General features: G+C 68.8%; 45 protein-coding genes and 2 tRNA genes (1 of these 47 running past the window's edge). 23 read left to right on the top strand and 24 right to left on the bottom strand.

Going from position 1 to position 57,671, the window contains the following annotated elements; translation table 11 throughout:
* Positions 1-354, bottom strand: the 5' portion of a protein-coding gene (locus POL67_RS31925) for a hypothetical protein (RefSeq protein ID WP_271924031.1). It extends 192 nt beyond the left edge of the window; the window shows 354 of its 546 coding nt (coding positions 1-354); the start codon lies at positions 352-354; its stop codon lies beyond the left edge, outside the window.
* Positions 351-1,049 (bottom strand): hypothetical protein, encoded by a 699-nt coding sequence (locus POL67_RS31920; protein WP_271924029.1) that lies wholly within the window; start codon positions 1,047-1,049, stop codon positions 351-353. The genes POL67_RS31925 and POL67_RS31920 overlap by 4 nt, the downstream gene beginning before the upstream one ends.
* 65 nt (positions 1,050-1,114) lie before the next feature.
* On the opposite strand from POL67_RS31920, the gene POL67_RS31915 reads away from it, so the two are divergent.
* From POL67_RS31915 to POL67_RS31895, 5 genes are all read left to right on the top strand, one after another.
* Positions 1,115-2,032, top strand: coding sequence for a hypothetical protein (locus tag POL67_RS31915; RefSeq protein ID WP_271924026.1), 918 nt, complete (start codon positions 1,115-1,117; stop codon positions 2,030-2,032).
* A 2-nt stretch (positions 2,033-2,034) separates the two neighbouring features.
* Positions 2,035-2,856 (top strand): ATP-grasp domain-containing protein, encoded by an 822-nt coding sequence (locus POL67_RS31910; RefSeq protein WP_271924023.1) that lies wholly within the window; start codon positions 2,035-2,037, stop codon positions 2,854-2,856.
* 69 nt (positions 2,857-2,925) lie between these two features.
* Positions 2,926-3,450, top strand: coding sequence for a hypothetical protein (locus POL67_RS31905; RefSeq protein ID WP_271924021.1), 525 nt, complete (start codon positions 2,926-2,928; stop codon positions 3,448-3,450).
* Between the two features lie 233 nt (positions 3,451-3,683).
* Complete coding sequence (ychF, locus tag POL67_RS31900) at positions 3,684-4,781, top strand: redox-regulated ATPase YchF (protein WP_271924019.1); 1,098 nt, start codon at positions 3,684-3,686, stop codon at positions 4,779-4,781.
* Between the two features lie 141 nt (positions 4,782-4,922).
* A complete protein-coding gene (locus tag POL67_RS31895) occupies positions 4,923-5,231 on the top strand; it encodes a BPTI/Kunitz domain-containing protein (RefSeq protein ID WP_271924017.1) in 309 nt (102 codons plus the stop codon).
* A 49-nt stretch (positions 5,232-5,280) separates the two neighbouring features.
* Here POL67_RS31895 and POL67_RS31890 read toward each other — a convergent pair whose 3' ends face one another.
* Both POL67_RS31890 and POL67_RS31885 read right to left on the bottom strand, forming a co-directional pair.
* Positions 5,281-7,689 carry a TolB family protein gene (locus POL67_RS31890; RefSeq protein WP_271924015.1) on the bottom strand — a complete coding sequence of 803 codons (2,409 nt, stop codon included), beginning with the start codon at positions 7,687-7,689 and terminating at the stop codon, positions 5,281-5,283.
* A gap of 357 nt (positions 7,690-8,046) precedes the next feature.
* The gene (locus POL67_RS31885) at positions 8,047-8,685 is read right to left on the bottom strand and encodes a hypothetical protein (protein ID WP_271924013.1); all 639 of its coding nucleotides are present in this window, start codon (positions 8,683-8,685) and stop codon (positions 8,047-8,049) included.
* Positions 8,686-8,842: 157 nt separating this feature from the next.
* On the opposite strand from POL67_RS31885, the gene POL67_RS31880 reads away from it, so the two are divergent.
* Positions 8,843-10,615, top strand: coding sequence for a serine/threonine protein kinase (locus POL67_RS31880; RefSeq protein ID WP_271924011.1), 1,773 nt, complete (start codon positions 8,843-8,845; stop codon positions 10,613-10,615).
* Here POL67_RS31880 and POL67_RS31875 read toward each other — a convergent pair.
* The 3 genes from POL67_RS31875 to POL67_RS31865 all read right to left on the bottom strand — a co-directional run bounded on the left by POL67_RS31875 (position 10,591) and on the right by POL67_RS31865 (position 12,650).
* Positions 10,591-11,361, bottom strand: a complete 771-nt coding sequence (locus POL67_RS31875; protein ID WP_271924009.1) for a hypothetical protein — start codon at positions 11,359-11,361, stop codon at positions 10,591-10,593. The genes POL67_RS31880 and POL67_RS31875 overlap by 25 nt on opposite strands.
* Positions 11,339-12,061 (bottom strand): translation initiation factor IF-3, encoded by a 723-nt coding sequence (infC, locus tag POL67_RS31870; RefSeq protein WP_271924006.1) that lies wholly within the window; start codon positions 12,059-12,061, stop codon positions 11,339-11,341. The genes POL67_RS31875 and infC overlap by 23 nt, the downstream gene beginning before the upstream one ends.
* A 517-nt stretch (positions 12,062-12,578) precedes the next feature.
* Positions 12,579-12,650, bottom strand: a tRNA-Val gene (locus POL67_RS31865).
* Positions 12,651-12,934: 284 nt separating this feature from the next.
* On the opposite strand from POL67_RS31865, the gene yajC reads away from it, so the two are divergent.
* From yajC to POL67_RS31835, 6 genes are all read left to right on the top strand, one after another.
* Positions 12,935-13,363 carry a preprotein translocase subunit YajC gene (gene yajC / locus POL67_RS31860; RefSeq protein WP_271924003.1) on the top strand — a complete coding sequence of 143 codons (429 nt, stop codon included), beginning with the start codon at positions 12,935-12,937 and terminating at the stop codon, positions 13,361-13,363.
* A 55-nt stretch (positions 13,364-13,418) separates the two neighbouring features.
* Positions 13,419-15,566 (top strand): protein translocase subunit SecD, encoded by a 2,148-nt coding sequence (gene secD / locus POL67_RS31855; protein WP_271924001.1) that lies wholly within the window; start codon positions 13,419-13,421, stop codon positions 15,564-15,566.
* Positions 15,567-15,576: 10 nt separating this feature from the next.
* Positions 15,577-16,833, top strand: a complete 1,257-nt coding sequence (gene secF, locus POL67_RS31850; protein WP_271923999.1) for a protein translocase subunit SecF — start codon at positions 15,577-15,579, stop codon at positions 16,831-16,833.
* Between the two features lie 107 nt (positions 16,834-16,940).
* The gene (gene recJ / locus POL67_RS31845; protein WP_271923996.1) at positions 16,941-18,755 is read left to right on the top strand and encodes a single-stranded-DNA-specific exonuclease RecJ; all 1,815 of its coding nucleotides are present in this window, start codon (positions 16,941-16,943) and stop codon (positions 18,753-18,755) included.
* A gap of 11 nt (positions 18,756-18,766) precedes the next feature.
* Complete coding sequence (locus tag POL67_RS31840) at positions 18,767-19,546, top strand: ABC transporter ATP-binding protein (RefSeq protein ID WP_271923994.1); 780 nt, start codon at positions 18,767-18,769, stop codon at positions 19,544-19,546.
* A gap of 35 nt (positions 19,547-19,581) precedes the next feature.
* On the top strand, positions 19,582-20,706 hold the full coding sequence (locus tag POL67_RS31835; RefSeq protein WP_271923991.1) for an MlaD family protein: 1,125 nt from the start codon (positions 19,582-19,584) through the stop codon (positions 20,704-20,706).
* Between the two features lie 9 nt (positions 20,707-20,715).
* On the opposite strand, the gene pdxR is transcribed toward POL67_RS31835, so the two are convergent.
* Positions 20,716-22,206: a MocR-like pyridoxine biosynthesis transcription factor PdxR gene (gene pdxR / locus POL67_RS31830; protein ID WP_271923989.1), complete on the bottom strand. Its 1,491-nt coding sequence runs from the start codon at positions 22,204-22,206 to the stop codon at positions 20,716-20,718.
* A gap of 90 nt (positions 22,207-22,296) precedes the next feature.
* Between pdxR and POL67_RS31825 the strand changes: the two genes are divergently transcribed.
* From POL67_RS31825 to POL67_RS31815, 3 genes are all read left to right on the top strand, one after another.
* Positions 22,297-23,382, top strand: a complete 1,086-nt coding sequence (locus POL67_RS31825; RefSeq protein ID WP_271923986.1) for a GNAT family N-acetyltransferase — start codon at positions 22,297-22,299, stop codon at positions 23,380-23,382.
* A gap of 25 nt (positions 23,383-23,407) precedes the next feature.
* Positions 23,408-24,616: a pyridoxal phosphate-dependent aminotransferase gene (locus POL67_RS31820; RefSeq protein ID WP_271923984.1), complete on the top strand. Its 1,209-nt coding sequence runs from the start codon at positions 23,408-23,410 to the stop codon at positions 24,614-24,616.
* 118 nt (positions 24,617-24,734) lie between these two features.
* Positions 24,735-24,806: transfer RNA gene (locus POL67_RS31815), tRNA-Val, on the top strand.
* 196 nt (positions 24,807-25,002) lie between these two features.
* On the opposite strand, the gene POL67_RS31810 is transcribed toward POL67_RS31815, so the two are convergent.
* Both POL67_RS31810 and POL67_RS31805 read right to left on the bottom strand, forming a co-directional pair.
* Positions 25,003-26,004, bottom strand: a complete 1,002-nt coding sequence (locus POL67_RS31810) for a hypothetical protein (RefSeq protein ID WP_271923982.1) — start codon at positions 26,002-26,004, stop codon at positions 25,003-25,005.
* 191 nt (positions 26,005-26,195) lie between these two features.
* Positions 26,196-27,803 carry a TIGR02266 family protein gene (locus POL67_RS31805; protein WP_271923980.1) on the bottom strand — a complete coding sequence of 536 codons (1,608 nt, stop codon included), beginning with the start codon at positions 27,801-27,803 and terminating at the stop codon, positions 26,196-26,198.
* Between the two features lie 243 nt (positions 27,804-28,046).
* On the opposite strand from POL67_RS31805, the gene POL67_RS31800 reads away from it, so the two are divergent.
* Positions 28,047-28,403: a PilZ domain-containing protein gene (locus tag POL67_RS31800; protein WP_271923978.1), complete on the top strand. Its 357-nt coding sequence runs from the start codon at positions 28,047-28,049 to the stop codon at positions 28,401-28,403.
* Positions 28,404-28,482: 79 nt separating this feature from the next.
* Here the strand turns inward: POL67_RS31800 and POL67_RS31795 are convergent, their stop codons facing one another.
* From POL67_RS31795 to pilB, 7 genes are all read right to left on the bottom strand, one after another.
* Positions 28,483-29,040: a hypothetical protein gene (locus tag POL67_RS31795; protein ID WP_271923976.1), complete on the bottom strand. Its 558-nt coding sequence runs from the start codon at positions 29,038-29,040 to the stop codon at positions 28,483-28,485.
* A 145-nt stretch (positions 29,041-29,185) separates the two neighbouring features.
* Positions 29,186-30,943, bottom strand: a complete 1,758-nt coding sequence (locus tag POL67_RS31790) for an early set domain-containing protein (RefSeq protein ID WP_271923974.1) — start codon at positions 30,941-30,943, stop codon at positions 29,186-29,188.
* 54 nt (positions 30,944-30,997) lie between these two features.
* Positions 30,998-32,209, bottom strand: coding sequence for an OmpA family protein (locus POL67_RS31785; protein WP_271923971.1), 1,212 nt, complete (start codon positions 32,207-32,209; stop codon positions 30,998-31,000).
* The gene (locus tag POL67_RS31780) at positions 32,206-32,487 is read right to left on the bottom strand and encodes a DUF4398 domain-containing protein (RefSeq protein WP_271923969.1); all 282 of its coding nucleotides are present in this window, start codon (positions 32,485-32,487) and stop codon (positions 32,206-32,208) included. Before POL67_RS31780 ends, POL67_RS31785 begins: the two co-directional genes overlap by 4 nt.
* A 216-nt stretch (positions 32,488-32,703) precedes the next feature.
* Positions 32,704-33,366: a transcriptional repressor LexA gene (gene lexA, locus POL67_RS31775; RefSeq protein WP_271923968.1), complete on the bottom strand. Its 663-nt coding sequence runs from the start codon at positions 33,364-33,366 to the stop codon at positions 32,704-32,706.
* Between the two features lie 107 nt (positions 33,367-33,473).
* Positions 33,474-34,592 (bottom strand): type IV pilus twitching motility protein PilT, encoded by a 1,119-nt coding sequence (locus POL67_RS31770; RefSeq protein ID WP_271923966.1) that lies wholly within the window; start codon positions 34,590-34,592, stop codon positions 33,474-33,476.
* A gap of 2 nt (positions 34,593-34,594) precedes the next feature.
* Positions 34,595-36,307 carry a type IV-A pilus assembly ATPase PilB gene (pilB, locus tag POL67_RS31765; protein ID WP_271923964.1) on the bottom strand — a complete coding sequence of 571 codons (1,713 nt, stop codon included), beginning with the start codon at positions 36,305-36,307 and terminating at the stop codon, positions 34,595-34,597.
* Positions 36,308-36,415: 108 nt separating this feature from the next.
* Here pilB and POL67_RS31760 point away from each other — a divergent pair, with 108 nt between their 5' ends.
* From POL67_RS31760 to POL67_RS31750, 3 genes are all read left to right on the top strand, one after another.
* Positions 36,416-37,639 carry an FHA domain-containing protein gene (locus tag POL67_RS31760; protein ID WP_271923961.1) on the top strand — a complete coding sequence of 408 codons (1,224 nt, stop codon included), beginning with the start codon at positions 36,416-36,418 and terminating at the stop codon, positions 37,637-37,639.
* Positions 37,636-38,937, top strand: a complete 1,302-nt coding sequence (locus POL67_RS31755) for a protein kinase domain-containing protein (protein ID WP_271923959.1) — start codon at positions 37,636-37,638, stop codon at positions 38,935-38,937. The genes POL67_RS31760 and POL67_RS31755 overlap by 4 nt, the downstream gene beginning before the upstream one ends.
* 133 nt (positions 38,938-39,070) lie before the next feature.
* Positions 39,071-42,424: a tetratricopeptide repeat protein gene (locus POL67_RS31750; protein WP_271923955.1), complete on the top strand. Its 3,354-nt coding sequence runs from the start codon at positions 39,071-39,073 to the stop codon at positions 42,422-42,424.
* A gap of 36 nt (positions 42,425-42,460) precedes the next feature.
* Here POL67_RS31750 and POL67_RS31745 read toward each other — a convergent pair whose 3' ends face one another.
* Positions 42,461-44,596 carry a M3 family metallopeptidase gene (locus tag POL67_RS31745; protein ID WP_271923953.1) on the bottom strand — a complete coding sequence of 712 codons (2,136 nt, stop codon included), beginning with the start codon at positions 44,594-44,596 and terminating at the stop codon, positions 42,461-42,463.
* Positions 44,597-44,657: 61 nt separating this feature from the next.
* Here POL67_RS31745 and POL67_RS31740 point away from each other — a divergent pair, with 61 nt between their 5' ends.
* Complete coding sequence (locus POL67_RS31740) at positions 44,658-44,954, top strand: hypothetical protein (protein WP_271923951.1); 297 nt, start codon at positions 44,658-44,660, stop codon at positions 44,952-44,954.
* 16 nt (positions 44,955-44,970) lie between these two features.
* Here the strand turns inward: POL67_RS31740 and pruA are convergent, their stop codons facing one another.
* Positions 44,971-46,602 carry an L-glutamate gamma-semialdehyde dehydrogenase gene (pruA, locus tag POL67_RS31735; protein ID WP_271923949.1) on the bottom strand — a complete coding sequence of 544 codons (1,632 nt, stop codon included), beginning with the start codon at positions 46,600-46,602 and terminating at the stop codon, positions 44,971-44,973.
* A 92-nt stretch (positions 46,603-46,694) separates the two neighbouring features.
* Here pruA and POL67_RS31730 point away from each other — a divergent pair, with 92 nt between their 5' ends.
* On the top strand, positions 46,695-47,699 hold the full coding sequence (locus POL67_RS31730) for a DUF2804 domain-containing protein (protein ID WP_271923947.1): 1,005 nt from the start codon (positions 46,695-46,697) through the stop codon (positions 47,697-47,699).
* A gap of 75 nt (positions 47,700-47,774) precedes the next feature.
* Here the strand turns inward: POL67_RS31730 and ligA are convergent, their stop codons facing one another.
* Both ligA and POL67_RS31720 read right to left on the bottom strand, forming a co-directional pair.
* Positions 47,775-49,739 carry an NAD-dependent DNA ligase LigA gene (gene ligA, locus POL67_RS31725; RefSeq protein ID WP_271923945.1) on the bottom strand — a complete coding sequence of 655 codons (1,965 nt, stop codon included), beginning with the start codon at positions 49,737-49,739 and terminating at the stop codon, positions 47,775-47,777.
* 31 nt (positions 49,740-49,770) lie between these two features.
* Entirely contained in the window at positions 49,771-50,247 is a 477-nt protein-coding gene (locus POL67_RS31720) for an NUDIX hydrolase (RefSeq protein ID WP_271923943.1), read from the bottom strand.
* Positions 50,248-50,368: 121 nt separating this feature from the next.
* On the opposite strand from POL67_RS31720, the gene POL67_RS31715 reads away from it, so the two are divergent.
* Both POL67_RS31715 and POL67_RS31710 read left to right on the top strand, forming a co-directional pair.
* Complete coding sequence (locus POL67_RS31715; protein WP_271923941.1) at positions 50,369-51,214, top strand: carbon-nitrogen hydrolase family protein; 846 nt, start codon at positions 50,369-50,371, stop codon at positions 51,212-51,214.
* A 58-nt stretch (positions 51,215-51,272) separates the two neighbouring features.
* Positions 51,273-51,719, top strand: a complete 447-nt coding sequence (locus tag POL67_RS31710) for a hypothetical protein (protein WP_271923939.1) — start codon at positions 51,273-51,275, stop codon at positions 51,717-51,719.
* Between the two features lie 409 nt (positions 51,720-52,128).
* Here POL67_RS31710 and POL67_RS53790 read toward each other — a convergent pair whose 3' ends face one another.
* From POL67_RS53790 to POL67_RS31695, 3 genes are all read right to left on the bottom strand, one after another.
* Positions 52,129-52,572: a helix-turn-helix domain-containing protein gene (locus tag POL67_RS53790; protein ID WP_170229247.1), complete on the bottom strand. Its 444-nt coding sequence runs from the start codon at positions 52,570-52,572 to the stop codon at positions 52,129-52,131.
* Positions 52,573-53,095: 523 nt separating this feature from the next.
* Positions 53,096-55,030 (bottom strand): DNA gyrase/topoisomerase IV subunit B, encoded by a 1,935-nt coding sequence (locus POL67_RS31700; RefSeq protein ID WP_271923935.1) that lies wholly within the window; start codon positions 55,028-55,030, stop codon positions 53,096-53,098.
* Between the two features lie 3 nt (positions 55,031-55,033).
* Positions 55,034-57,352: a DNA gyrase/topoisomerase IV subunit A gene (locus POL67_RS31695; RefSeq protein ID WP_271923933.1), complete on the bottom strand. Its 2,319-nt coding sequence runs from the start codon at positions 57,350-57,352 to the stop codon at positions 55,034-55,036.
* Between the last annotated feature and the right edge of the window lie 319 nt (positions 57,353-57,671).

Genomic DNA, 57,671 nt, shown 5'->3' with positions numbered 1-57,671 from the left:
GATCACCAGGCCGTGCCGCGCGGCTACGGGCATGTCGTAGGCGCGCCCGTCGCCCACCTCGTAAAATCCGAAACAGCGCGGTTTGCCTTTCGCGTCGCGCATGGGCTCGCGGGGGCCGTCGAGCCCCGCCTGCTGCATGCGGACGTTCCAGCCGCGCAGCGCGCCCGTCTTCGGATCGCGGTGGAAGGTCTTGCGGAAGGTGAGCCACGTGATCGCGACGATCGGCGCGGGGAGCCCGAGCGAGACGCCGCGGTATTCGCTGCCGTCGAGCGCGCTCGGATCGATCGGGTGGCCACGCTCCAGCAGGGAACGAAGCTCGGTGTGCGAGAGCTTGAGGAAATCTTCCGTATTCATGCCATCCCCCCTTCGTATTGGTACGCCCCGAGATCGATTTCGCCGCGCAGGAGCGCTGGAATGGCCTCCTCCCAGGTGGCGGGCATTCGCGCGCACCAGCGCAGGTAGCCGGTGAACGAGGTGTCGGGATCGTCGGCCTCGTGCGGCGCGAGGCGCACGCCGTGCGCGAGCGCGTGCTCCACGGCCGCGAGCAGGTTCTCGTGGTAGCCCTCGAACACCACGAGATCCCGCAGCCATTCGGCGCGTGGATCCTCGCCGTTCACCACGCGCCGCACCCGCTCGCCGAGCTCTTCGAGGGCGCCGGGGTGGATGCCGAGGAGCTCGAGGTCGTAGGCGAACTGGTTCGCGTCGTGGTGCGCGCCGAGCAGGTGGCGCAAGACGCGCTCGCGCGAGCTCGCGAGGCCGGAGAAATCGAGCGGCGCGATCGCGCGCTCCCGCACGAGGAACGGGAAGCGGAGCGGGCGGTATGCGAGCAGGCGCGCGCGGAGCGTGGGGCGGACGTGATGGTCCGTGCACGTGCCGATGGTCTCGGGCCGCGTGGCGAGGCGCACCCACATGCGAATCACGCCGAGCGAGATCTGCACGAGGTTCGGCGCGCGCGGCACGAGGCCGGATTCTTCCACGCGTGCGAGGTTTTCGGCGATGCGCCGTGGAAACAAGAGCAGCGCGCCGGTCCACAACGGGTCGTTTCTCACGTTTGCCTCCCTGGCTCGCGTCCTTAACACCTTGACGACGCAGAGGACACCGGTATCGTCGCGCCGTGCGATCGTCCTGGATGGCATCGAGCGGCTGTGCCCTCGTGATGTGCGTGCTCGGGTGTGGGGCTTCCGAGCAGCACGCCGCCCCGGCTCCTTCCGCGCCGACGACGTTGTCGAACCTGCCCGACCGTCTGAGCCGCACGAAGGGGGCCATCGAGGGGGGCGTCCCTGGCGCCACGCGCGAGGACGCGCCGATATGCGCGCGGTTCGACGTGAAGGCGAGCATCGAATCCGGGGCGCGCCACATCCGTTACGAGCTTCGCGTGCGCCGCGCCGCGGGCGGCGACATCGAGTTCCAGGTGTTCCCCCGGGAGATGGATCCGGCGCCCCACGCGGCGTCGCCGGCGTCGTACCCGTCGGAGCTCGCGAAGATCGTCTCGATGCGGGGCACGGCGCGCCAATCGGAGAGCGCGGGGATTCTGGACGTGGTGCTCGCCGCGGAGCCGATGCGCACCGAGCTTTTGCTGGAGCAGGCCTTCGAAACCGACGCGCCGGACGCGCTCCTGCACCTCGCCCTCCCGGGCGGCCTCCCGCGTCCCGGCGAGGGATGGGCGTGGGAGAAGGACGAGCCGAAACAAACACGCCCGATCTTCATTCAAGGAGAGCCGACGTCGTTGGTCGCGGAGAGGAGGCCTGCGCGGACCCTCCGGTGGCGTGGCATCACCCCGGCGCGAAAGGCTGCGGGAATCGAGGTGAAGATCGACTGGACGTCGAGCGCGCCGAAGCAAACGTGGGCCGGGGCCACCCTCGAAGGGTGGGACGATATTGGCACCGATGAAGGTCGTTATGGGGCGGACGGGTTCGTCGAAACGCTCCGCACGACCTGGGCCTCGACGATCACCTACGCTGTGGCCGGCCAGCGCAGGGTCGAAAAGATCCAAGACGAGCGGTCGATCACCCGTATCGGATCTTGCCCCTGACCGTGCAGCCGCGTTTCCTCTTCCTCACCGGCGAGCCCGCCGTCACGCTGCCACTCCTGAAAGAGCGGCCCGCCTGGGCCCCCGTGCTCTCCGCGATCTCTTTCGACGTGATCGCCGGCCGCCTGCACCGCCGGCGGAGCGCCACCGACGATTTCCACGGCGTCGTTTATTTCGCCGACGTCCGCGACAAGGACGTCGAGCAGCACAACCTGCGTGTCCTCGCTGAAAACAACATTCCCTGCTGGCCCGATCCCGCGGCCTTGCAGGCCGCTTCCCAGCGTCACGCGGCGCTCGGCCGTTGCGTCGCCGCGGGGCTCGTCGAGCACCCCGTCGTGCAATCTCGATTCACCCGCGAGCCGCTCCTGCCGTTCCCCTACGTGCTCAAGATCGGCGAGGAGCATCGAGGGGAGGGCAAGCATCTCATCCGGTCGGCGCGTGACATCCCGCCCTGGGACGGGATTGCGACGGCGGAGCCGTTTTTCGAGGGCGAATCGGTGCGCGTGCTCGTCCTCGGCGATCGCGCGTTCGGCGTGCGAATCCAGAATGAGGGCACGTGGATCAAGAACGCGCCCGGCGCTTCGTTCGAGGCGTGGGCGCCGGACGAGGCCATCGTCACGCACGCGCGCCGGGCGGCCCGGCTCTTCGGGCTCACGGTCGCCGGGATCGATTACGTGATCGATCACGATGGCCCCCATTTCATCGAGCTGAATCCATTTCCGCGCGTCGGCCTCTCCAGCGAGAGCGCCGCCGTCGCGCGGGAGATCTTCCGCGGCGTGATGGACGCCGTCGAGGCGTCGGCGCGCGCGACCGGACGAATCGGCTGAGGCAACCAAGCGCGCGGCGTCGGCTTGCCCTTACGGCATAATGGGCTATGCTCCCTTGAGGAGGATGCGATGCGACACGTGCTTTTCGCCTTGTTCGATAACGAAAAAGACGCCGAGACGTGCATGCATGTGGTGCGTGCATTGCCCGGGCTCTCCGAGGCGTGCACCGTGCTTTTGCACCACGACAAGGTGAACCGACTCGACGTGCCGCTCGCCGAGACGGGCGCGCGGGAAGGCGTCACCACCGGCGCGCTCGTCGGCTCGGCGGCGGGCGGCCTCCTCAGCGGGCTCGTGCTCGGGCCGCTCGGCTTCATCGCGGCGGGGCCGCTCACCGCGGCGCTGTTCGGCATGCTCGGCGGCGGCGCGGCCGGGGCGCTCGGCGGCGGGCTCGCCGGCGCGGCCGAGCCCGATCCGGTGCTCCAGGACGTCGAGCGGGAGGTCAAGGCCGGCAAGGTGCTCCTCACGGTCGAGGTCGAGAACACGACCCAGGCCGACGACGTCGAGCGGATCTGCCTCGCCCACCAGGGGTACATCGCGCGCAAGCCCGTCTTCGGCTTCTGGAGCCACCGGCTGCGCCGCGACGACGCGGCCTGAGAGGGTGTTCCACCATGCGCCTGCGCATCGACCGCGTCGCGGTCGATGCACCAAAGGTCCAGGGCTGGCCCTGGTCCGGGTCGAGGGGCGGACAGCCCCTCGTCGGGTCCGGGGTGAAACCCCGGCGCTACGCTGTGGAACACCCTCTGAAAAGCCCCTCGATCGCCGGCTCGGGTGGTGCCTCTGCCCTGGACGTGCTAGGTCGCGCGGCCCTCTTTCCCCCGAACTGCGCCATGGCCCTCAAAGTCGCGATCGTCGGTCTGCCGAACGTCGGCAAGTCCACCCTCTTCAACGCTCTGACCCAGACGGCGGCCGCGCAGGCTGCCAACTACCCGTTCTGCACCATCGAGCCGAACGTCGGCGACGTGGCCGTGCCCGAGCCGCGGCTCGACAAGCTGGCGGCGCTCGCCAGCTCGAAGGAGATCATCCCGGCCCGCATCAACTTCGTCGACGTCGCGGGCCTCGTGCGCGGCGCGTCCAAGGGCGAGGGCCTGGGCAACCAGTTCCTGGCCAACATCCGCGACTGCGACGCCGTCGCCTTCGTCGCCCGGTGCTTCCAGAACGACGACGTCACGCACGTCGAGGGGCGCGTCGACCCGCTCGCCGATCTCGACATCATCGAGACCGAGCTGATGCTGGCGGACATCGACAGCCTGGAGAAACGCATCCCCAACCTGGAGAAGCGGATCCGCGGCGGAGACAAGGAGGGCGCGAGCACGCTCCGCCTGCTCAAGCTCGCGCTGGAGCAGCTCCACGCGGGCCGGCCTGCGTTCACGGCGAAGGTGGAAGCCGACGATCAGAAGGCCTGGCGCATGCTCCAGCTCCTGACCGCGAAGCCCGCGCTGTACGTGTGCAACGTGGAAGAGGCCGCGGCGGGGGCGGGCAACGCCCTGTCGTCGAAGGTGGCCGAGCGCGCGGCGAAGGACGGCGCGAAGTCCGTGGTGATCTCGGCGCAGATCGAGGCGGAGATCGCCCAGCTCGGCGCCGCCGAGCGCGCGGAGTTCCTGGAGACCTTGGGGCTCGCGGAGCCCGGCCTGAATCGCCTCATCCGCGAGGCGTACGCGCTGCTCGGGCTCCAGACGTATTTCACGGTCGGCCCGAAGGAGGCGCGCGCCTGGACGATCCCGATCGGCGCGACCGCGCCGCAGTCCGCGGGCGAGATCCACACGGATTTCGAGAAGGGCTTCATCTGCGCCGAGACCATCGCCTACGAAGATTTCGTCAAGTTCGGCGGTGAGAGCGGCGCGGCGCAGGCCGGCAAGTTGCGCAAGGAAGGGAAGGCGTACGTCGTCAAGGACGGCGACGTGATGCATTTCCACTTCAACGTCTGAAAAAAAACGCTTCCGCCTCCACGCCCACCTCCACCAAAGCGCACGACGACGCCCCAGCCAGGGGACACCGTGGACGTGCGCATTATGTTTCGGTCGAGCGGGCTCGCCGGTGTGGCTCCCGCTCGAAGGGGGAGGTGTGCCATGAAGCGTGGACTCGCATGTGTCTTGGCGGCGATTTCGCTGTTGTTCGTGCTGCCCGCGTCCGCGGCGGAGGACGTGGAGGAAAACGCTGATCTCGCGGAGGAGGAGTTGAACGCGCAACCGGCGCGGCGGATCTGCAATCAGCCCATCGTGTCGGGCCCGTGCCGCGCGGCCTTCCGCCGGTTTGCCTTCAATCGGGCCGTCGGCCGGTGCGTGCCGTTCGTCTACGGCGGCTGCCAGGGGAACAGGAACAACTTCGAGTCCCTGCGCGCCTGCCAGCGCGTCTGCACCCGCGGCTTCCGGCGGTAATACCGAGGCGCGGGGGTTGTTCCGGACCCCCGCGCCTTCGCGCCGAGTGTTACTTCGGCCCGTCCAGCGTGCAGAACCCGTTCAGGCAGATGAGCTCGGGGTCGCAGCAATCGGCCGCCGTCGTGCACTTGTCGCCCTCGTTCGAGCACATGCCGTTCGGGGGCGTGTCGCCGCAGACGAGGGCGCCGCTGCCCATCGGATCGGGGGAGCAGTAGCCGTTGCAGCATTGGTCCCCGGACTCGCAGCCGGCGCCGTCGGCGCGGCAGGGCTCCTGCACCCAGAAGCCACGCGCATTGCCGGCGAGCAGCTCCTGCGCGGGCAGGTAAAACGCCGGGTGGCTCCCGTCCACGCCCGCCGGCGCGTTGAGATCCACGGCGGCGACCCAGAGCTTCTTCGGCGTGATGTTCGTGAAGAGGTTCACGCCGCGCGGATCGCTGCAGAACGGCGGGATCGCGGCGACGTTGCCGTACATGCGGCGGCTCGTGAAGACGACCCAGGCATACCCACCCGACCCGATCGGGTTCACCGTCGGCTCGTAGTTCAGGTTCACGTCGTCGCCGTGGTCCGCATTCATGCCGCCGACCTGCGCGCCGTCACCCGTGCAGGTCATCGCCATGGGCTGCGCGAGCTTCGGCAGGTACACGTTGCCCGCGTCCTTGCCATTGAGCTGGTCGAGCGGCACGGGCGCGGCGCCGTCTTCGCGCACCATCGCGATGTACGCCTTGGCGCCCTTCCGCGTGCGCAGATCCCCGAGGTTGTTGCCGTCGACGCCCGCCGTGATCTGCTGGTGATACACGACGGCCTTGCCGTCCGGGAAAAACGCCGCCCAGCCGGGCCGCGTCTCCGCAGGTTGTCCCGTGTTGTCGACGACGACGAAGGGGTTCGAGAAGGCGTTCGTCGCCGGATCGAAATCCATCAAGACGAGCTTTTGCTTCGCATTCGCGAGGGACCCCGCCATCGGATTGAACACGACGCGCTTGCCGTCCGGCGAGAACGAGGGCGTGCCGACGTCCGTGGCGGTTGTCGTGAGCCCCGTGCTCGGCACGATCGCACCGTTCGCGAGCGAGACGAGCGTCGCCCCGGTCGTGAGCGCCAGCGCGCCGTCCGGCGTGATGCCCGGGAACGAGCTTCCATTCGGGAGCGATTTCTCCGTCACCATGTTCGGCGCGATATCGTAGGCCCACCGCGTGCCGCCGCCGTTCGCCGTGGCCACGAGGCGCGAGCCGTCCGCCGCGACCGAATGGCAGACGCGGCACGCGGACTCCGGACCGCTCTGGCCCGCCGTGAGCTTGGGCGCCGTGTCGCCGACCTTGATCGAGAGCACCGCGCCGCCGAACATGCCGTCGCCGCCGATGGCGCCGCCCAGGTTTTTCGCGAGCTTCGTCCCATACGAGATGTAATAAATGGCGCCCGAGAGCCGCCCCGGCGCCACGGTCCACGTCTCCGTGATCGGGCCATACGCGACCTCGCCCTTCGCCACCGTGAGGCGCACGACGAGCTGATCGGGCGTGCCGTCGAGCGTCTTTCCGCCGGCCGTATTCGTGGCCATGGCCCAGACGTCCTGCGGGATCGGGTGACGAATGAACGGGCGCCCCGTCTGCGCGAGGATCTGCGGCTTGCCGAACGTGCCTTTCCACGAGAACGAGCCGCTCGTGGTCGCGAGATCGATCTTGATGGCGTCGACGTCGCCGAGCGTCGATTCCCACTGGAGCAGCGGCGCGGTCATGCCGCGCGGCCAGACCGTGCGGTCATACGGATAGAGGAATTTCAGCCCCTCGGCCTGCCCATTGCCGCTCGGCGTGTCGAGCGCGCCGAGCACGACGGGGTTGTCGACGCCGACGCCGAGGCCCTCGCCGCCGACACCACCGACGCCGCCGCCCTCCGTGAGCTGCGGGATCGTCGTGGCGATCTGCCCCTGCTGCGCGGGGTTGCTCGGGTCCGCTCCATTTTGCTGCGATGTGAGCTTGACCAGGAGGTTCCGCTCGACGACCTGCCCGTTGAGGCCGGCGCGGACGCGGACGACGCCGCCGGCCGTGCCCTTGGGCGTGAACGTCGCCGTGTTCGCGGGGCCCGCCGGGACGCTGCCGATCTCGCCGCGATCGACGCTCCAGCCCGCGCTGATGGGGTTTCCGTCGAGGTACGAGGTGTACGTGACCGTCGGGGTGTTTTGACCCGCAACGACCGTGATCTCCTGCGGCGCGCTCGGCAGGACGTCGAAGCCCTGCGTCTGCGTACCGCCGCTGCCGCCGCTGCCCGACGAGGTGCTGACGAAGATATCGCCGCCGTCCCCGCCGATGCCGCCGTTCCCCCCGCTGTTCGAGCCTCCCGCGCCCCCCGTGCCGCTCGACGTGTTGCCCCCGGGTAACCCGGTGGAGCCTCCGCCCCCGCACGCAGCCGCGAGGACCGCCGTGCCGAGGGCCGATACGAGTACAAATCCAAGGCGAGATCGTTGCAACATAAAGGCAATGCTACAGGGGAGGGGAACGAGGTCGCAAGGGTGAAGGTCGAGGGCGCGCGCGGCACAGCCTTTGCCAAAGCGCGGCTGTATGGGCCACCAATCCTTCATTCTTGGCTTCTCGACCATGATCCTCGTGTCAGGGTGCCAGTTCTCGGCGCCCGGCGAACGAGCGCTCCTCAATGAATCGACGTGGAGGCCGGGGAAGGAAGAAGCCCTTCCTCGTTGACGATGGTGAAGTCCGTCAAGGGAGGCGCGGCGCCCGCCGAAAAGGCGTCGGCCGAGGCGTTCGTCGGCCTCACGCCCGGCGAGCGCGCGCGTCGCTGAGCGCAAGGGAATGGGTGCGTCCCGGCCCGGGCCTCAAGGCATGGCCGGGACGACCGCGCAATGCCCCGCCACGCAATCGGCCTTCCATTCCGAGGGATGAATCGGAGCACATTCCGGGCAGCCCATCTGCGGCGCGCAGGCGAGATCGTACATCGCCTGGAGGGAGCTCGACGCGACCGCGACGAGGTCGGGCACGCCCCCGGCGCAAGGCTCGCAGCAGTTCATGCCGAACCGCAACGTGCAATCGGCGGCGGTCGTGCACGCGCTGAATGCGTGCGTCGCGACGTCGGCCTCCGCGCAGCTCCCGGCCTCGCAATAGGCGAAGAGGCCCGGGTTCGGCGCGCCCGCGCAGGCGGGGCAGGCCGAGGGCTCGGGGCAAACGAAGGTGTTGTATTCGTCGACGCGATCGACGTGCACCGGCTCGACGTCCGCGAGCGTGGGCTCGCTGCACGGGCCGCAACAGCTATTCTTGACGACGGTACACTGGCCGGGCCCGGTGCAGGCGCCGAAATTCAGAGCGCCGCCCCCGCCGCCCCCGCCGTCGCCGCCGCTCCCGCCGCCGCCCGCGCCGCCGTTTCCGCCGTCGACCTGGCTCCCGCACGCCATCGGCAGCGCGGCCACGAGGAAGGCTGAAACCAGAACAATTCCCCAATTCGATCGAGGTCGAAGCATGCGGGCCAGCCTACGAACGCGCGCTTGCCCGAGGCAAGGGAGAAGTGCGCGGGGATGTCCTTCCTGGATCCGCCTGGGGCCCCCGTCGTGGTAGGATGCCGGATCCCGGCGCGCGGGCTCGACCGGCGGCCGAGGAGAGGGTAGTCCTCGTTCTGGCATGAAGCAGGGGCATCAGCAGCAGCGGTACCGCGTCCTCGATCGGCTCGCGTCCGGCGGCATGGCCGAGGTGTTCCTCGCGGAGAGCGCGGGGATCGAGGGATTCAAGAAGCGGGTGGCGATCAAGCGCGTCTTGCCCCACCTGTCCGAGAAGAAGCGCTTCATCGCGATGTTCCTCGACGAGGCGCGCCTCTCGGCGAACCTCACGCATTCGAATGTCGCCCAGGTATTCGACATCGGCGTCGGCGATAACGCGTACTTCATCGTGATGGAGTACGTCGACGGCTCGGACCTGAAGGCCGTCATCGAATACATCCGCAAGATGAAGCGGCCCTTCCCGGTGGAAGTCGCCGTCTACATCGCCGAGAGGATCTGCGACGGCCTCGCCTACGCGCACGAGGCGAAAAACCCCGAGGGCCAGCCACTCCGCATCGTGCACCGCGACGTCTCGCCCGCGAACGTGCTCCTCACGAAATACGGAGAGATCAAGATCGTCGATTTCGGGCTCGCCAAAGCGACGAGCCAGCTCGAGAAGAGCGAGCCCGGCATCGTGAAAGGAAAGTTCGGCTACCTCTCGCCCGAGGTGACCCAAGGGCTCGAGGTCGACGTGCGCACGGACGTGTTCGCGGTGGGGATCATCCTGTGGGAGATCCTCGCGCAAAAGCGGTTGTTTCACGGCGAAAACGATCTGAAGACGGTGATGCTGGTCCGCGAGGCCGTCGTGCCGCCGCTCGCGCCGCTCAACAAGGACGTGCCGCCGGAGCTCGAGACGATCATCAACCGCGCGCTCGCCCGTGATCCGGAGAAGCGCTACCAGAGCGCGCGCGAGCTCGGCCGCGCCCTGAACGGTTTTCTGTTCAAGTTCGGCAAGCCCGTCGGCGCGCACGACGTCGCCGAGCTCGTGAGCGGGGTCGTCGCGCTGCGTAAAAACACGGCGCAGGAAAAAGACACGACGCTGCACAAGCTGATCGAGGCCGCGCTGCTCGAGTTCAACTCGCTGCAAGACGAGCCGCGCCCCGGCGCGCCGAGGGAGAAGTCGAAGCCCGAGATTGCCGAGCCGCCGCCGCCCGAGGAGCGGGTGCGTGGGCGGGTGTCGCACTTCGAGGACATCGGCAAATGGGCCGAGGAAATGGAGCTCGCGCCGCAGAGCAGCGAGGCGCGTTCGGCGCGGCTCGGTCCCGCGTCGGCGACGAGCGAGCGTGGTCCGGAGAGCAAGCCAGTCCCGAGCAAGCCAGCCGAGGGCACCGTCGCCGAGAGCAAGGCCGCCGAGAGCAAGGCTGCCGAGAGCAAGGCTGCCGAGAGCCTGCCCACCGAGAGCCTGCCAGCCGAGACGGTCAAGGCGACGCCGCAAGCCAAGGCCGACGAGAGCGCGCCGATCGAGAGCCTGCCGGCCGAGACGGTCAAGGCAACGCCACAAGCCAAGGCGGACGAGGGCGCGGTCGTTAGCGAGCCGGCCGAGACGGTCAAGGAGACGCCGCAAGCCAAGGCGGAGGAAGGCGACGTCGAGAGCGCGCCGGTCGCGACGAGGACGCCGTCGCCCAAGAAGGACAAGGACGCGGGCAAGAGCGGCAAGGCCGGGAAGGCAGGCGCGAAGGGGAAGAAGCGCGCCGATGCGAAGCTCAGCCAGGAGAGCACCGCCGCGGTCGCGAAGAAGAAGAGCATCACGAAGCCCGCCGAGGTCGCCGGCAGCAGCAACGTGATGTGGCTCTACGTCGGCGCCGCGCTCCTCCTGCTCGCGGCCAGCGCGTACTACGGCGGGTTGTTCGGGCCCTGAGCGCGCTTGGCCGGGCCCCGGGTCTTCGGCCGCGCGCGGCCCGGAGCCTGGGCGCCCTGCCAGCGGATCGGCGGGACCTCGACGGCCACGCTCATCCGCTGGTCGCCGCGCCAGACCTCACCCGTGATCACCTTCGCGTCGTGTCGGAGCGCGCCCGCGACCGCGCCCACGACGATGCCGACCGAGGTCGCCGGCGCGCCGCCGATGCGCGTGAGCACGTCCCCGTCACGTAACCCCGCGCCGAAGCCGCCGACGCCCTGAAGCGCGATCCCCGCGGGTCTCGGTCCACTTGCGGGCACGGGCACACCCGAGGGGACGACGCCGCTCTGCACCGCCCGCGCAACGATCTCGGCGCGCACGTGAATGCCGCCGCGCAGCGCAGGCGTTCGCGCGGACGAACCTTTCCGTGCCGGAGCGAGCGTCTCGCGCGGGGGCTCGGCGGGTGTTTGCAGCACGTCGAGCCCGGGCACGTGCGGGAGGTCGAGGCCGAGATCGAGGGAGGCAGGGTCGTGCGCGCGCGTGTTGTCCTCGCCCGCGTGTCGCCAGGCGAACGCGCGAGCGAGCACGTCAGCGAGGCGCGCGCCGAGGGAAGAGGCGCCGCGGTCGATGAGCGCGCGTGTGGCGAAAGGGAGGGTGACGAGCGGAAGGACGATCAGGAGCGCGGCGAGCAAGCGAACGAGGCTCGTTCGCCGCTCACCGCGGACGTGCGAGGAAGAGAGCTGTTCAGCTCCCTTCCTCGTCGTCATCCTCGTCATCATCCTCTTCTTCGTCGAGCTGCTCCTCGAGCTTGCGGAGCGCCTCGTCCTGCTCGCTGAGGGCCGGCGCGGTGCGGCCCTCCTGGATGGCCTTCTGCCGGGCCTTCTCGGCGGCGGCGCGGGCCTGCGCGACCTTCTGCATGACGGCCGGCTTCGGCGCCATGAGCAGGGTCATCGTGCGTTGCTCCATGACGGGACGCACCTCGACGTTCGCCTGCTCCTCGCACTGCTGCACGATCCAGTCGAGTTGCTCCTGCGCCTTCTCGGGGTGCGTGATCTCGCGACCGCGGAAGCGCACGGTGAACTTGACCTTGTGGCCGGCCTCGATGAAGCGCAGCGCAGCGCGCGTCTTGAACTGCAGGTCGTGATCGTCCGTCTTCGGGCGGAGCTTGATTTCCTTGATCTCGACCACGCTCTGCTTGCGCTTCGCCTCGCGTGCTTTTTTCTTCTCGTCGTACTTGTACTTGCCGAAGTCGAGGATCTTGCAGACGGGCGGGTCGGCCTTGGGATTGACCTCCACCAGATCGAGGCCTCGCTCCTGGGCGCGCCGCAGGGCCTCGTGGGTCGGCATGATGCCGAGCATCTCGCCCTCTTCCCCGATGACCCGGATCTCCGGAACCCGGATTCGCTGGTTGATTCGGATCTGAGGTCCTCGCTGGGCCTGCCGAGGGTCGAAGCGTCGCATGCTCATGTGTGGTCTCGCTGTCTCCTTGCTTGTGATCTACTGACAATCCACGGTCGGCCCCGTTCGCCCGTCAGGATGACGGGAGCAGGGCCTCCACAATCTCGCCCGGATGGTCCGCGTTATCAACGGGCGCAAGCTGCCTCCGCGCCCGAAGTCACGCCCGGCGCTCGTTCTCCGCCGGGGAAGGCCGGTCGGAAGGGCGCTCGCGCGGGCTTCACGAGGACGAGGGCCCGGGGACGCAGGGGCTCGGCGGTTCGGGGCCTCACGCCACGCGCGTGCGTTCTCCGCGTGACGTGCGCGGACTACGTGTTCTCCACGCGCAGGGACCGCGGGCGTCGCGTGCACGACGGAGACCCCGTGCACGACGCGCGCCGTTCGCCCGGCGTGCATCACGTGTCCAGCCATCCGGACGATCCGGACGTCGTCGACGTCCTTGCTGACCCCAAAGGTCCTCACGAGGACGGGCAGGCGGCATCCGCCATGAGGCGGGAACCTGCAGAAAGGTCCTCGTAACGAAACTTTGTAGGCGCGGCCGGGTTCGAACCGGCGACCCCTACCGTGTCAAGGTAGTGCTCTACCACTGAGCTACGCGCCTGTACCGCTTCCTCCGCCGCCCGCCGATGTGCGGTGCGTCGAGGGAGGCGCATCGGTACCAGGCCCTTTCGAGTCGGTCAAGAAAAAAAACGAAACCGGGTGTGCCGAGGAGGGGTGCCGGGACGGTTGGGCCGGGAGGCAAGGGTAGGAGGAGACCATTTGTTCCAGGGTCTCCGGCCGTTCCTTGCATGAAACTGCGATCGTGGGTATGGACGGCCGCTTTCCGAATGATCGGGGGCTCGCATTCGGGGAGCCAAGCTTCGTCCCCGTGGAGGTTACCGCCTCGTGACCACGCTGTTTTTGTCTCAGCCGACCACCGTCTCCCCGGGCCAAGGCGCCCCGCCCGCGCCCGCCCCTGCCCAACCTTCCCAAGGCGCTCCCGCGCAGGCCCCCGAGGGCGGCGGCGGTGGAGGGCAGCCCTTCGGTGGGATGACGATCCTCTTCTTCCTGCTGCCGCTGCTCTTCGTGTTTCTGATGACGCGGAGCCAGTCGAAGAAGCAGAAGGATCTCGAAGCCGCCTTGAAGCCCGGGGACAAGGTCGTCACCCAGGCAGGGCTCATCGGGAAGCTCATCGAGGTCGGCGACAGGACCGTCAAGCTGGAGATCGCGCCCGGCGTGAACGTGCAGGTCCTGAAGGGGGCCATCCAGGGCGTCGACGGCGAGCCGAAGCCCGCCGCCGAGGCGAAGGACAAGGCGCAGGAAAAGAAAGCGTAGCGCGCGCGCTTCGGCTAAGAAGGGCTCGCGACCGCCCCCCCGAGTCGACCCTCCCATGATCTACAACATCCTCCAGTACGCATTCGCTGGCCTCGGCGCGCTGTCCCTCGGGCTCGGCGCGTGGCAGAGGTCGAAGCGCGGCGTCTTCCTCATGTCGGCGATCGCCTCGTTCTGTGCCGCGATCGCCGCGCACTACCACGTGTTTTGGGCGACCGCGACCTTCGGGCTCTGCGTCCCGTGGGCCCTGCTCTGCGCGCTGAACACGATCGACCTCTCGTGGCGCGTCAAGATGGGGTTCGTCCTGTTCCTCGCGCTAGGGTCGTGGCTCTGCATCTACCCGACGTACTCGGATGAGCGGTACGGCCGCATCGATCGGTCGGGCCTCGGGCCCGAGGAGCGCGCGAAGGTCGAAGAGGACGCGCGCGTGGGCAACCGCGGCGTGCGCGAGTGGCTGCTCTCGAACATCGAGTTCCGCCTCGTGCGCGGCCTCGATCTGAAGGGCGGTCTTCGGCTCGTCTACACGGTCGACGTCGACGAGGCGATCAAGGACAAGCGCGATCGGTACTACGACGAGCTGCGCCAGGCGCTCGTGCGCTCCTACGGGATCATCGGGGCGGAGCAGCAGGCGTCGGTCGAGGATCTGAAGAAGCTCACCGGCAAGGCGCGCGTCGAGAAATCGCGCGACAACGTCGGCACGCTCTTCATCAACTTCGAGGACGCGGCGGACGCGGACAAGGTGAACGACGAGTTCATGCGTCCGTTCCAGGAGATGCAGCGGCAGTTCTCGTCGGATCGGAAGCGGGTCACGCTGCGGATCAAGGGCGACGTCGAGAGCCAGATTCGCGACAAGGCCGTGGCGCAGGCGAAGGAGACGGTGCTCCGCCGCGTCGACAGCATGGGCCTCAAGGAGGCCGGCGTCACCACGCGTGACGAGGACATCATCATCGAGATCCCGGGCGACAACGATCAGACGTTCGCCGAGATCCGCGACATCGTCAGCCGCACGGCCCGCCTCGAGTTCAAGCTGCTCGACGACGAGGTGAACTACTTCGAGGCCGAGGTCCGCAATCCCAAGAACAAGGAAGTGAAGGGCCTGCGCTTCCAGCAGGAGCAGGTCTCGGTCGGCCCCGGCAAGCAGAAGGTCAACTACTACGCGGTCCTCGAGCACATGGAGGGCGAGGACATGCGCCAGGCGCTCGAGCGCCTGCGGGAGTGGGCCACGACGCTCTCGGTGCCGGACGATCACGAGATCGGCTTCGGCAAGTACCAGGCCTACAACGAGGAGAAGGACCTCGTCGAGGACGTCGGCTGGAGGACCTACTACCTCTTCAGCAAGGCCGAGATCACCGGCGACATGGTGAGCGACGCGCAGGCGATGCCCGATCCGAGTGATCGCGGGCTCGGCGGCTGGCTCGTGCAGATGAAGATGACGAGCGTCGGCGGTGATCGCTTCGAGGACATCACCGAGAAGAACGTGAAGCGTCGCTTCGCGATCATCCTCGACCAGAAGGTCGAGAGCGCGCCGGTCATCCAGACGAAGATCCCGGGCGGCGTCGCGACGATCACGATGGGCTCGGCGAACGTCGACCAGCAGGTGACCGACGCGCGCAACCTCGAGCTCGTGCTGCGCTCGGGCGCGCTGCCCGCGCCGATCTCGCCTTCGAACGAGCAGCGCATCGGTCCCTCGCTCGGTCAGGACGCGATCGTGCAGGGCGCGAAGGGCGGCCTCGCCGGCGTCGTCCTCGTGCTCCTGTTCATGCAGATCTACTACAGCCGCGCGGGCGCGATCGCGAACATCGCCGTGCTCTTCAACATGGTGCTCCAGGTGGCGATCCTCGCGATGTTCGGCGCGTCGATGACGCTGCCCGGGATCGCGGGCCTCGTGCTCACCGTCGGCATCGCGGTCGACGCGAACGTGCTCATCAACGAGCGCATCCGCGAGGAGCTGCGGCAGGGCAAGAGCCCGCGGGCGGCGGTGGACGTCGGCTACGACAAGGCCTTCAGCGCCATCCTCGACGGCCACGTGACCACGCTGATCTCGGGCCTCATCCTGGCGCAGTACGGCTCGGGTCCCATCAAGGGCTTCGCCGTGACGCTCATCGTGGGCATCGCGGTCAGCCTGTTCACCGGCGTTGTCTGCACCCGGCTCATGTTCGACTGGGCGGTGCGGGCTCGCAAGGTCAAGAAGCTCTACCTCGGCTGAGGCGCAGCACATGGAATTCATCAAGCCTGGACGACAGTTCGATTTCATGGGCAAGCGCTGGCTGTTCATCGGCCTCAGCGCGCTGCTCCTGCTCGCCTCGATCGTCACCTTCTTCAAGCCGGGGCCCCACCTCGGCACGGACTTCAAGGGCGGCACGGAGCTCGAGGTCGCCTTCCTCAAGGCGACGGAGGCGGGCGACGTCCGCGCGGCCGTCGAGTCGCTCGGCTTCGAAGCGCCGGACGTCATCCGCGTGAAGGACAGCGGGGCCGAGGACACGCACCGCTACCTGATCCGCGTGCAAGAGGTCAGCGCCCTCGGCGAGGAGCAGAAAGACGCGATCCGGCAGAAGCTCTGCACCCTGCCCGAGGGCACGGCGCCGAGCGCGGATTTCGAGGCGCGCTGCCCCGCGAACGCGCGCGCCAGCGAGATCAAGTTCAGCCCCGGCGGCGACAAGGTCACGATGCGCTACGAGGTCGAGCCCGACCTCGCGGCCATCCGGGCCCAGCTCACGGGCATCCCGGGCGTGGAGCTGCGCACGGGCGAGAACAACCCCGTCGTGGTGAGCGCGCGTGACCACAAGGTCGAGGCGCAGCTCAAGTCGCGTGGTGATCAGCTCCTCGACGGTCTGCGCGGCAAGCTCGGCGCCGACCGCGTGCCCGAGCGCGCCCTGCGCGTCGAGTGGATCGGCCCCAAGGCAGGCGCGCAGCTCCGCGACGCGGCCATCAAGAGCGTCGCGATCGCGATCGTGTTCATCATGGCCTACATCGCGTTCCGGTTCGATCTCCGGTTCGCGCCCGGCGGCATCCTCGCCCTCGTCCACGACGTCGGCATCGCGCTCGGGGCCATGATCGTCACGCACCGCGAGATCACGCTCTCCACGGTCGCCGCGATGCTCACCATCGTTGGTTACTCGATCACGGACACAGTCGTCGTCTACGACCGTATCCGCGAGAACCTGACGAAGCACCGGAACATGTCGTTCTCGGCGATCATCAACCTGTCGATCTCCGAGATGCTCGGCCGGACGATCATCACCTCCGGCGTGACGGCGCTCTCGATGGTGTGCTTCCTCGTGTGGGGCACCGGCGTCATCAAGGATTTCGCCTTCGCCCTGCTCATCGGCATCCTGGTCGGCACGTACTCGTCGATCTATGTCGCCGCACCGTTCACCGAGTGGATCGACCGCAGGTTCTTCGGCGGCCAGGCGACGGCCCAGAAGAAGATCACCCGCACGAAGGCCGTCAAGCGCGCCGACGCGGTGGTCTAGTCCTCGCTCTTCCCCGTCATCCACGACGCCCCGCGGTGCGCTCCACCGCGGGGCGTTTCGTTTTTCCAGGAACAGCGCGCGCCAAGCGATGAGGTTTTCCGACCGGCATGGACTCCGGACGGGGGCTGCGCTACGCGTGGACCTCACGGATGCTGAGCGACGCCGCGTGGACACAGGCGACGGATCCCGAGGCGCGTGGCCTCCACATTCCGGTCGCCGCGGCGAACTTGGCGCGCGAAGGCGCGATTCGTGATCCGGGCGAGGCGTCCGTCGAGGCGCTGGAGCTCTCGCGGGCGCTCGGGCTCTCGATCACGGTCGCCGACGCCTTGTTCCGCGCGGGGCGCCGCGCCGATGCCGAGACGCGTCTTTTCCTCGATCCGCGCCTCGCCCACCTCACGCCGCCCGATGCCATGGCGGATCGCGAGCTCAGCGCCGATCGCCTCGCGCGAGCGATTCGTGCCCACGAAAAAGTCGCGGTCTTCGGCGACTACGACTGCGACGGGATCACCTCGTGCGCGATCGTGACCGAGGTGCTCCGCGCGCTCGGCGGTGACGTCGTGCCGCTGCTCGCGACGCGCAAGGACGGGAGCTACGGCTTCAACGCGAAGGCGCTCGAGCGCGTGCGGAAGACGGGCGCGACACTGCTCGTCACCTGCGACTGTGGATCGAGTGATCACGAGCGGCTCGCCGCGGCGAGGAGCTACGGCATCGAGACGCTCGTGATCGATCACCACCTCGTGCCCGCGGAGCCCTTGCCTGCGCTCGCGTTCTTGAACCCGCATCGACCCGAGTGCGGCTTTCCGTTCAAGGGGCTCGCGTCGTGCGGGCTCGCGCTCTCGCTCGGCGCGGCGGTGCGGCGGGCGCTCGGCGCGAACCTCGACATGCGGCAGTGGCTCGATCTCGTGGCGATCGGGACCGTGGCCGACGTGGCGCCGCTCGTCGGCGACAACCGCGCGCTCGTGCGGGCGGGGCTCGCGGTGCTCAGCCAGGGCATGCGGCCGGGCCTGCGGGCCTTGGCCGAGCTCGCGCGGCTGGATCTCGGCCAAGGCGTGAGCGCGGACGACATCGCGTTCCGCGTCGCGCCGCGCCTCAACGCGCCGGGCAGGCTCGACGATCCAGATCTCTCGCTCGCGCTCCTGCTCGAACGCGACAGCACGCGCGCGGCCGGGATCGCGGCGACGATCGAGCAACTCACGGCGCAGCGGCGCGCGATCCAGGAGGAGATGATCGGGCAGGCCCTGCGCGAGATCGAGGCGAACGGCTGGGCGAAGGAGCCGGCGATCGTGCTCGCGCGCCAGGGGTGGCACCCGGGGATCGTGGGGATCGTGGCGGGCCGTGTGGCGTCGAAGTTCGGAAAGCCCACGATCGTCGTGGCGCTCGACGGCGCTGGGGGGCGCGGATCGGTGCGCGGGCCGATGGGGTTTCCGCTACACGATGCGCTCGTGCTTTCGCGCGCTGAGCTCGTCGGGTTCGGCGGGCATCAGGCCGCGGCGGGCGTCGAGGTGCGGGCGGATCGGGTCGAGGCGCTGCGCGCGCTCTGGTGCGACGCGGCGATCGCGCTCGGCGCGCTGAACCTGGGCCCGCTCGAAGGGGAAGCGGACGTGCGCCTCGACGATCGCGACGAGCCGGCCGTGGTGGCGCGTGATCTCGAGCGGCTCGAGCCTTGCGGGCAGGGCAACCGGGCGCCGCGGGTGCTCGTGCGTGGGGCGCCGGTGCGCGTCTCGCGCGTGATCAAGGGCCACCTCAAGCTGGAGATCGCGCTCAAGCGGCACGTGATCGGCGCGTTCGGGTACGAGCTCGGGTCCCTTTCGAGTGGCCTGTCGGGCGGGCGCGTGGACATCGTGGGTCGGCTCCGGCGCGACACGTTCCGGGGCGGCAGCGCGGTCGAGATCCGCATCGATCGCGTCGAGCGAACGAGCTAGGAAGGATGACCGTGAGCGAGCCGATCATCCGGTTCCGGGACGTGCGCAAGGCGTTTGGCCCGAAGGTCATCTACCGCGGCTTGAATCTCGAGGTGTTCCCCGGTGAGACGCTCACCGTCATCGGCGGCTCGGGCGTGGGCAAGAGCGTGATGCTGAAGCTCTTGATCCGCCTGCTCGAAGCCGACGGCGGCTCGATCACGTTCCACGGCGAGGACATCACGAAGATGAAGGAGGCGAAGGCACGCCTCATTCGCCGTCGGATCGCGATGCTCTTCCAGGGCGCGGCGCTCTTCGACTCGATCTCGGTGGGCGAGAACGTCGCTTATGGGCTGCACGAGCACTATCGCGACGAGATGACCGAGACGCAGATCGCCGAGCGCGTCGACTGGGCGCTCTCGCTCGTGGGGCTGCCGGGCATCGAGGCGATGCGCCCCTCGGACCTCTCGGGCGGCATGAAGAAGCGCGTCGGGCTCGCGCGGGCGATCGCGGTGCAGCCCGAGGTCTTGCTCTACGACGAACCGACGACCGGGCTCGATCCGATCAACACCGAGCGTATCAACCACCTGATCCGTGGGCTCAAGAAGGCGCTCGACGTGACGAGCATCGTGGTCACGCACGACATGAAGAGCGCGTTCACGATTTCCGACCGCATGGCCATGGTGCAGGCGGGCGAGATCATCCTGTCCGGGCGGGTCGAGGACTTCCAGCGATCCACGGATCCGCGCGTGAAGAACTTCATCAACGGCATCGCCCCGGTCAACGAGGACGTCGAGACGCTCCTCCGTGCGTGACGAGCGGCGCTTCTTCGCGCAATATGGGGGAGCAGATGAACAGGTCGCGCGACGTCAAGGTCGGGCTCTTCGTGCTGGCGGGACTGCTCTTCTCCGCGCTCGTGATCTTCTTGATCGGCGATGAGCGGCGTTTCTTCAGCTCGTCGGTGAAGTTCACGACGACGTTCTCGGACGTGCAGGGCCTCAAGCCCGGCGCGCCGGTTCGCATGGGCGGCATCGACATCGGAAATGTGAAGAAGGTCGGCTACCGGCCGGGCCAGGCGGAGGCCGTCGTGTACGTCGAGCTCGACGTCGTGAAGGCCGAGGCCGAGCGCATCCGCAAGGACAGCGTGGCGCGTGTCGCCGCGAAGGGCCTGCTCGGCGACAAGATGATCGAGATCTCGAAGGGCAAATCGCCGGAGGCCGTGCCCCCGGGCGGCGAGATCCTGAGCGAGGAGCCCACGGATCTGATGGGCATCGCGCAGGGCATGACGTCGAAGGCCGACGCGGCGCTCGGCAACATCTCGAAGATGAGCGAGAGCCTCGCGGACGAACGCTTGCACCAGGATCTGCGCGGCAGCGTGTCGTCGATGAACAAGCTGCTCAAGGACGTGGCCGAGGGGGATGGCTACCCGAGGAAGTTCCTGACGGACAAAGAGGAAGCCGAGCGCATCTCGCGCACGCTGCAGAACCTCGATCGGGCGAGCGCGGAGCTCGCGCTCACGTTGGCCGAGGTGCGCGGCGTGGTGACGCGCGTGAAGTCGGGGCCCGGCTTCGCGCACGACGTGATCTACGGCGACGGCCCGCAGAAGGAGATCGCGCAGTTCGGCGCGGCGGCGGGCGAGGTCGCGTCCACGCTCAAGGGCATCCGCGAGAGCGACAGCTTCGCGCACGACGTGCTCTACGGCGGCAAGGGCAACGGCGCCGAGGCCCTGGCGAACGTCACGGCGATGACCGCGGATTTGCGGGCGATCGTCGCCGACGTGCGCAAGGGCAAGGGAACCGTGGGCGCGCTGCTCGTGGATCCCTCGATTTACGAGGACGTCAAAGCGATCGTCGGCAACGTGAGCCGCAACGACATTCTTCGCGCGCTCGTGCGTTACTCGATCAAGCACGACGAGAAGAAGCCGGGCGTCGACGTGACGCCGGGCAAAGAAGAGCCGGCGGCGCAGAACAAGTAGATAAGCACTTCATGAAGCGGCCCGCGTGGCGCGCTTCGTGGGCAGGGCCGCGCGGAGGCGCGCGACGCCCTCGTGGATCTCGCGCTCGTCGAGCGCGGCGAAGCCAGCCCGGAAGAAGGGGCGCGAGCGGCCGTCGAAGGCGAAGCGGCGTGCAGGGTGGATGACGACGCCCCGAGCGAGGGCGCGCTCGGCCCAGGCGTCGACGTCGAGCCCAGGCGCGACACGGACCCACATGGCCATGCCGCCAGGCGGCGGAGCGAGCTCGACCGCGTCGCCGAGGCTGCTCCGCAGCGCCTCCGTGAGGATGTCGCGCCGCGCCTGGTAGATGCGGCGCATGCGGCGCGCGTGGCGTTGCACCTCGCCGTCTTCGAGCAGCTCGGCCACGGCGCGTTCGAGCGCGAGATCGCCTTGCCGATCGACGAACGTGCGAATCGCGGCGAGGCGCTCCACGAGCGGCGCGGGCGCGACGACGAAGCCGATGCGCAGGCCCGGCGCGAGAATTTTCGAAAGTGTGCCGATGTAGACGACGACGCCTGCGCGATCGGCGCTCGCGAGCGGCAAGACCGGGCGGCCGTCGTAGTGGAACTCGTGATCGTAGTCGTCTTCGAGGATCGCCATGCGGTGCGTACGCGCGAGATCGAGGAGGCGGATGCGGCGCGCCGGCGAGAGCAGGGCCGTTGACGGGTACTGGTGATGCGGCGTGACGTAGACGGCGCGCACGGGTTCGCGGGCGACGAGCGCGGCGAGTGCGTCGATCGAGAGCCCCTCTGCGTCGACGGGGAGCGGGACGAGGCGCGCGCCCGTCTGCGCGAGCGCTTCCCACGCGGGGCGATATCCGAGCGCCTCCACCGCGACCACGTCGCCGGGCCCGAGCAACGCGCGTGCGCAGAGATCGAGCGCCATCTGGCTGCCACGCGTGACGAGCACGTCCCCTGCCGTCGCGCCGAGGCCTCGCACGGACGCGAGCATGTCCGCGAGCGCCGCACGAAGCCGTTCGTCCCCGCGCGCGTCGCCGTACTCGAAGAGACGTCGTGCCGATCCACGCAGCACACGCCGGTACGCACGCGCGAGCACCTCGGTGGGCAGGAGCCGCAGATCCGGCATGCCCCCGGAGAACACGATCGCGTCGGGTGGGGCCTCGGTCGCCCAGCCTGCGGCAGAGACACGCGCCGGGAGCTCAAAGCCAGCGCGCGCCGCGATCGTGCCGGGCGTGGCAGTCGAGGCGCGGCGCCGTGGGACGTCGGGCATCGTGGTGGAGACGTACGTCATCGTCGCGCTGCGGGTCTCGACCCAGCCTTGCGCGGCGAGCTCGCGGTACGCCGCGACCACGGTGTTGCGATGGACGCCGAGGGATCGCGCGAGCGCGCGGCTGCCCGGGAGCGCGGCGCCGGGCCGGAGCCTCCCGCGGCGGATGTCCTCGATCAGGGTGCGCGTGATCTGCACGAAGAGCGGGACGTCGGGGGAGGGATCCAGGGCAAGCTCGAAGGGATACTCGCGCACCCGACTGGTCTACCCGATTTCTCGGAACTGGTCCTTCTCGGGGTACCAGCTCCGGCCCACCCTCCGGCCATGCGTAGGGAGATCTTACGAATGGATCGCACGAGCGCGGCAGCGCTGCTCGTGCGCGCGCCCGTGGTGCACCTCGCCTCGACGACGCCTGAGGGCGAGCCCGTGCTGCGCGTGGTGCACGGCGTCGTCGTGGGCGATCACCTGCTCTTTCACGGCGCGCCCGCCGGCGAGAAGATGGACGTCCTCGGCAGGCGCGCGGTGATCTCGGCCGAGGAGATCGTCGCCTCGATCCCGAGTTATTTCGTCGATCCAGAGCGCGCCTGTCCGGCCACCACACTCTACCGCAGCGTGCAGGTGCACGGCACGATCGAGCGCATCGAGGCGCCGCACCGGAAGGCCGAGATGCTCGCGGCGCTCATGAAGAAGTACCAGCCCGAGGGCGGCTACGTGCCGATCGACGCCGAGCATCCGCTCTACAAGAAGGCCATCGCGGGCGTGCTCGTGCTCGGCGTCTCGCTCGAACGACTCGATGGAAAAGCGAAGCTCGGGCAGAACCGCACGCCCGTGGAGGTCGGTCGTCTCCTCGATCTGCTGTGGGCGCGGGGCGCGCCGGGCGACGTCGCGGCGGTTGATCTCGTGCGCGCGTCAAACCCCGCCGTCGCGGTGCCGTCGTTCCTCGAAGCGCCCGCGGACGCGACGCTCGTGTGTGCGATGGGGGAAGGGGATGCCGACGCGGCGACGGCCCTCCTGATCGGTACGTACTGGTGCGTGGACACGACGGCCGAGCGCATCCGGAAAAGCTTGCTTGGTTCGTCCGCCTGGGTCGGCGCGCGGGATCGTTCGGGCACGCTCGTGGGAACGGCGCGGGCGATCGCGGACGGCGCACGGCGTGCCTGGATTTACGACGTGATCGTCCACGACGCGTGGCGGGGCCGCGGGCTCGGCCGCGCGCTGATGCGGCTGCTCCTGGATCACCCGGCGGTGCGCAGCGCGGAGACGGTGCTCCTGCGCACGCGGGATGCCATGGGGTTCTACGAGCCGTTTGGCTTCCGGACGCGGCACGTGCACCGGACGGAGGGGCCGGAGATCCACGAGATGATCCTCGCGCGAACGGGAGCGAATCGAGAGCCCGTCTGTCCGCTTGCGTCGGCAAGGAAAGGCACGTAGTTCAGGTGAGAAGGGTCCCCTAGAGATGCCTCGAAAGCTCGCTGATCGTCTCTCCGCCGTGGCCCCGAGCGCGACGCTCGCGATGGCCGCTCAGGCCGCTCGCCTGCGCAGCCAGGGCTACAAGGTCTACCCCTTCAGCGTCGGGGAGCCCGACTTCGAACCGCCGCGCCACGTGCTCGACGCCGCGCAGGCCGCCATCGACAAGGGCGTCTCGCACTACACGGCCGTCACGGGTACGCCCGAGCTCAAGGCCGCCATCTGCGCGGCCACCGAGCGCGACCGCGGCTACCGCCCCGCGCCGAACGAGATCACGGTGTCGTGCGGCGCGAAGCACGCGCTCTTCAACGTGGCCCTCGGCCTCTACGAGCCCGGCGACGAGGTCGTGATCCCCGCGCCGTACTGGGTGAGCTACCCCGAACAGGTCCGCATCGTCGGCGCCACGCCCGTGATCGTCGAAACGCGCGAGGACCAGGGCTTCCGCATGGATGCCGCGTCGCTCGAGCGCGCGATCACCGAGCGCACGAAGGCCATCATCCTCTGCACGCCCTCGAACCCCACGGGCTCGGCCTACGCGGAGTCGGATCTGCGCGCCCTGCTCGACGTCGTGCGCCGCCACGACCTCTGGCTCGTCGTCGACGAGATCTACGCTGACCTCACCTACGACGGCTTCCGCCACGTGTCGGTGCCCGCGATCGCCGAGGATCTACGGAGCCGTACGATCGTGATCTCGGGCGTGAGCAAGACGTACGCGATGACGGGATGGCGTATCGGCTGGAGCATCACGCCGCCGGAGCTTTCGAAGGTGCTCGACATCGTGCAGAGCCAGAGCACGACGAACGCGGCCGCCGTCGCGCAGGTCGCGGCCGCCGCCGCGCTCTCGGGCCCGCAGGACGCGGTGCGCGACATGCGCGACGCCTTTGCGAAGCGCCGCGATCGGATGGTCGAGGGCCTGCGCAGCATCCCCGGCGTGCGCTGTAGGATGCCCGAAGGGGCTTTCTACGCGTTCGCCGATGTCCGGGGCCTCTACGGCATTCCGTACAAGAGCGGCACGATCCAGACCGACCTCGACGTCGCGATGTGGCTGCTCGAAGAGGCGCACGTCGCGAGCGTGGCGGGCACGCCCTTTGGCGCGCCGGGCTACGTGCGGTTCTCGTACGCTTGCTCGGAGAGCGACATCGACGGCGGGATCGAGGCGATCCGCGCGGCCGTCACCGCGGCCCGCGGCGGCGGCTGAAACTTCCGAGCGTCCCCATCATCAAAACACTTGTCGAACGACATGGCTTGAGCTAGTCATGTCGCCGTCGTCGAGCCGCGGCGCAAGGCGTGACCCACGCCCCGCCAAACTCTCGAATGGGCGCATAACTCAGCGGTAGAGTGCATCCTTCACACGGATGAAGTCACAGGTTCAAATCCTGTTGCGCCCACCCCGCACCCAGCCTCGTTGATCTTGCTCCTCCGGGAGCCCTCGCGAGGCACCAAGCAATACTCTTCTGCATCAACCGCATCGCGGTTGATGCATCAAAGGTCCAGGGCTGGCCCTGGTCCGGGTCGAGGGGTGGACAACCCCTCGTCGGGTCCGGGGTGAAACCCCGGCGCTGCCGCTGCGAAGCGAGCCCCCGCTCAGTTACCCGAAGCGCTCGCCTGCTCCACGCGCTTCGTGATCGCATCGATCGTCGCGCGAAGGTCCTTGCGATCGCCGAGGCACGCGAAGCAGTCGGTCTGGCGGTGCCAGCTACAGCCTTTCGTCGCCAGGAGCGGCTTCAGGTGCGCGAGGGCGCGGTCGTCGCCTTCCTTGGCCGCGCGCGCGAAGAGCTTCTTGCGATCACAACCCGTCGCCGCGCGAAGATCGTTTGCGATGAGGAGCCCAGGCCCGGCGATCTCCTTGACCTGGGGATCCGTGAACAACCTCGTCGCGCGCTCCTTCGGAAACTTGCCGAGCCCTGACGCGCTGAGGAGCTCGTAGAGCAGCTCGGGGCCACGCGCGCCCATCTCCTTCCCCATGATGTCGAGTGCCGTCGCCGCGACGTCCACCGGCCCGTTCGCCACGAGCAAGAGCGCCTGCTTGACGTCCGGATCTCGCGCCATGTCCGGCGCGACTGCGAGGAGCTTGCGCACGGTCGTCATCGACTTGGCGTAGTTCGCCTTGTCGCGCGTGTACGCACTGACGAGCGCCTTGAGCACCGCGGGATCCTCGGGATACCGCTCCGCGAGCGTCGCGAGCGCAGCCGGGCCCTTCTCCCGCGCTGCGCTGAGCTCCTCCGCCGATGCGTGATCGTTTGCCGCTGGCGTCGGCTCCTTCGTCACGACCGGCGTCGACGCCGCGATCACCGGCGCTGCATCCTGCGCCGAACCTGCGTCACTCATCTCCGCCACGGACGAACTCTGCTCGAGCGCGTCGATCGGCCCCGTGCCGCGCAACATGACCGCGAGCACGACGATCCCCACGACGCACACGAGCCCCACGCCTGCGAGGATGACCGCTTGTACGCCTCGGCGCGTTGGCGGCGCAGGCCGCGCGCGCGGCGCCTGTCCGGGCAATGCCGGCGCGTACAACGTGGCTGCCTCGGCGATCACGCCGCGCTCTGCGCCCTGCCTGGAACCCGACGACCCAGCGCCGCTCATTCAGGTCCGCATGATACGGGCGAGACGCGGCGCGCACCAAGCAGCTCGACGTCGCGCTAACGGATGGACACGATGCGTCCGCCCGCGCTGCGAAGCGCGAGCGGGCACGGGGTCGCGAGGAGGAATCGGAAGGGGAGGGTGAGGGGATTGCGTGAACCGCGGGCGGCCGGCTCACAGCCGCCTCACGGGGATCACTCGTAGTCGTCGCCGCCCGAGGGGGGCTTGGGCGCCGGGGGCGGCGGCTTCGGCTTCTCGGTCTCGGCAGGCGCCGCCGTGGGCTTCGGCTCTGCCTTGGGCTCGGCTTTCGGCTCTGCCTTGGGCTCCGTCTTCGTCTCCGTCTTCGGAGGCTCCGCGGCGGGCGCCGCCGACGCGGGAGGCGCTGCTGCGCTCGCCGTCGTGGAGGGCGCTGCGTTCGCCGAGGACGAAGGCTCCGGCGCCGCTGACGCCGAGGCCGCGGGCACGACCTCCGGGGTCGGCGCGGTCGTCGGCGTGGCCTTGACCTCGGGCTTGACCGTCGGCTGGACCTGCGGGGTGGGCGGGGGCGGCGTCTCGTTCTTGCTCTGGCCGAGCGCGAGGAAGAGGCCACCGCCGATCGCCGCCGCGATGAGCAGGATCGTGAGGATCCGGCCGCCGCCGCCGCTGCTCTCCTCGACGGGCTCGGGGGGCGGAGGCGCTGCCTTCGCCGCGGCCGCCTTGGGCTTGGCGCCGCCGCTCTTGCCTTCCCCTGCCTTCGCCTTCGTGCCGCGGACGTCGACCGTCTTCGCCTCGCGGCGATCGTCGCCCTCGCTCTTCTTCGTGGTCGACGCGGCCTTCGTCTCGGACTTCTTCGAGACCGGCTTCTCGGAGTCGGCCTTCTTCTCCTCGGCCTCGGCCTCGGGCTCCTCGGCCTTGGCTTCGGCCTTGGGCTCCTCGGCCTTCTCCTCGGCCTTGGGCTCTTCGGCCTTGGGCTCTTCGGCCTTGGGCTCTTCGGCCTTGGGCTCCTCGGCCTTTGCTTCGGCCTTGGGCTCTTCGGCCTTTGCTTCGGCCTTGGGCTCCTCGGCCTTCTTCTCCTCAGCCTTGGGCTCGGCCTTCTTCTCCTCGGCCTTCGGCGCTTCCTTGGCGAGCTCGATCTTGCCGCCGCTCACGTCGTCGAGCGAGCTGCCCGTGCCTGCGAGCGCTTGCTTCAGGAGCTCCGCGGCCTGGCGCATCACGGTGCGCTCCTCCGGCGGCGGCATGTCCTGCTCGGGCGTGGTGGACGGGAAGAATCCCCCGCCGCCGCTCGACTCGCTCTTCTTCTCGTCGCCCGTCGTCGGCTTGCCTGCGGCCTTCGCCGCGGCGCCGACCGCGCCGAGCCCGAGCATCGTCGACGCGCGCGGACCGGTCTTCGACGCGGCCGCAGCGGGCGCAGGCGTCGCGGCTCCATCCCCGTCGTCGCTCGTGCCTTCGGGTTTGCCCGCGTCGTAGGCGTTCGGGCCACCCTTCTGGTTGTCGACGAGGCGCTGGATCATCGCCTTCGAGTCGTCGTCGATCTTGATGAACTTCACGCCCATGCCGCCGGGCGACCCATCGGTCGACTGATCCGAATCGCGCTTCCAGACGACGCGGCCCACGCCGCTCAGCACGGACTTCTCCTCCTGGATGCGGATCTCGAACTTGAGCAGCGTCCCCGGGGGGAAGGGCGACGGCGTCTTGATGAAGATGCCGCCCTTGCTCACGTCATGTGAATGGTTCTCGATGAACTCGTCGACGGTGGCGCTCTTGTAGCGCACGGTCATCGAGAGCACCTTCGCCCGCGGGTCCTTACGAGTGTCCTCAGCCATCAGGGTAGAGCTCCCATCTCGATCAACGAAGGGTCGCTCCGGGTTGCCCCGGCGCGAGCAGCGGCGCGGATGTTACCTTGAGGTCGCACACAAACCCAACTACGTTGTAACGGCCTCCGGCCGGAAAAAGTTTTCCGTGCCTCGATTGCACCGAGGCGTCCGCACGCTCGGGCTCGCTCGCCGATCCCGCGGATCGAGCGGCCCGCGTATGTGTCGCCTCTACGATAGAGATATCATTTCCGCATGTCCGTTCGGGACCACTTCCGCGCGCACGGACGAAAGCGCATGGAGCTCGAGGCGACCCTCCTCGACCAGGAGGGCCGCGCCCGCGGCGTCACCATCCGCGACCTCGGCCTCGGCGGCGCCGGGATCGAGGTCCTCGAACGTGACATCTCTGCAAACGCAGGAAACGAGCTGACCCCCGATACGTCCGTCACGCTGGAAGTGACGACGCCGTCGTTATGGGACCCGCTCCGCTTGAACGGCACCGTCGCCTGGATCCGCCGCGGCACGCCGGGCGGACGTCGCACCCGCGTCGGCATTCGCTTCGAGCACCACGACGCAGGCACGCTGCTGGCGTTGTTCCAGATCCTCTCGTAGCTACGCGCGCAGGCTTCACAAGGCGCGGCGCGCGGACGACACGAGCCTCGATGTGGCGCGTCGCGCGATCGTTTTGATCTCAGGAGAGCAGCGGCGCGCGGTGCCCTTCCTGGTTGTAGCGGATGGCGTAGAGGCCGCCGAAGAGCGCGGACACGCCGATCGCGAACACCCAGAACAGAGGCGCGAAGATCAAGAGCGGGGCGAGCAACTTCCCGAACACGATCACGAGCAGCGACGCGGGGAGCACCACGCGCAGCGGCGCGGCGTAGGCGAGCCCGATCCCCGGGATGAGCGCGCCGAGCACGACCGCGAGCGTCACGCTCTTCTGCGGGGTCACCTGCAGGCTCGGCCGCATGTACGTCACGGGCGTGATGCTATCGATCGGCTTCGGCTTCGGCTTCGCGGCGCGTCGGCGCGCGAGCGGCGCCGACGTGGAGAGCCCGACGACGCGGTAGACGACAAAACCTTCGTTCTCGTCGACCTCGAGATCGAGCAGCCCCTCGCGAGCCATCCTGTCGAGTCCTCGCTGCACGTGCGCGGGCGGCGTCCGCAAGTGCGCGACCACGTTGGCCACCGTGAGCCGAACGCCGCGGCTGCCGAGCTCGATCACCTCGATCTGGAAATTCTCGTAGCTCACCTACGATCTTCTAGCGCTCGCTGGCGGAGGGCGCAGCGCACCGAAGTTCGTTGGTGTACGGACGAATTTTTGTGGAGGAGGTCGGTCGCGCGTAGGTTGGGGGCGAGAGCTGCGCGAGCGCAGCGACGCCCCCAAGCACGAACGACTAGAACGCGAAGACGGGGCCGACGGACGGCGCGATGACCACGGCGAACGTGGTCAGCATGAACATCGCCTTGATCTCGGCGGTCACGCCGAAGTTCGGCGTGAAGGCGTAGGTCGCGCCGGCGCCGAGCGAGACGAAGTTGAGGCCCGCGATCTGGTAGGCGTCGAGGTCGCGGCTGACCGCCGGCGTGCTGCCGGGGCAGGAGTCGTCGGACGGATCGATCGGGTCCTCGCCGTTCTTCAGCAGCTTGTCGCAAACGGTGACGGGCACGGCCGCCGAGACCTTCGCGAGGCCTACGCCGAGGAAGCCGAACGGACGGATCTGACCCTGCTCGAACTGGCTGCCCATGAACGAGTACCAGGCGCGCAGCTCGCCGTGGATGGGCGGGAAGTTGACCATCTCGGGGTGCAGCGCGTTCGGCGGCGCCTGATCCGACGAGGGATGCCCGCCGAACGCGATGCCGAAGCGCAGGCCCGCGCCGAACGTGCCCGAGCCGATCTTGGCGAGCTCGCGATCGTACGAGGCGAAGACGCGGCCGCCGGCCGGCGCGAAGCCGCCCTGGATGCCGTTCGTGCCCTGCGCCGAGATGGGATCGCCGAAGAAGCGATCGGTGCCGCCGGGGTAGAAGCAGTAGTACGTGTCGTTGTCGCCGGAGCAGACGTTCTCGGCGCTGTTGATCAGCATCAGGTCGAGCTGGCCGCCGATCCCGATGATGTTCTTCTTGCCCTTGCCGGCAGGCTCGGGGCCGTTGTCACCGCCCTCGCGCTTGCCCTCTTCGCACTGGCCGTTCTGGCAGATGAGCCCGGCCTGGCACTCTTGATCGGCCTCGCAGGTCGCGCCCCAGCCCTTCTCGCCGCGCTTCTCTTGGTCGTCTTTTTTCTCGCAGCCCGGCAGGCCCGGCGGGCAGTCTTCCTTCGCCTTGCACTGCTTCGGGGGCTTCTTGCCCGGGAGCGAGGGCTCGTCGCCTTCGAGATCACGCTTGATCGGGACGCGGTACGGATCCTTCTGCGAGCCCGCCTTGAGCTGCTCGCCGCCGTCGTCCGTGACCACGATGTAGTACTTGATGTCGCCCGTCGTGGTGACGTCCGCGCACGGGATCTCCGCGCCCCAGCCCTTGCCGACGCGCTGCATCTCCAGCGAGATCCACTTCGAGGCGCCGAACGGCTTGTACCGGAGCGTCGCCTTCGCGACCGTGACGTCCTCGCCGACCTCGATGAACACGGGCACCGGCGTGTTGACCGCCTGCTCCGCGATCGGCGTGTGCTCGAGGTCGCCGCCGGGCTTGTCGCCGCCGTCCTCGCCGCCGTCCTCGCTGCTCGGCGGGGGCTTCGACGGGGGCTTGCTCGGCTTCGCCTGCTTCTTGGCCTCCTCGAAGGCCTTCGTCAGCTCGGGCGTGGTGAGCGACTCGATCAGCGTGGCGGAAGGATCGGCCTTGAGGGCTTCGATGAACTCTTCCTTGGCCTTGTCGAGCTTGCTCGAGCCGCCATAGACCGTGCCGAGCGCGACGTGGAGCTTGCCCAGAACCTTTGGGCTGCAACCATCGTCGCCGCACTTCTTCAGCGCGTCCTTGAGCTTTTTCTCGGCCTTGTCGAACTCGACGGCGAGGTAATCCTCGTCCATCGCCTGGTCGTGGAGCTTGAGGGCCTCTTTGTCCTTCTCGCCTGCCGCGAAGGCCGTATCCGAGTAGCTACAGAGGCCACCCATGATGACGGCGGAAAGCGCAAAGGCAGCGAACGACCCAAACGGACGAAGATACACGGCGGTCTGTCCTCCGGGAGGAGCGATGGGGGAGGGCTGGTCGGTACCGAGGTTCTACTTCTGACCTTCGGTCCGGACAAATTGCACGCGTCGATTGAGCGCGCGATTTTGATCGGTCGTGTTCGGAACGATGGGGATCTCCATACCGTAGCCGTGCGACGTGAGCCGGCTCGGGTCGATACCCTTCGCGACGAGGTACTTCAAGACGGCCGCGGCGCGGCGATCCGAAAGTTTCTTGTTGTACGCGGCTGCGCCCTTGTTGTCCGTGTGACCCTGGATCTCGATCTTGATCTTCGGGTTGTCCTGAAGAACTTGCGCCACCGCGTCGAGGATCGCGTAGCTGTCGGGCTTGATCTTGTCCTTGTCGAACTCGAAGTGGATCTGCTGGGTGATCTTGATCTCCTTCTCCGTCACGATGACGAGAGAAGGCTTCTTCGGGCACCCAGGCTTGTCGCCGCCCACCACGCCAGGCTCGTTCGGGCACTGGTCCTCGAGATCCGGGACCGTGTCCTTGTCGTTGTCCGGCTCGGGGCAGCCGTCGACGTCCTCGTACCCGTCCGGATCCTCGGGCTCGTTCGCGCAGCTCTTGCCCGTCGAGGGATCCTTGTCCGCGTCGTCGAGGATCCCGTCGAGGTCGTTGTCGAGCTCCGGACAACCATCGTCGTCCAGGTAGCCGTCCTTGTCCTCCGGCACGAGGACGCAGCTGTCCTTCGCGTTCGGAATGCCGTCGCCATCCGTGTCCGGATCGTCGGGGCAGCCGTCCTCGTCCTGGAAGCCGTTCCACGTCTCGGCCTCGCACGGGCACTTCGTGTCCTGCGGATCGAGGTACCCGTCGCCGTCGCAGTCGCCGGGAGGCGGCGGCGGCGGGGGCGGCGGCGGCGGCGCCTCGTCCTCGACGAAGCCACGCTCGGCGCACTTCTGCGGCGGCGAGAGATCATAAGCCGCGTGCGCGTTTGCACGCGCGATGTCGAGGTGCGCCTTCGCCTTGAAGAGGAAGCCCTGATCGAGCTCCGTCTCCGCGAACGTGAGGTGGCTCTTCGCCGTCGCGAGCTCGCGCGGCGCGCAGCGGATCGCGCCGTTGCGCTCAGCCTGCCCCGCGACCTTCGTGAGGCCCTCGATGTCGCCGCGCATGACGGAGACCTGCGAGCACGAGGCCTGACCGATCGCCATGACGACGAGCGCCGGGAGCGCCCAGCGCCCGTACGAACGATCCGCCGGACGACGCGCCGGCTTCTGCATCTTGGTAGCGCCGCGCGTGCTCTTCATCGGCCCGATCCCTCGTGCGCCTGCTTCGCGAGAACGATGGCCTTCTCGGCGTACTCTTCGGCCGTGTTCGCGAACTTGATCGCGTCGCCGTAGTCGGCCGTCGAAGCCTCTTCCATGGCCTTGTGAAGGTGCTCCTTCGCGGTCCAGAACTCGTAGGGCGCGTAGCGCTCGGCGCCGAGCGCCTCCGCCGTCTCGAGCTTCGAGGAAGCGCTGCTCGAGGTGATCGCGTAGATCGAGCCACCACAGCCGGTCGCGCCGACGAGGGAGAAAACCCCCATCGCTGCCAGCACCCACGCTCCACGCATGGGGCTCCGGGTCGCCTCTTGGCGCCCTCCGCCCCAAACCCCGATTCGGAACCGCCGCACGTGCGCCTTCACGATCGCGTTCTTTCTGGAGCGACGACGGAACCGATCCGTCGCTCCCATCCGTGCCCCGGACGCTACCAAGCGTGCGCGCCGCGCGTCAATGCCAGTGTGCGAGCGCGCGGGACGCGGTCAAAGTCGGCGGAAGACGGAGACCACGACGCCGAGCAGCATCGTCGGCTTGAAGTCCGAGGCCCGCACGAGGATGGGGGCCATCTTCGCGTTCGCCGGCTGGAACCGGACGTAGTCCTTCTCGGGGAAGTAGTACTTGACCGTCGCCTCGTCCCCGATGAGCGCCACCACGATCTCACCGCGCTGCGCCGTGGGCTGGCGACGCACGAAGATGTAGTCGCCGTTCAGGATGCCGGCCTCGATCATCGAGTCGCCCGTGACCTTCAAGCCGAAGATCTCGCGGCCACCACGGACGAGCATCCGATCGATGCGGACCGTGTCGATGACGTGCTCCTCGGCGAGGAGCGGCAGGCCCGCGGCGATCCGGCCGACGACCGGGACCTCGAGCATGTCGTCCTCGGGCGCCTCGGACATCGCGAGCGGCTCGTCTGCCCGAACGTTCGCGGCGGACATGTCCTTCGGCCGCAAGGCGCGGCTCTTCATGTCCTCCCGCGTCAAGTACCCCTTCCGCTCGAGCGCGCGCAGATGGTCGTTCACCCCGTTCGTGGAGCGAATCCCCATGTGCGCGCCGATCTCCCGCAGCGTGGGCGGGTACCCCCGCTCGTTGATGGATTGGCGGATGTAATGCAGAACCTGCTGTTGGCGCTCGGTGAGCCCTTGCATCGCGGCGCCTACCCTACTGAACGGGCGGTGGGGTGTCAAAATTCCTGCTTTGTTTCTTACGGGAGAGATTCGGCGCCTCGCGCGCGAGGCTGGATCCGTCGGGCTCGTCAGGTCGCGGGGCCACGGCGGACGGCGCGCCCTTCGATCATGGCGCGCAGCTCCTCCATGTCACCGGCGTGGGCGAGCGCGTCTTCGAGCGAGATCAGACGGCGCTGGTAGAGCCCGTGAAGGCACTGGTTCATCGTCTGCATGCCGCTGCCTGCCTGGCCGACCTGCATCTGCGAGTAGATCTGGTGGAGCTTGTCCTCGCGGATGAGGTTCCGGATGGCCGCGTTCGGCACCATGACCTCGAGCGCGAGCGTGCGGCCTCCGCCGATCTTGGGGACGAGCTGCTGCGTCATGACGGCCGCGAGCGTGAAGCTGAGCTGCGCGCGGACCTGCGACTGCTGATGCGCGGGGAAGACGTCGATGATGCGGTTGATCGAGGAGACCGCGCTGTTCGTGTGCAGCGTGGCGAAGACGAGGTGGCCCGTCTCGGCGATCGTCAGCGCGGCCTCGATGGTCTCGAGATCACGCATCTCGCCGACGAGCACGACGTCCGGATCCTGGCGGAGGATGTACTTGAGCGCGTCCTTGAACGACGCCGTGTCGGCCCCGACCTCGCGCTGGTTCACGACCGAGAGCTTGTGGTTGTGGATGTACTCGATCGGGTCCTCGACCGTGATGATGTGCAGGCGCTGCTCCGAGTTCACCTTGTCGATGATGCTCGCGAGCGTGGTGCTCTTGCCGGAGCCGGTCGGTCCCGTGACCAGCACGAGGCCGCGTGGCTTGTTGGCGATCTCGGAGGCCACGGGCGGCAAGCCAAGATCGTCGAAGCTCAGGATCTTGAAGGGGATCTGGCGGAACGCGCCCGCGACGGCGCCGCGCTGCATGAAGATGTTCGCGCGGAAGCGGGAGATGCTCGACAGGCCGAACGAGAGGTCGAGCTCGTTCTTCTTCTCGAAGACGAGCTTCTGATCCTCGCTGAGGACCGAGTAGCAGAGCTCCTTCGTGTCTTCGTCGTTCAGCGGCGGGAGCTTGAGCGGGACGACCGAGCCGTCGATGCGCAGGAGCGGAGGCGAGTTCCGCGTGATGTGCATGTCGCTCGCCCCCTTGTCGACCATGACCTTGAGGAGCTGCTGGATCGTGTAACGAAGGGGCTCGCGCCCCGGCGTCTCCGCGCTCATCGCTAGTCTCCCATCGTGACGCGGCCGACCTCATCGGTCGTCGTCATCCCCTGCATCACCTTCTCGATGCCCGCCATGCGCAGGGTCAGCATCCCGTTCTTGATCGCGGCCGTCTTTAGCTCGGCCGTCGAGGCGCCCTGGAGGACGAGCTCCTTCAGGTTGTCCGTGAAGCGCATGACTTCGTAGAGCGCGACGCGGCCCTTGTAGCCCGAGCCGTTGCACGTCTTGCAGCCCGCGCCCTTCATGAGCTTGGCGTTCTTGATCTGATCGGGCGTGAAGCCGAAGTCGGCGAGTGCGCGCGGGTCCTGCTTGAAGGGCTGTCGGCAGTCGGCGCAGTTCTTCCGCGCGAGGCGCTGTGCGAGGACGAGGTTCACGCTCGCCGTGATGAGGAAGGGCTCGATGCCCATGTTGAGCAGGCGCGAGATCGTCGACGGCGCGTCGTTCGTGTGCAGCGTGGAGAGCACCATATGACCCGTGAGCGCGGCCTTGACCGCGATCTCGGCGGTCTCGAAGTCGCGGATCTCGCCGACCATGATGATGTCCGGGTCCTGGCGCAAAAAGGAGCGCAGCGAGGCCGCGAAGTTCAGGCCGATGGAGTCCTGCATCTGCACCTGGTTGATGCCGTGGAGGTTGTACTCGACGGGATCCTCGGCGGTGCTGATGTTCGTCTCGATCTGGTTGAGCTCGCTCAGCGCAGAGTAGAGCGTCGTGGTCTTGCCGGAGCCCGTCGGGCCCGTGACGAGGACCATGCCCCAGGGCTGGTTGATCGCCCACTGGAAGTCCTCGAGCGGCTTCTTGTCGAACCCGAGCTTCGTCATGTCGAGCTGGAGGTTCGACTTGTCGAGGAGGCGCATGACGATCTTCTCACCCCAGATCGTCGGGCAGACGGAGACGCGGAAGTCCATCTCCTTGCCCTTGCCGAGCTTGAGCTTGATGCGCCCGTCCTGCGGCAAGCGGCGCTCCGCGATGTCGAGCGAGCTCATGATCTTGAGCCGGCTCGCGATCGCGTTCTTGAGCTTCATCGGAGGCTGCATCTCCTCCACGAGCACGCCGTCGATGCGGTAGCGGACGCGAAGCTTCTTCTCGTACGGCTCGATGTGGATGTCGCTCGCGCCCTTCTTGATGGCGTTGAGGAGGATCGCGTTCACGAGCCGCACGACCGGCGCGCCCTCGGCCGCCTTCTCGAGTTCGAGGACGTTCACGTCCTCGGTGTCGACCGTGAAGTCGACCTGCTCGTCACCGAACTCGGCGAGCATCTCGTCGTAGGAGGGGCCGGCGGAGTAGGCGCGCTCGATGGCCTGGGTGATCGCACCCTCGGAGGCGACGCGCGGCTCGACGATGGAGCCCGTGAGGAACTTGATGTCGTCGATCGCATGGAGGTTCGTGGGATCCGCCATCGCCACGACGAGCGAGGTGCCCGACCGGAACAGCGGGATGATCTTCTGCTTCTCGCAGACGTCGCGCGGGACGAGCTTCAAGACGTCGGGATCGAACTCGGTGCCGTCGAGGTTGGCGACGGGGACGCCGTACTGGGTGGCGAGGAAGCTCGCGATGTCGTCGTCGGACAGGTAGCCGAGCTTCGTCAGCACTTGGCCCAGGTTGGTTCCGCTCTTGCGCTGCTCTTCCTGCGCCTGGCGGAGCTGCTGCAAGCTGATGAGCTTCTCGCGGACGAGCAGCTCGCCCAGGCGGGTCTGACCGGTCGTAAAGTTGGACATCGAGCCTCCGATGGTCCGCGGAGGGAAAGGGAGAGTCAACAGCCGGGCACGGCGGGCCTCGCGAGAGCCCTCGCGCAAGCCTTCGGAGCCGCGCTACCATGCCGCGCAGTGGGTCTCTTCGATCGCTTCCTGCGCTGGGGCGAGGGCCGACGAGCAAAAGACGCGCGCGCCCGGGAGCTCGCCGGTGATCTTGCTTCCGCGGCCACGCTGTACGTCGAGGCCGAGATGCCGGACGAGGCGGCGCGCGTGCTCTTGCTCCGTGCCGACGCCGAAGGCTCGGCCGAGCAAAGAATCGCGTTCTGCGACGTCGCCGCGCGCACCGCGAAGAGCGAGGAGATCCAGAAACGCGCGCTCGGTCGCAAGGCGCTGCTCACGCTCGACGTGATCCGCGTCCGCGGCGGGGTCTCGCTGAAGAGCGAGCTCGCGCGCGTCGCCCGCGAGCTCGAAGGCGCAGGGCAGCTCGAACGCGCGGCCGAGATCTACGCGGAGCTCGGCGACGCCGAGGCGGAGATCCGAGTGCTCACGGAGATGGGCGCGATCGAGAAGCTCGAAGAGCGCCTCAAGGCCTCGCACGCCGAGTCGCGTAAGGTCCGCGAGGTGACGGACGTGCGCAGGCGCGTGGCCGATCTCGACCGGACCGCCGAGCGCCGCGCCGCGCTGGACGTCGCGCGGGTCGCGCTCGCCGAGCGAGACGACGACGTCGTGGCCGACGCCGCCCGCGCGATCCGAGCGCGCCTCGCGACCGGGCCGCTCGTCGATCTGGAGATCGGCGGGAAGCGCTTCCACGCAGCGCTCGGTGAGGACGTGACGATCGGCCGCGGGGAAGCGACGATCCTCGTGGGCGCGCGGGCCGTGAGCCGCACGCACCTGCGTATCCACTGCGAGGGGAGCGAGATCTTCGTGGAGGATCTCGACACGCGAAACGGGACGATGCTCGCGGGCGCGCGGATCCAGGGCGCGATCCCGGTGGGCGAGGGGATTCGTCTGGAGCTCGGCGGCGAGGTGCCGTGCGGCATCGAGCGGCCGACGGCGTCTCCCGAGCGGGAGCTCGTGCCGGACGGCGTGGTCGTGACGATCGCGGGGACACGTTTCCTCGCGCCGCTCGGCCCGCTCGTGGTGGGCGCGCTGCACGTCGATCGGGTGGTGCACGGCGACAGCGGGTTCGTGGTGCTGCGGACGCCGAGCGGGGCGCCGCGGCCGATCCTTGGAGAGTTCGAACTCGCCGCCGAGGTGGAGCTTTGCGTCGGCGACGAGATCCGCGCGAGCCGCGGCGGGCCCGTGGTGCTGCGCGTGGCCACGGGGAGCCGCGAAGGGAGCGGGAGCGGCGCGTGAGTTTGTGGCGGAAGATCAGGGGACGGCTCTTCGGCGAGAGCGACGAGGCCGCGAGCGAGGAGGCCCCGCGCGGCGTGGACGAGCGTGCGACGTCGACGCGTGCAGAGCCGCGCCGCGAGCCTGCGCGCGCCGACGTAGACGAAGCCTCTGCCGAGCTCGCGCAGCTCGCGCGTGTGGGCGCGCCGGATGGCCCGAGCGAAGAACAAGCGATCCTGCTCCTGCGTAAGGCGCGCGGGACGGTGCGCGAGGCCGAAGCCGCCGCACGTGTGCTCGAAGCCGCAGAGGATTACGCGGTGCCGGAGGCCGTGCGGCTCGCGTGCGCGGACATCCTCGCGGCGCGCGGAGACGAGAAGGGCGCGCTCGAAGCGCTGGCAAACGCGTCGAGCACACCGGCGCTCTTGCTCGCGGCGGATCTGCACGCCTCGCTCGGCCAGCTCCCGCGCGCGCTCGGGACGATCGAGCGGGTGCTCGCGCGGAACATCGACACGCCGGGCGCGCGGGAGCGGCACAAGCGATGGCGCGCGGCGCTCGGCGCAGCACCCGGACCCGCGCGGCGGCTCGACGAGGCCACGGTGGTGACGGACGCTGGGGCGCGCGCGCCGTTCCGGCTCTTGCGCGAGGTCGCGCGTGGCGGCGCCGGGACCGTCTACGAGGCCGAGGACGAGCTGCTCGGCCGGCGCCTCGCGTTCAAGGTCTACCATCGGCGTGGTCGCGATCGAGAGCACCTCGAACGGGAAGCGCGGCTCGCCGATCGGATGCGCGGGCCCGGCGTGCTCCGCGTGCTCGACGCGGATCCAGAGGAAGGATGGCTCGCGCTCGAGTGGATCCCACGGGGCTCGGTGCGCGACGTGCTCGCCCGGGGCGATCTCGCGGCGCTCGTCCCCATCGAGCGCTGGGCGCCCCCGCTCGCTCGGGCGCTTGCGCGGCTCCACGCAGGGGGGTTCGTCCACGCGGATGTCAAGCCGGCGAACGTGCTCCTCCGGGACACCGGCGAACCCTTGCTCGGCGACTTCGGCATCGCGCGGCCGCTCGGCGCCCGCGGGGAAGGGGGCAGCGCCGGCTACGTCTCGCCAGAACGCATCGCCGGCCGGTCGAGCGACCCGCGCGACGACGTGTACGGCTACGGCCGCGTGCTCGAAGACGTGCTCCACAGGCTCGGGGAGCGGGGGATCGCCATGGACGAGGCCGCGCGGTGGCGCGCGGTCGCCGACGTGTGCATCGGCCCGGACGATCGGCGCCCGGCGAACGGCGCCGAGCTGGTCGGGCGTCTGCCCACGGCGCGGGCGAAGGTCCCGTGAGCCTCCCGCGCCCTTGCGGCCCAGGACACACGAAGCGGCGGACCACCGGGGCCTGTCGTTCGCTGCGCTCTCCGCCCCCGAGGCCTGGTAGATTCCCTGCTTCGATGAAGGCCCGCGGCCCGGGAGCAGCCTGATGCGCTTGGCGATCGTCGCGACGCCCTCCCTCCTCTCCGACATGCGCGCCCCTCCGGGCGCGCTCGACGGCGACATCCTGCGCTCGCGTCTCCCCTTGGACGACACGGCGTTCGAGGTGGTGGACATCGATCCCCACGTGGATCTCGCCGAGCAGCTCGACACGCTCTTCGAGCAGCGCAAGCCGGGGCCGGAGGACGAGCTCCTCTTCTATGTGTCGAGCCCCGTCGCGGTCTCGGTCGACGGCGAGTTCTTCCTCTGCCTCGATCCCGAGAACCCGCAAACTGGCGACGCGCTCACGGACGTGGTCGCTGTTTTTCACGATCACGTGTCGGGTCCCGTGCTCTTCGTGCTCGAGTGCCGCCACGCGCCGGCGCCCGCCGATCCGTTCCGCAGCGCGACCGTCGTCGCCGCCGCGAAAGAGGCTGTGAACCCGCAGCGCAGCGGGATCGAACTGCTCATCGCTGCGCGGCCCTCGGCGCCCGGCGTCGAGGATCGACCGTCGCCGTTCACGCGCGCGCTCATCAACGCGTTCGACGATGCGGACGCGGAGACGGGCCTGCTCGCGCGGATGCTCTACGAGCGCATCAAGGAAGGACTCGTCGGCGTGGTGCCGTGTTTCGCGCACGCGCGCGGCTGGACGCCGTTCGCGTTGATCCCGGTGCCCGTCGGCTCGACGATCTGGAAGGACGCGGGCGTGCCTGCGCTGGCAGACGCGCCCTCGACGCTCGACGCGGAGGCGCTGGCGCGCGGCGAGCGGCTCGAAGAGGTGACGCTCGAATCGGAGGCAGCCGAGGTGCTGCTCGGATCCCTCGGCAAGCCGCACGCGCGTTCCGTGCGCGTGGAGGCCGTCGAGCCGCCGCCGCTGCGGGAGGGCTCGACGGAGAACATGCCGCTGAGCGTGGACGTCGTGGTCGACGACGCTGCGTTCGGTGAGCGCGGTCCGGTGACGACGTTGCGCTCGCGCATCCTGCCGAGCTCGACGGCGCCCGAGGCCCCAGCGCCCGAGCCTGCGCCTGAGATCTCGCCGGAGATCACACCCGAGCCCGCGCCGGAGATCGCGCCCGAGCCTGCGCCGATCCTGCAGGCGAGGGAGCCTTCTGCGGCCTACGTGGCGACGACGTTGCCCGAGGATCGATCGTTCACGCGCCCCGAAGCGTCGGTCCCTCGCGTCATCATCCAGGAGCCGGTGCCTCCGTCGGTCGCGCCGGCGACGACGCCGAGCCCGCAGGCCGAAGAGGTCTCGCCTGCGCCTGCGCCGCGCATCACCGTCGTGCCGGAGATCCCCGAGCCCGCGGCGACCACGGTCGCGTCGCCGGGTACGTCCTCGCCGCCGCCTGCGCCGAACGCGTCGCCTGCGCCCGAGACGTCGCCCGCGGTGGAGACGTCGCCCGCGGTGTTCCATCGCGACGCTGGCGACGCGATGCTCGCCGCCAAGGATCACGAGGGCGCGCTCGGCGAGTATCGCAAGGCGCTCGGCCACCTCGCGCCCGGCGATACGGAGGAGCGCGCCGAGCTCTACGTTCGCCTCGCGACCGCGAAGTGGGGGCAGGAGAAACGCAAGGAGGCGATCTCGAACCTCGACAAGGCGCTCACGCTCCGCCCCGAGTACCGCCCCGCGCTCGAAGCCCTCATCGTGCTCAACGTGACGGAGCGTGATTTCCGCGCCGTCCACGCTGCCGAGGAGCGTCTGCTCGCGACCTTCACGAGCGACACCGAGCGCTTCGAGCACCTCATGGAGTTCGGCGAGCGCTGGGAAAGCATCGGCTCCGATCCGGGCCGCGCGCGCGCCTCGTTCGAGCGCGCCCGCGACATTCGCCCCGAGGATCTTCTGGTCCTCGGCAAGCTGCGCCGCCTCTACGAGCACGCGAGCGAGATCGACAAGGGGATCGAGATCCGCCGCCGCATCGCGGAGCTCACGCCGGTCCCGCGCGACCGCGCCGCGAGCTACCTGGAGCTCGCGACCTACTGCCAGGAGATCGAACGCGAGGAGCTCGCGATCGAGATGCTGGAGCTCGCGATCGACAGCGACTCCAGCATGCTCGAACCGCTCGACACCCTCGCGCGCATCCTCTCGGAGCGGCAGGAGTGGAGCCAGCTCGAAGCGATCTACCGCCGCGCGCTCGCCCGCCTCGATCGGCTCCCGCAAGGCGAGCCGCGTCGCCGCGCGGCGTGGGAGATCGGGCGGCGCCTCGGTCTCCTCTTCCGTGATCACCTGGAGGATCCGCTCGTGGCGCTCGCTTACTTCGAGCGCTCGGTCGACGAGCGCCCCGAGGATCTCGGCGGTCACCTCGTCGTCGCGGATCTGGCGCGCACGATCGGCCGGCACGAGCGCGCGCTCGTGCACCTGCGCGACGCGGCGAAGCTCGATCCGCAGCGCGCGCAGTCGTACCACGACATCTTCGACGTCGCGCAGAAGCTCCGCCAGCCGGACGTGGCGTACACCGCCTCCGTGGTCACCGCGCACCTCGGCGTCGTCGAGTCGCGCGAGCGATTCCTCTACGACGAGCACAAGCCGAACGGCGTGCCGCGTTTCTTGAGCGCGATGCCCGCCGAGGGCTGGGATCTCCTGCGGGACGAGCGGAGGGACACGCTCACCGAAGGCGTGCTCGAAGCGATCGCGGGCGCCGCGATCGCCGCGCGGCTCGAACAACTCGAAAGCGATGGGCGGCTCCCGGCGCTGGATGCGTCGCAGAAGCAGGACCTCCAGCGCAGCACGATCTCGATCGTGCGCTCGTTCGCCTGGGGCAGCCATTTCCTCGGCGTGACGCCGCCCGACGTGTACGTGCGCGAGGACGCCGGCGTGAGCCTCGTGGCCATCCCCGCGACCGACGCCACGGTCCTCGCGGGCCAGCACGCGCTGCGCGGTCGCACGCTCGCGGAACTCGCGTTCCTCGTGGGCCGGCACCTCACGTACCACGTGGGCCATCACCGGCTCCTGCTCTTCTATCCCTCGCTCGAAGAGCTCAGCGCGTGTTTCGTCAGCGCCATCGCGATCGCCCTGCCGGACGAGCCGATCCCCGCCAAGGTCCGCGACGTGGTGCTCGCGTTCAAGCCGCTCTTCGAGGCGCACCTCGACGACGCGCAACGCAAGGCGCTGGAAGAAGCCGTCTCCGCGTTCGCCGCGGCAAACGTTCGTCCGGACCTACCCCGCTGGGCCGCGGCCGTGGAGCGATGCGCGACGCGCGCGGGCTACCTGCTCTGCGGCAGCCTCGACGTGGTCGCGACGCTCCTCCGCGCCGAGCCGCGTGGTGCGCTCGACGCGGAGACGAAGATCGCCGATCTGCTCGGATTCACGGTCTCCGAGGCGCACAGCACGTTGCGCGAGGCGATGGGGGTCTCGGTACAGCCTTGAGGGACGCGGGGGCGCGTGGTGCGCCCCCTGCTCGCGTCACTCCTTGCCCTTGAGGTACGTGAAGTACGCGTCGTGGCTCGGAGCGCGGCCGAGGAAGCGCGAGATCATCGTCCGCTCGTCCTCGCCGCCGCCCTTCGCCAGCACCTCGGTCCGCCAGGCTTCGGCCGTCGTCGTGTTGAGCAGACCCTCCTTGCGGAAGCGCGTCAGCACGTCGCGCGACAGGCTCAGCGCCCACTGGTAGCCGTAGTAGCCGGCGTCGTAGCCGATCAGGTGCCCGAAGCTCGACTGGAAGTGTGTCCCCTTCACGTACGGGAACACGTCCACCTTGCCTTGCACCTCTTCCACCACCTTCGTCGTGTCGAAGGGCGCCTTGCGGGCGTGGAGCTCCTGATCCAGCGACGCGAGGAAGAGCTGCCGCTGCGTCCCGAGCGCGAGCCCGAACGTGCGCGCCTTCGTCATCGACGTGAAGAGCGCGTCCGGGATCTTCTCGCCCGTCTTGTAGTGCCGCGCGAACGTGTCGAGCACCTCGCGCGACCACGCCCACTCCTCGAACATCTGCGACGGCGCCTCCACGAAGTCGCGCACCGCGTTCGAGCCCGAGTACGTCGCGAGCTCCGAGCGCGTGAGGAGCTGATGCAGCACGTGGCCGAACTCGTGGAAGAACGTCGTCACTTCCTCGTGCGACATCAGGCCCGGCTGGCTGCCTTCCGTCTTCGGGAAGTTGCACACGAGCGCCGCCATCGGCTGCTGCCACGTTCCGTCGGACAGGCGCTTCGCCGTGCGCACGCCGAACATCGCCGCGTGCTTGTACTTGTCGGCGCGCGCGTAGAGGTCGAGATAGAACTTCCCGATCTTCTCGCCCTTCGACCACACCTCGTACGCCGTCACGTCCGGATGCCACGCCGCGGCCGGCACCTCGCGGTACTCGAGCCCGTACATCTTCGCGGTGGTGTCCATCAGGCCCTTCTTCACCGCGCCGATCTCGAAGTACTCGGCGAGCGCCTGCGAGTCGAAGTTGTACTTGGCCTTCCGGACCTTGTCCTCGAGGTAGTACCGATCCGCCGGATAGAGCACGTCCGTCTTCTTCCCGCCGAGCCGCACGTGCTCCTTGCGCAACTCCTCGAGCTCGACCTTCACCGGGTCCTTCAGCGCAGCCGAGAGGTTGTCGAGGAACTCGCGCACGTTTTTCCGGCTCTTCGCCATGCGCGGCTCGATCGCGTAGTCCGCCCAGGTCTCGTAGCCGAGCAGCTTCGCCTTCTCGGTGCGGAGCGTGAGCAGCTCCTCCAGGAGCCGCACGTTCTGCTTGCCGCCGCGGTTCGTGAACTTCGCGTAGAGCTCGAGCGCGAGCTTGCGGTTCTTCGCGTACGTGATGAACGGGAAGTAGTCCGGGTAGTCCGTCGAGATGCGGACCTTCTTCTTGTCGTTCGGCTTGTGGCTCGCGACGTACTCTTTCGGCAGGCCTTCGAGCTCCTTCTCGTCGACCTCGATCCACTCCGTCGAAGCGCCGATGTTCGACATGAACTCCTGGCCCTTCTTCGTGATCTCCGCGTTGAGCTCGCGCAGCCGCGCCTGCTTGTCCGCGGGCAGCTCGAGCCCGTTGCGCCGGAAATCGCGCAGCACGTCCGCGAGCAGCCGCGCCCGCTCGCCTTCGAGCTTCTCGCCCTTCTTCGCGTAGGCCTGGATCACCGCGGCCACGTCCGCGTCGAGCCAGAGCGACGTCTGGAAGGCATCCGTCTTCGGCTCACAGGCCTTCGCCGCCTCGCGCACCGCCGCGTCCGGGTGCGCGACGCCCATCAGGTACGGGAACTCTCCGGCGCTCGCGACCTCGAGGACAACGTCGTCGAAGCGGCCCACCGTCGCCGCGAACGTGAGCTTGTCCGCGGGCGCGCCCTTCAGCGCCTTGATGTCCTCGGCGAGGCCCTTCGCCTTCGCGAGGTGCTCATCACAGAGCTTGCGCGCGCCGTCCGGCGTCATGCCCATCGCCACCGGATCGAACGCGGGCTTGGCCGCGGGCGCGGGCGGCGGATCCGCAGGCTTTTCCGTTGTCGTAGCGACGCTCGTTTTCGCCGTGTCCGCGTCCGTGTTCGGGGGCGTCACAGGCTCGGGCGTCGAGCCACCACAGGCGAGGAGGGCGAGAGCGAGCGAGACCAGGGTGAGGCTCGGGGTACGCATCGGAGCGCCCGTATACCATTCGGTGCGCTCTGCCAAAACCCGCCTGCGTTATCCTCGACGCATGCGCCTTTCGACGCTCTTCGCCCTTCTCCTGACCTTCGTGATCTGCGCTTGCGGCGATCGTCCTCCCGAGGACAGTTGCGCCGCGATTTGCCAGAAGAACGCGCTCTGCCAGCCCGGCGCGAGTGAGACGCTCTGCACGTCGACGTGCCTCGAGCTCGCGGCCGATGACGCCGCCTACGCCGCATCCCTCTCCGACCAGGCCGACTGCTACGAGGAGCAAGCCGAGTACTACGAGGAGGAGAAGGGCGTGTGCGTCGCCCTCGAGGGCGGCGCTTGCCCGGCCATGCCGGAGTGACGCAGAAGCGCCCGCGTTACGGCTCGGACTGGAACGGGTAGGGGACGGCGCGCGGCGGCTCGAAGTTCTCTTTGATCAAGCGCGGCGACGTCCAGCGCAAGAGATTCAGGACGCTGCCCGCCTTGTCGTTGGTCCCCGAGGCGCGCCCGCCGCCGAACGGCTGCTGCCCGACCACCGCGCCCGTGGGTTTGTCGTTCACGTAGAAGTTCCCCGCCGCGCGGCGCAGCGCGGTGCTGGCCTTCTCGATGAACGCCCGATCGCGGGCGAAGACTGCGCCCGTCAGCGCGTACGGGCTCGTCTCGTCGCAGAGCGCGAGCGCCTCGTCTTCCTTGCCGTCGTCGTAGGGCCACACCGTCAGAACAGGGCCGAAGAGCTCCGTCTCCATCAACGTGTGCTTCGGATCCTCGGTCTCCATCACCGTCGGCTCGATGAAGAAGCCTTCCGTGTCGCTCCACTCGCCGCCGCAGATGAGCCGCGCGCGTCCGCCGCGACGCGCCTCCTCCACCGCGCTCGTGATCCGCGCGTAGGCGCGACCGTCGATCACTGCGCCCATGAAGTTGCGGAAGTCCGCCACGTCGCCGACGCGGATCATCCGCGTGAGCTCCACGATCCGCTCCTTCAGCGCAGGCCACATCGACTTCGGCACGTACGCGCGGGACGCCGCTGAGCACTTTTGTCCCTGGTACTCGAACGCACCGCGCACGAGCGCGACCGCAAGCGCCGTCGGATCCGCGCTCGCGTGGGCGAACACGAAATCCTTCCCGCCCGTCTCGCCCACGAGCCGCGGGTACGTCCGGTACCGATCGATGTTCTCGCCGACCTTGCGCCACATCCACCGGAACACCGGCGTCGAGCCTGTGAAGTGCACGCCCGCGAGGCTCGGGTGCTCCAGGGCCGCCGTCGTCAACTCCGCCGGATCGCCCATCACGAGGTTGATCACGCCGTCGGGCAGCCCTGCTTCGCGGAAGAGCGCCATGATCCAGTGCGCCGAGAGCAGCGCGTTCGCCGACGGCTTCCACACGACCGTGTTGCCCATGATCGCCGGCGCTGCGGGCAGGTTCGCCGCGATGGCCGTGAAGTTGAACGGCGTCGCCGCGAAGACAAACCCTTCGAGCGGACGCGGCTCCATCACGTTCCACGTCCCCGGCGAGCTCTGCGGCTGCTCCGTCGCGATCTGCCGCGCGTAGGCCACGTTGAAGCGCAGAAAATCGATGAGCTCGCAGGCCGCGTCGATCTCGGCTTGATGCGCTGTCTTGCTCTGCCCGAGCATCGTCGCCGCGTTGAGCAGCGGCCGGTACCGCGTCGCGAGCAGCTCCGCCGCGCGCAGGAACACCGCTGCGCGCGCCGTCCACGGCATCTCGCCCCACATCTTCGACGCGCCGAGCGCGGTGTCGATCGCCTCGGCCACGTCGGTGCGATTTCCGTCGTGCGCACGCGCGAGGAGCAGGCTCCGCTTGTGCGGCGCGCGCACCTCGGTGAGGCGGCCCGAGAACACGTGGTTCTTGCCGATCACCATCGGGATCTCGATCGTCTCGCCGGACATGCGCGCGAGTGCGGCCTTGAGCTCCGCGCGTTCGGTCGTCCCGGGCGCGTAGGAACGCACCGGTTCGTTGACGGGATGGGGCGTGTTCGCGATCGCGGCCTGCATGGCGCGCGAGTCTACCACTGCGATCCGCGGGGGCGCTCTCGCGCCGTGCACAGGGCCGTGCCGTCTTCCCAGGGCTCGCTATTCTCCCGTGGATGCAGATCCACCGGACTCCGCCCGAAGCGATCCTCGACCCGACCACCCAGCGGCCTCGGTTCGGCACGTACGCCGGGGGTCTGCCGCCCATCGCCTTCGGGGCCGCGGCGAAGAACCCGCTCACCCGCGTGCGCCGTGAAAAGCGCTGGTTTTACGTGGCGATCGCCTCCGACGAGCTCATCTGCGCCGTCGCGATCATCCGCCTCGGCTACGCCGCCAACGCCTTCGCCTTCGTCGTGGATCGACGCGAGGGCCGCGCCCTCGTCGACGAGACCACCAAGGGCCCGCCTTTCAGCGCCTTCATCGGCGACAGCGGCGGTGAAGGCTGCCTCGCCTCCTACCACCTCGGTGCCAATCACCTCTCTGTTTCGAGACCGGCCGGACAGAGCGATTACGCCATTGACGTACGCATGCAGGGGCTCGAGCTTCAGGCGCGGCTCGGCACCACGAAGGCGCCGCCTGCGCTGGGGGTGGTCGCAGCGCTCCGGGAGGGCCTCTTCTCGACGACGGAGAAACGCGCGCTCCTCTCGGTGGACGGCTCGCTCGTCGCGGCGGGCCGCAAGTTCTCGCTCGATGGAGCGCTCGCCGGGTACGACTTCACGGCGGGCCTGCTCGAACGGCACACCGCGTGGCGATGGGGTTTTGGCCTCGGCCGCACCGCCGAGGGCAAACCCATCGCCTTGAACCTCACCGAGGGGTTCGTCGGGGATCGTGAGTGTGTCGCGTGGATCGACGGCGAGATCGTGCCCCTCTCGGCGGTCCGTTTTTCGTTTGACCGTGAACGACCTCTTTCGAGCTGGCAGGTCCGTGCGCCCGACGAGCGCGTCGATCTCACCTTCACGCCGAGCGGCCTTCACACCGAGCGCCACGACCTCGGGATCGTCCGCTCGCGTTTCCTTCAGCTCGCCGGTGAGTTCTCGGGGCGGATCCTCGTGCCGGGGCGCGAGCCGATCACCCTCGATCGGCTCGCCGGGGTCACCGAGGATCAGGATACGTACTGGTGAGGGGGGTTTGGGGCGTAGCTCGGCTTGTCCGAGCGTAGCTCCAAGTGTTGAAGCGGGGCGTGGGCGTGAGCGAGGTCAGGAGACCTTCACGCCCTTGTCTTGGATGAGCTTGAAGAAGCCAGCCTCGTCGAGGAGCACGGTCCCGTACTTCTTCGCCTTCTGCGCCTTGCTCGACGTCGAGTCCGCCTCGGCGCTCACGAGGTAGTTGAGCTCCTTCGTCACGCCCGAGAGCACACGCCCGCCGTTCGTCTCCACGAGGTTCGTCATCTCGCCGCGCGGGCGGCTCAGCGCGCCCGTGAAGCAGAACGACATCCCCGCGAGCGGCCCTTCCTGCTCCTGCGTCACGGGCACGATGCCTTGCGCGATCAGCCGCTCGATCTCGGCTTTGCGGCCCTGCAGCCCGCGCACGATCATGCCGGCCTTGATCGGGCCGAGCCCCGAGATCCCCGCGAGATCCTGCTCCGTCGCCGCGAGCAATTTTTCGATCGTCGTGTAGCCCGACGCCACGAGCAGCCGCGCGGTTTGGATCGCAAACCCCTCGATGCCGAGCGCCGCCAGGAACACGGGCAGCGTCAGCGGCAGCCGGCTCGTCAGCTCGTCGAGCACCTTCTTCGCGATCTTGTCGCCGCGCCGCTCGAGGTCCGCGATCTGCTTCGGCTTCAGCTTGTAGAGATCGCCCGGCTCCTTCACGAGCTTTGCCTCGACGAGCTGCTCGATCAGCTTGTCGCCCCATTCGAGCGCGCCGATCGCGTCGATCCAGTTGTGGATCCGGCCCTCGACGAGCGCCGGGCACTCCTGGTTGCGGCAGAGCAGGTACTCGCCGCTCGTCACGAGCTCGGCCGCGCAGCGCCGGCAGCGCGTCGGCGGCAGCTCCGTCTTGCCGCCCTTCTCGACCACCTCTTCGACGTACGGGATCACGTCGTTCCGGCGCGAGACCAGGACCTCGTCGCCCACGCCGATCCCGAGCGCGCGCACGTTGCCCACATTGTGCAGGCTCGCGCGCTGCACCGTCGCGCCCGCGAGCTCCACCGGCTCCACGATCGCCACCGGCGTCACGCGCCCGCTCGGGCCCGTGTCCCAGAGGATCTCCACCACCTTCGACACCTTCGCCTGCGACGCGAACTTGAACGCGGTCGCGCCGCGGGGCCTCCGGTTCACCTCGCCGAGCAAGGTCTGCGCGGCCGTCGAGTTCGCGCGCACCACGAGCCCGTCGATCTCGTAGTCGAGCCCCGCGCGGATCTCCGACGAGTACTTCCGGTAGATCCCGAGCACGTCCTTCAGCGTGCCCTTCGCGGTCCAGGGCGTGCCGAAGCCTTGCTTGCGCAGGAACGTGATCTTCTGCTCCTCGGTCGTGATGTCGAGGTGATCGGCGAGGTCGTAGAACAGCACCGTCAGGTGCTCGCAGCCTTGGCCGTCGAAGCGCTTCGACGTCCCGGCGGCGGCGTTGCGCGGGTTCGCCACGCCCGGGAACGACTTCTTCATGTCCGACAGCTTGAGGATGATCTCGCCGCGCACGCTGAGCGTGAGTTTTTCCTTCAGCTTCTGCGGCACGCCGCGCATGCGGGCCACGTTCGGCGAGATGCGCTCGCCCATGATCCCGTCACCGCGCGTGATCGCGTCGGCGTACTTGCCGTCGCGGTAGATCACCTCGATCGAGATCCCGTCGAGCTTCTCCGCGACGAAGAGATCGTCCGAGATCGCCTTGCCGCCTTCCTTCACGACGAGCTCGTCGCAGCGCGTGGCCCAGGCTTCGAGCTCGGCCTCGTTCACGACCTTGTTCAGCGAGCCCATAGGGATCTCGTGCCGAGCTTTTTCCCACTCGGTCACGGCCACCGGCGTGCCGACGCGCGCCAGCGCCGGGTGTGTCGGATCGAGATCACGCAGCTCGTCTTCGAGCGCGTCGTAGGCGGCGTCCGAGATGTCGGGTTTGCCGGCGTAGTAGCTCGCGCGGTAGCGCTCGATCCGCTCGGCGAGCTCGTCGATCCGCGCTCGCACGGCCGGATCCGGCTGCTTGTCCCAGCCGTGGTGCAGGTGCGTCATCCTCGTGTCCTCCCTCAAGTCGCTCCGAACGTCACTCGAACACCACCTCGCCGCGCCGCGCGGCGGCGAGCATGTCGTCCATCCCCATCGCCAGCGGCGCGGGCAGCTCCTCGTCGCGGAAGAGCCGCGCCTCGCGGATCTCCAGCGGGTTCTTCGGCGGTCGGCTCGGCTCGGCCACGCGCGCGGACACCACGATCGTGACCGCGTGAAACCGCACGTCGCGATCCGGCCGCGAGAACACGCCCACGATCGGGCCGATCGTCACCTCGTCGACCCCGGCCTCTTCGTCGAGCTCCCGCACGACCGTCGTTCGCAGGGTCTCGCCCCACTCGACCGTGCCGCCGGGCAACGCCCAGGTCCCCGTATCGGCGCGGCGGATGAGCAGCCACCTCCCGTCCTCCGTCCGGGCGGCCACGGCTACGCCGACCACGGGCCTTTTGAGGAGGTGCCGCACGATCTCTTGCGCCACGCCGAGAACCGACCGCGGCAGGTACGAGAGGGGCCCCATGCGGCGCGCAGAATAGCGGCCCATCCGAGGTCGGGAAGGGGCATGCGCGCGCTCTGGTCGATTTCAGTGGACGAACCTCATGTTCGACACGCGACACGTCGCGCGAGGTAGGCTTCCCCGCATGCGTGAGCCTCTTGTTGCTGCCGCGGTGCAGATGAACAGCCAAGCGGATCTCGTCGAGAACCTCGGCCGAGCCGGGCGCCTCGTGGCCGAGGCTGCTTCGCGCGGCGCGAAGGTCGTGGTCTTGCCCGAGAACTTCGCGTTCATGGGCGGGGACGACGACGAGCGGCTGCGCGTCGCCGAGGATCTCGACGCCACGGACGGCGGCCGGATTCGCGCGTTCCTCGCAGAAAACGCCACGAAACACGGCGTCTGGATCCTCGCGGGCGGCCTCCCCGAGCGCTCGTCCGATCCGAAGCGTGTGCACAACACCTTCGCCGCGGTCGCGCCGTCGGGCGAGATCGTCGCGCGGTACCGCAAGATCCACATGTTTGACGTCGAGGTCGGGGATGGCCAGCGCTACCGCGAGTCGGCCTCGTGCATGCCGGGCGACGAGCCCGTCGTCGTCGACGTCGCAGGCACGCGGATCGGCCTCTCCATCTGCTACGATCTGCGCTTCCCCGAGCTGTATCGCGAGCTCGTCGCGCGTGGCGCAGAGGTGCTCCTCGTGCCGGCGGCGTTCACGCTCGCGACGGGCAAGGACCACTGGCACGTGCTCCTGCGTGCGCGAGCGATCGAGGCGCAGTGTTACGTGATCGCGGCGGCGCAATGGGGGAGCCATCCGAAGGGGCGCAAGACGTACGGCAAGTCGTGCATCGTCGACCCTTGGGGGGAGGTCGTGGCGCAGGCTTCGGAGGGGGAGGGGATCGTCGTCGGCACGCTCGATCCGGCGTACCTCGCGCACGTCCGGGCGAGCTTGCCTTCGCTCCAGCACCAGCGGATCGGGGTTGGTTCGCGGCAGACTTGAGGTGACTCCCAAAGTCGGCGTACCTTCCTGGATCGTGGGACGCTTTCGCCTTGGGATCATGTTCGTGCCGCTCCTCGTGGGCTGCGCGGGTGGCAGTGGGCAGGCCGTGGAAGGGCCATCGACGGGCGCGGCGATCGAGGCGGACAAACCCGCCGAGCCCGAGCTCGTGGGTGTGAAGAAGAAGCTTCAGGGGACGTGGGAGATCGTCCGATACACGTCGGATCACCCGATCCCGAACGAGGCGATGCCGCTGATGGCGGACCTGTTCGAGTCGCTGCGCATCGGGTTCGACAAGGATGCGCAGAGCGTGCGGACCTCAAAGACGCCCGACGAAAGCGCGCCGTATCAGGTGGAAGGCGAGTCCGGCGACGCCTTCACGCTTCGAGCGAGCGGAGGCATGTTCGACGGCGCGAAGTGCCGGTTTCTCGGCGCGGACGAGTGGGAAGTCACGGATCGCGGCAAGACCTGGCCCGGCGTCAGCGTCCTTCGTCGCGCAGCCCGCTGACGCCGCGACACCCGCTCCGCAGAGCGGAGCCAGCGCCGCGTCTCGTCGTCCGCGCGGATGAGCGGGGCTCTACCCCGCACCCCGGAAGGGGGCTGTCCGCCCCCTTCACCCCGGACCAGGCACGGCCTGGACCGAGGGCGGAAAACCGCGCGAGGCGCGGTTTTTCCGACGGGTCCGTGGCAAGACCCTCCACGATTTTGCCAGTCGAGACAGCAGCGCTGCTCTATTTGCTGGGAACGTCTTCCTTGTCGACAGCGCGCATCGCGCGCTGTCGCCCCGCGTCCAGGGCTTGCCCTGGTCCGGGTCCAGGGGCGGAGAGCCCCTGGTCGGGTCCGGGGTGAAACCCCGGCGCTACGTTGTGAGGAAAGAAGCCGGATCACCGGCGAGACGTTGAACGAGCAACTTCGGCTCAGCGCTTCGACAGCAGGGCACGCAGCTCGGCGGGCCTGCGGAAGCCGATGCGGCGGGCGACGTCGCCTTCGCTCATGCCTTCGGTGAGCAGCTCGCGGGCTTTTTGGGCGCGCACCTCATCGTAGAACACGTGAGGAGAGCGACCGAAGGCGGCGCGGAACTGCCGGGCGAAGTGGAACTCGGACAGGTCGAGGTCGAGAGCGACCTCGTACGAGCGGATTCGTTGACCGGCTTCTGCGGCGGCCCGGATGCGTTCGCGGGCGACCCGCATGCGCTCGGGCGTGCTCTTCGGGATGATTTGTGACGGCTGCGGAGCGGGGATCTTCGGCAGCGTTTGGGTGATGGGGGCCTGGCGAACCGCAAATGGCGGCATGTGCGAGGCCGAGGGCATACGGGCGGCGGAGGGTGCGTCCAGCATCGTCAAAGAAAGCGCATCGCTCACGGGAACCTCTCCTTGCCACGGGGACTCTCGCCGCTGCATGCGGCGCCGTGACGGCAACTCGATGTTCTGCCTTTGCAACCCTCGGGCCGAAGGTCATCAGGGGGTGGGGCTGGTATCTGAATTTACCATATAGGCATACCAATATCGGATGCGCATAACGCCGCCTGTGGGCTCAGGCTCAGGTTTGCGTGGTGACCGGGAACGCAAATGTGCCGGGATTTTGCGCGGATCTGGCGGATCTTTGGCGGTGTGGCGAGGCCCGCCGAGCATCGTTCCGACCCTTGCGGGTCTCGGCGCTCGGGCCTAATCCTGCGTATGAGCGGGTGGATCTCGTGTTGCGCCGAGTCTGCTCAACTCGCGCAGGTTCGGCTCCGGATGACCGTCGCAGCGCTTCGACGTTGGGGCGAGGATTGCGCAAGCGGCGGGCGCGCGTGATCCCGGACGCACCGGTGGTGCGTGGGGACGAACCGCGGAGGTGAGGGGAGGGGGGCAGGGGCGGGGCAGGGGCGGGGCAGGCCCGGGATCAGACGTCGATTTCGGCGCTTTGGGCTCGGTCCATGATGAACCGGAAGCGGGCCGAGGCGTCTTTGCCCATGAGCTCGTTCAGGATGCGATCGGTCTCGAGCTCGCCTTCGATGACCACGCGCAGGGCGCGGCGGCGGCGCGGGTCGAGCGTCGTGGATTTGAGGTCCTCGGCGGGCATCTCGCCGAGGCCCTTGAAGCGGGAGATCTCCGGTTTGTGGCCCTTGGGCAGCTTGACGAGGATGCGGTCGCGCTCCTTCTCGTCGAGGGCCCAGTGCGTCTCCTTGCCCGCGTCGATTCGGTAGAGCGGAGGTTGCGCGAGGTAGACGTGGCCGCCGCGGATGAGGCCCGGCAGGTGGCGGTAGAAGAACGTGAGGAGCAGCGTGGCGATGTGCTGGCCGTCGCTGTCGGCGTCCATCAGCAGGAAGATCCGGCCGTAACGGAGCTTCGAGGCGTCGAAGTCCTTGCCGAAGCCGCAGCCGAGCGCGCTGACGATGTCCTGGAGCTCCTTGTTCGAGAGCACCTTCGACGTCGAGGCTTGCTCGGCGTTCAGCACCTTGCCGCGCAGGGGCAGGATCGCCTGCGTGCGTCGGTCGCGGCCCTGTTTAGCGGAGCCGCCTGCGCTGTCGCCCTCGACGATGAAGAGCTCGCTCTCGTTCGGGTCGGTGGAGCTGCAGTCGGCGAGCTTGCCGGGCAGGTTCAGGCGGTGCGAGACGGCCGTCTTGCGGACGACCTGCTGCGTCGCCTCGCGGCGGGCTTCGCGGGCGCGGGCGGCCAGGATCGCGCGCATCACGATCGCCTCGCCGGCCGTGCCGTTCTCGAGCAGCCATTGCTCGAGCGCGGGGCGCACGATGCCTTCGACGGCGGGGCCGGCCTCGGCGTTGTTCAGCCGATCCTTGGTTTGTCCCTGGAACTGCGGCTCCTGGATGTAGATCGACAGGAGGCCGACGATGCCCTCGCGGATGTCCTCGGCCGTGAGCGTCACGCCCTTCGGCTGGATCTTCTTGGCCTCGATGAAGGCGCGCACGGCCTTCACGATCGCGGTGTTGAAGCCGCTCTCATGCGAGCCGCCCGAGTGCGTCGGGATGCCGTTCACGTAGGAGCGCACCGACTCTTCGGGCGACTCGGTCCAGAGCAGCGCGGCTTCGAGCCGGATGTCGCCGTCCTTCGCGACGTGAAACATCGACGCGTGCACCGCGGGCTTGCCTCGCTGCGTGACGAGCTTCGGCAGGTAGTCGACGATCCCGTTCGGGTGCACGAGCTCGACGGTCTCGCCCGTCGCCTGGTCCTTGAAGATGATGAGAAGGCCGCCGTGCAGGTAGGCCTTCGCTTCGAGGCGCTCCCTGACGGTGTCCGCGTCGAACGATGCTTTGTCCCCAAAGATTTCGGGGTCGGGGCGGAAGTGCAGCACCGTCCCGTGCTTGCGGGTCGGGGCGCCGCGCTTCAGCTTGCCCGTCGGCGTGCCTCGGCTGAAGGCCTGCACGTGCTCGAAGCCGTCACGGAGGACCTTCACGTCGAGCTCGACGGAGAGCGCGTTCACCACGCTCGAACCGACGCCGTGCAGGCCGCCGGAGACCTTGTAGTTCGAGCTCGCGAACTTGCCGCCGGCGTGCAGCGTGCAGAGGATGAGCTCGAGCGCGGGTTTGCCGTACTTCGGGTGCACGTCGACCGGGAAGCCGCGGCCGTCGTCGGCGATCGTGGCGCCGCGCCGATCGGCGTCGAGCGTCACCTCGATGCGCTTGGCGTGGCCGTTGATCGCCTCGTCGACCGCGTTGTCGACGATCTCCCAAAGCAGGTGATGGTAGCCGCGCGTGTCGGTCCCGCCGATGTACATCGCGGGGCGCTTGCGCACCGGCTCGAGGCCTTCGAGGACCTCGATGTCCTTTGCGGTGTAGCGCGACCCGGAGGCGGGCTGCGGGTTAGCGGTCGTTGCCATGGATCAGCTCTCCTCCTCGGGCTTGCCGAGGACGGGCGTCGCGACGGGGGGCAGGACGAGCCGGACGACGCGGTCCTTCTTGGGGAAGACCTGCCGGCCGAACTCGCCGCGCGTGCCTCGAACCTTCTGCACGGACTCGCGCGCGACCTTGCCCTTCTCGGTCTCGACCTCGATGGCGTCACGATCGTCGAGCATCGCGCCGACGACACGCTCGCCCTCGTCGATCTTCATCACGATCGCGCCCTTGCCTGCACCCGAGAGCACGCCGATCTCCTCCACGAGCACGCCGAGCGCGAAGCCGTTGCTCGCGACGCACACGACGGTGCGGCCGGCGCTCGGGAGCAGCACGGCGAGGACCTCGTCGCCCTCGTTCAGCTTCGCGAACTTGCGGCCCGCGCGGGTGCTCGGCTCGCGGTGCTGGCGGAGCGAGAAACGGAAAGCCAGGCCGCCGCGCGTGAGCGCCAGCGCGAAGGGCGGCTCGGGCTCGGCCGCGCCCTCGGTGGGCGCAGAGAGCTCCTCGCCGAGCGCGCGCGGATCGAGCGAGATCATCGCGACCATCCGCTCGCCGTCGGCCAGCTTGAAGAGCTTCTGGACAGGATCGCCGTAGCCCGTCGAGGGCGGGATGTCGTGGATGCGGCAGACGTAGCAGGCGCCGAGGTTTGAGAAGAACGCGACGGCCGAGCGCGTCGAGCCGGCGACGGCCGCGAGCACGCTGTCGCCCTCGCGCAGGCGCGTCGCGGACGGGTCCTTGAGCTCGCGGACGCGCTTCACCCAACCCTGGGAACTCAAAACGATGTTCGCGTCTTCTGCGACGATGAAGTCCTCGGCCTGGAACTCCGGCTCGTCGACCGCGCCCATGATCTTTGTACGACGACGATCGCCGTACTTCTCCTTCATCTGCGCGAGCTCGTCGCGCACGAGGTCCCAGCGCCTCGTGTCGCTCTTGAGCAGCGCGTCGAGGCGCTTGGCCTCGGCGCGTTTGTCCGCGAGCTCCTTGCGCACGACCTGGATCTCCAGCCGCGCGAGCCGGTAGAGGCGGAGCTCCAGGATCGCGTCCGTCTGCTCCTCCGAGAGGTTGAAGCGCTTGATCAGCTTGCTCGCGGCGTCCGCCTTGCCTTCGCTCTTGCGGATGATCGCGATCACCTCGTCGAGCGCGTCGAAGACGATCTCGAGGCCTTCGAGGACGTGGATGCGCGCCTTGAGCTCGCCGAGGTCGAACTCCAGCCGCCGCGTCACCGTCGAGTACCGGAACGTCAGGAACTGGTTCAGGATCTCGTCGAGCCCGAGGCGCTTCGGCGCGGCGACGTCGGGGTTGTCCGTGGGCACGAGGCAGGTGAGGTTCACCGGCACGTGCACCGCGAGCGGCGTGTTCTTGTAGAGGTACGCCATCACGAGCTGCGGATCCGTCCCGCGCTTCGTCTCCAGCACGATGCGCACGAGGTCCGTCGACTCGTCCCGCACGTCGAGCAGCGGCGGCAGCTTCTTCGAGAGGATCACCTCGGCGATCTTCTCGACGATCGCCTTGCGCTCGACGCCGTACGGGATCGACGTGACCACGAGGAACGAGGGCCCGCGCTTCGAGTCGTCCTCTTCGATCTTCCACTCGCCGCGTAGCTTCAGCGAGCCCTGGCCCGTCGTGTAGACCGCCTCGAGCTCCTCCTTCGTCGCGTGGAGCTGTCCACCCGTCGGGAAGTCAGGACCCTTGATCTTCTTCAAGAGCCGGCTCACCGGCAGATCCCGCTGGTTCGAGAGCTCGATGCAGGCGTCGAGCACCTCCATGAGGTTGTGCGGCGGGATGCTCGTCGCCATGCCGACGGCGATGCCCTGCGAGCCGTTCACGAGCAGGTTCGGGAAGCGCGCCGGCAGGATGACCGGTTCGTTCTTCGTGCCGTCGTAGTTCGGCCGCCACTCCACGGTGCGCTTGCCGAGCTCGCCGAGCAGTTCGATCGCGAGCGGCCGCAGCTTCGCTTCGGTGTAACGCATCGCGGCGGGTGCATCGCCGTCGATCGAGCCGAAGTTGCCGTGGCCTGCGACGAGCGGCGCGCGCATCACGAAGTCCTGCGCGAGCCGGACCATCGCGTCGTAGATCGCCGTGTCGCCGTGCGGGTGGTACTTACCCATCACGTCGCCGACCACGGCCGCGCTCTTGCGGAAGCGCCCGTCGGGGGCGAGGTGCAGGTCGTGCAGCATCGCGTAGAGGATGCGGCGCTGCACCGGCTTCAGGCCGTCGCGCACGTCGGGAAGCGCGCGCGACGTGATGACGCTCAGCGCGTAGTTCAGGTACTTGCGCTGCGCCTCGTCCGCGAGTGACGTGTCGGGCACAGGGGGAGGCGGCGGCGGCTCGCTCCCGCCCGGTGTCTTGGGGGCGCGCCGAGGCCTCTTCTGACCACCCTCGCCATCGAGGGGAAACGGAACCTGCTGGGCAGGGGGCACGGGCGTTATCTCCAGGGTGGGGAGGCCACGCGCCGCCGCCTCGGCTAGCGCGTGCCCCCCAGGAATCGACGGTGTACCCGCGTTCAGTGGACCGCAGGCAGGGGGATGCCATTACCCACGGAGCGCCGATCGGTCAAGCCACGGCGGCACGGACGGGGCGGGCACGCCGGCCCTGAAACGCGTTCGTCCGAAGGGATTCTGCCGGCGA

Origin of the sequence: Polyangium mundeleinium (assembly GCF_028369105.1) — a bacterium.
Lineage (GTDB): Bacteria > Myxococcota_A > Polyangia > Polyangiales > Polyangiaceae > Polyangium > Polyangium mundeleinium.
Note: the sequence above shows the minus strand (reverse complement) of the source record. Positions and strands in the feature narration are given on the sequence as shown.

Bases quoted from the DNA above. Each gene is read 5' to 3' on its own strand.
- POL67_RS31810 (WP_271923982.1), bottom strand. From the start codon at position 26,004: ATGAGCGGCGCTGGGTCGTCGGGTTCCAGGCAGGGCGCAGAGCGCGGC.
- POL67_RS31820 (WP_271923984.1), top strand. From the start codon at position 23,408: ATGCCTCGAAAGCTCGCTGATCGTCTCTCCGCCGTGGCCCCGAGCGCG.
- POL67_RS31730 (WP_271923947.1), top strand. From the start codon at position 46,695: ATGCAGATCCACCGGACTCCGCCCGAAGCGATCCTCGACCCGACCACC.
- secF (WP_271923999.1), top strand. From the start codon at position 15,577: ATGGAATTCATCAAGCCTGGACGACAGTTCGATTTCATGGGCAAGCGC.
- secD (WP_271924001.1), top strand. From the start codon at position 13,419: ATGATCTACAACATCCTCCAGTACGCATTCGCTGGCCTCGGCGCGCTG.
- POL67_RS31750 (WP_271923955.1), top strand. From the start codon at position 39,071: ATGCGCTTGGCGATCGTCGCGACGCCCTCCCTCCTCTCCGACATGCGC.
- POL67_RS31780 (WP_271923969.1), bottom strand. From the start codon at position 32,487: ATGGGGGTTTTCTCCCTCGTCGGCGCGACCGGCTGTGGTGGCTCGATC.
- ychF (WP_271924019.1), top strand. From the start codon at position 3,684: ATGGCCCTCAAAGTCGCGATCGTCGGTCTGCCGAACGTCGGCAAGTCC.
- POL67_RS31700 (WP_271923935.1), bottom strand. From the start codon at position 55,030: ATGGCAACGACCGCTAACCCGCAGCCCGCCTCCGGGTCGCGCTACACC.
- ligA (WP_271923945.1), bottom strand. From the start codon at position 49,739: ATGACGCACCTGCACCACGGCTGGGACAAGCAGCCGGATCCGGCCGTG.
- POL67_RS31880 (WP_271924011.1), top strand. From the start codon at position 8,843: ATGAAGCAGGGGCATCAGCAGCAGCGGTACCGCGTCCTCGATCGGCTC.
- infC (WP_271924006.1), bottom strand. From the start codon at position 12,061: ATGAGCATGCGACGCTTCGACCCTCGGCAGGCCCAGCGAGGACCTCAG.
- POL67_RS31785 (WP_271923971.1), bottom strand. From the start codon at position 32,209: ATGAAGAGCACGCGCGGCGCTACCAAGATGCAGAAGCCGGCGCGTCGT.
- POL67_RS31715 (WP_271923941.1), top strand. From the start codon at position 50,369: ATGCGTGAGCCTCTTGTTGCTGCCGCGGTGCAGATGAACAGCCAAGCG.
- POL67_RS31905 (WP_271924021.1), top strand. From the start codon at position 2,926: ATGCGACACGTGCTTTTCGCCTTGTTCGATAACGAAAAAGACGCCGAG.
- POL67_RS31895 (WP_271924017.1), top strand. From the start codon at position 4,923: ATGAAGCGTGGACTCGCATGTGTCTTGGCGGCGATTTCGCTGTTGTTC.
- POL67_RS31835 (WP_271923991.1), top strand. From the start codon at position 19,582: ATGAACAGGTCGCGCGACGTCAAGGTCGGGCTCTTCGTGCTGGCGGGA.
- recJ (WP_271923996.1), top strand. From the start codon at position 16,941: ATGGACTCCGGACGGGGGCTGCGCTACGCGTGGACCTCACGGATGCTG.
- POL67_RS31825 (WP_271923986.1), top strand. From the start codon at position 22,297: ATGGATCGCACGAGCGCGGCAGCGCTGCTCGTGCGCGCGCCCGTGGTG.
- lexA (WP_271923968.1), bottom strand. From the start codon at position 33,366: ATGCAAGGGCTCACCGAGCGCCAACAGCAGGTTCTGCATTACATCCGC.
- POL67_RS31720 (WP_271923943.1), bottom strand. From the start codon at position 50,247: ATGGGGCCCCTCTCGTACCTGCCGCGGTCGGTTCTCGGCGTGGCGCAA.
- POL67_RS31745 (WP_271923953.1), bottom strand. From the start codon at position 44,596: ATGCGTACCCCGAGCCTCACCCTGGTCTCGCTCGCTCTCGCCCTCCTC.
- POL67_RS31805 (WP_271923980.1), bottom strand. From the start codon at position 27,803: ATGGCTGAGGACACTCGTAAGGACCCGCGGGCGAAGGTGCTCTCGATG.
- pilB (WP_271923964.1), bottom strand. From the start codon at position 36,307: ATGTCCAACTTTACGACCGGTCAGACCCGCCTGGGCGAGCTGCTCGTC.
- POL67_RS31740 (WP_271923951.1), top strand. From the start codon at position 44,658: ATGCGCCTTTCGACGCTCTTCGCCCTTCTCCTGACCTTCGTGATCTGC.
- POL67_RS31875 (WP_271924009.1), bottom strand. From the start codon at position 11,361: ATGACGACGAGGAAGGGAGCTGAACAGCTCTCTTCCTCGCACGTCCGC.
- POL67_RS31770 (WP_271923966.1), bottom strand. From the start codon at position 34,592: ATGAGCGCGGAGACGCCGGGGCGCGAGCCCCTTCGTTACACGATCCAG.
- POL67_RS31890 (WP_271924015.1), bottom strand. From the start codon at position 7,689: ATGTTGCAACGATCTCGCCTTGGATTTGTACTCGTATCGGCCCTCGGC.
- pruA (WP_271923949.1), bottom strand. From the start codon at position 46,602: ATGCAGGCCGCGATCGCGAACACGCCCCATCCCGTCAACGAACCGGTG.
- POL67_RS31710 (WP_271923939.1), top strand. From the start codon at position 51,273: ATGTTCGTGCCGCTCCTCGTGGGCTGCGCGGGTGGCAGTGGGCAGGCC.
- POL67_RS31885 (WP_271924013.1), bottom strand. From the start codon at position 8,685: ATGCTTCGACCTCGATCGAATTGGGGAATTGTTCTGGTTTCAGCCTTC.
- POL67_RS31800 (WP_271923978.1), top strand. From the start codon at position 28,047: ATGTCCGTTCGGGACCACTTCCGCGCGCACGGACGAAAGCGCATGGAG.